The 55,836-nt window shown below is 71.1% G+C and carries 53 protein-coding genes (2 of these 53 only partly in view); 20 read left to right on the top strand and 33 right to left on the bottom strand.

The genetic code is table 11. The annotated features are described in order from the left end of the window. Positions 1 to 627, top strand: partial view of a DUF998 domain-containing protein gene (locus tag ABT053_RS08085; RefSeq protein WP_350968165.1) — the 3' portion only. Its footprint begins 75 nt before the window's first position; the window shows 627 of its 702 coding nt (coding positions 76–702); its start codon lies off the left edge, out of view; it ends in the stop codon at positions 625 to 627. A gap of 181 nt (positions 628 to 808) precedes the next feature. Then, positions 809 to 1,183: a DUF427 domain-containing protein gene (locus ABT053_RS08080; protein ID WP_350968164.1), complete on the top strand. Its 375-nt coding sequence runs from the start codon at positions 809 to 811 to the stop codon at positions 1,181 to 1,183. A gap of 155 nt (positions 1,184 to 1,338) precedes the next feature. On the opposite strand, the gene ABT053_RS08075 is transcribed toward ABT053_RS08080, so the two are convergent. From ABT053_RS08075 to ABT053_RS08055, 5 genes are all read right to left on the bottom strand, one after another. Next, complete coding sequence (locus ABT053_RS08075) at positions 1,339 to 2,022, bottom strand: hypothetical protein (protein WP_350968163.1); 684 nt, start codon at positions 2,020 to 2,022, stop codon at positions 1,339 to 1,341. A 489-nt stretch (positions 2,023 to 2,511) separates the two neighbouring features. After that, the gene (locus ABT053_RS08070) at positions 2,512 to 2,964 is read right to left on the bottom strand and encodes an NUDIX domain-containing protein (protein ID WP_350968162.1); all 453 of its coding nucleotides are present in this window, start codon (positions 2,962 to 2,964) and stop codon (positions 2,512 to 2,514) included. A 78-nt stretch (positions 2,965 to 3,042) separates the two neighbouring features. After that, the gene (locus ABT053_RS08065) at positions 3,043 to 3,720 is read right to left on the bottom strand and encodes a class I SAM-dependent methyltransferase (protein WP_350968161.1); all 678 of its coding nucleotides are present in this window, start codon (positions 3,718 to 3,720) and stop codon (positions 3,043 to 3,045) included. 17 nt (positions 3,721 to 3,737) lie between these two features. Next, positions 3,738 to 3,944, bottom strand: a complete 207-nt coding sequence (locus ABT053_RS08060; RefSeq protein ID WP_350968160.1) for a DUF397 domain-containing protein — start codon at positions 3,942 to 3,944, stop codon at positions 3,738 to 3,740. Then, the gene (locus ABT053_RS08055) at positions 3,935 to 4,762 is read right to left on the bottom strand and encodes a helix-turn-helix domain-containing protein (RefSeq protein ID WP_350968159.1); all 828 of its coding nucleotides are present in this window, start codon (positions 4,760 to 4,762) and stop codon (positions 3,935 to 3,937) included. The genes ABT053_RS08060 and ABT053_RS08055 overlap by 10 nt, the downstream gene beginning before the upstream one ends. A 291-nt stretch (positions 4,763 to 5,053) precedes the next feature. Here ABT053_RS08055 and ABT053_RS08050 point away from each other — a divergent pair, with 291 nt between their 5' ends. Next, entirely contained in the window at positions 5,054 to 5,344 is a 291-nt protein-coding gene (locus ABT053_RS08050) for a hypothetical protein (RefSeq protein WP_350968158.1), read from the top strand. Further along, positions 5,233 to 5,826 carry an ATP-binding protein gene (locus ABT053_RS08045; protein WP_350968157.1) on the top strand — a complete coding sequence of 198 codons (594 nt, stop codon included), beginning with the start codon at positions 5,233 to 5,235 and terminating at the stop codon, positions 5,824 to 5,826. The genes ABT053_RS08050 and ABT053_RS08045 overlap by 112 nt, the downstream gene beginning before the upstream one ends. On the opposite strand, the gene ABT053_RS08040 is transcribed toward ABT053_RS08045, so the two are convergent. The 3 genes from ABT053_RS08040 to ABT053_RS08030 all read right to left on the bottom strand — a co-directional run bounded on the left by ABT053_RS08040 (position 5,827) and on the right by ABT053_RS08030 (position 7,215). After that, positions 5,827 to 6,249 carry a type II toxin-antitoxin system VapC family toxin gene (locus ABT053_RS08040; protein WP_350968156.1) on the bottom strand — a complete coding sequence of 141 codons (423 nt, stop codon included), beginning with the start codon at positions 6,247 to 6,249 and terminating at the stop codon, positions 5,827 to 5,829. Continuing rightward, positions 6,249 to 6,500, bottom strand: coding sequence for a type II toxin-antitoxin system Phd/YefM family antitoxin (locus ABT053_RS08035; protein ID WP_350968155.1), 252 nt, complete (start codon positions 6,498 to 6,500; stop codon positions 6,249 to 6,251). Before ABT053_RS08035 ends, ABT053_RS08040 begins: the two co-directional genes overlap by 1 nt. 136 nt (positions 6,501 to 6,636) lie before the next feature. Beyond that, positions 6,637 to 7,215: a hypothetical protein gene (locus ABT053_RS08030; RefSeq protein WP_350968154.1), complete on the bottom strand. Its 579-nt coding sequence runs from the start codon at positions 7,213 to 7,215 to the stop codon at positions 6,637 to 6,639. Positions 7,216 to 7,379: 164 nt separating this feature from the next. Between ABT053_RS08030 and ABT053_RS08025 the strand changes: the two genes are divergently transcribed. Then, entirely contained in the window at positions 7,380 to 8,666 is a 1,287-nt protein-coding gene (locus ABT053_RS08025; RefSeq protein WP_350968153.1) for a hydroxyacid-oxoacid transhydrogenase, read from the top strand. A gap of 129 nt (positions 8,667 to 8,795) precedes the next feature. Here ABT053_RS08025 and ABT053_RS08020 read toward each other — a convergent pair whose 3' ends face one another. The 3 genes from ABT053_RS08020 to ABT053_RS08010 all read right to left on the bottom strand — a co-directional run bounded on the left by ABT053_RS08020 (position 8,796) and on the right by ABT053_RS08010 (position 11,466). Continuing rightward, a complete protein-coding gene (locus ABT053_RS08020; RefSeq protein ID WP_350968152.1) occupies positions 8,796 to 9,620 on the bottom strand; it encodes an ABC transporter permease in 825 nt (274 codons plus the stop codon). A gap of 9 nt (positions 9,621 to 9,629) precedes the next feature. Further along, a complete protein-coding gene (locus ABT053_RS08015) occupies positions 9,630 to 10,385 on the bottom strand; it encodes an ABC transporter permease (RefSeq protein ID WP_350968405.1) in 756 nt (251 codons plus the stop codon). Positions 10,386 to 10,479: 94 nt separating this feature from the next. After that, a complete protein-coding gene (locus tag ABT053_RS08010; RefSeq protein WP_350968151.1) occupies positions 10,480 to 11,466 on the bottom strand; it encodes an ABC transporter ATP-binding protein in 987 nt (328 codons plus the stop codon). Positions 11,467 to 12,147: 681 nt separating this feature from the next. Here ABT053_RS08010 and ABT053_RS08005 point away from each other — a divergent pair. Then, complete coding sequence (locus ABT053_RS08005; protein WP_350968150.1) at positions 12,148 to 13,581, top strand: condensation domain-containing protein; 1,434 nt, start codon at positions 12,148 to 12,150, stop codon at positions 13,579 to 13,581. Positions 13,582 to 13,675: 94 nt separating this feature from the next. On the opposite strand, the gene ABT053_RS08000 is transcribed toward ABT053_RS08005, so the two are convergent. Both ABT053_RS08000 and ABT053_RS07995 read right to left on the bottom strand, forming a co-directional pair. Next, a complete protein-coding gene (locus ABT053_RS08000; RefSeq protein WP_350968149.1) occupies positions 13,676 to 14,566 on the bottom strand; it encodes an NAD(P)-dependent oxidoreductase in 891 nt (296 codons plus the stop codon). 3 nt (positions 14,567 to 14,569) lie between these two features. Next, positions 14,570 to 15,892, bottom strand: coding sequence for an NAD(P)-dependent oxidoreductase (locus ABT053_RS07995; protein WP_350968148.1), 1,323 nt, complete (start codon positions 15,890 to 15,892; stop codon positions 14,570 to 14,572). Between the two features lie 184 nt (positions 15,893 to 16,076). Between ABT053_RS07995 and ABT053_RS07990 the strand changes: the two genes are divergently transcribed. Next, complete coding sequence (locus ABT053_RS07990; RefSeq protein ID WP_350968147.1) at positions 16,077 to 16,412, top strand: winged helix-turn-helix transcriptional regulator; 336 nt, start codon at positions 16,077 to 16,079, stop codon at positions 16,410 to 16,412. A 199-nt stretch (positions 16,413 to 16,611) separates the two neighbouring features. On the opposite strand, the gene ABT053_RS07985 is transcribed toward ABT053_RS07990, so the two are convergent. The 13 genes from ABT053_RS07985 to ABT053_RS07925 form a co-directional block, all read right to left on the bottom strand. Next, on the bottom strand, positions 16,612 to 18,705 hold the full coding sequence (locus tag ABT053_RS07985) for an anthranilate synthase family protein (RefSeq protein WP_350968146.1): 2,094 nt from the start codon (positions 18,703 to 18,705) through the stop codon (positions 16,612 to 16,614). Then, a complete protein-coding gene (locus ABT053_RS07980; RefSeq protein WP_350968145.1) occupies positions 18,702 to 19,433 on the bottom strand; it encodes an isochorismatase family protein in 732 nt (243 codons plus the stop codon). The genes ABT053_RS07985 and ABT053_RS07980 overlap by 4 nt, the downstream gene beginning before the upstream one ends. 59 nt (positions 19,434 to 19,492) lie before the next feature. Then, the gene (locus ABT053_RS07975; protein ID WP_350968144.1) at positions 19,493 to 20,263 is read right to left on the bottom strand and encodes a 2,3-dihydro-2,3-dihydroxybenzoate dehydrogenase; all 771 of its coding nucleotides are present in this window, start codon (positions 20,261 to 20,263) and stop codon (positions 19,493 to 19,495) included. Positions 20,264 to 20,276: 13 nt separating this feature from the next. Then, positions 20,277 to 21,752 carry an amidohydrolase family protein gene (locus ABT053_RS07970; protein WP_350968143.1) on the bottom strand — a complete coding sequence of 492 codons (1,476 nt, stop codon included), beginning with the start codon at positions 21,750 to 21,752 and terminating at the stop codon, positions 20,277 to 20,279. Further along, positions 21,749 to 22,030 carry a phosphopantetheine-binding protein gene (locus tag ABT053_RS07965; RefSeq protein ID WP_350968142.1) on the bottom strand — a complete coding sequence of 94 codons (282 nt, stop codon included), beginning with the start codon at positions 22,028 to 22,030 and terminating at the stop codon, positions 21,749 to 21,751. The genes ABT053_RS07970 and ABT053_RS07965 overlap by 4 nt, the downstream gene beginning before the upstream one ends. Positions 22,031 to 22,037: 7 nt before the next feature. After that, on the bottom strand, positions 22,038 to 23,915 hold the full coding sequence (locus ABT053_RS07960; RefSeq protein WP_350968141.1) for a (2,3-dihydroxybenzoyl)adenylate synthase: 1,878 nt from the start codon (positions 23,913 to 23,915) through the stop codon (positions 22,038 to 22,040). Between the two features lie 2 nt (positions 23,916 to 23,917). Then, a complete protein-coding gene (locus ABT053_RS07955) occupies positions 23,918 to 25,156 on the bottom strand; it encodes a ketoacyl-ACP synthase III family protein (protein WP_350968140.1) in 1,239 nt (412 codons plus the stop codon). Then, entirely contained in the window at positions 25,153 to 26,499 is a 1,347-nt protein-coding gene (locus ABT053_RS07950) for a salicylate synthase (protein ID WP_350968139.1), read from the bottom strand. Before ABT053_RS07950 ends, ABT053_RS07955 begins: the two co-directional genes overlap by 4 nt. Positions 26,500 to 27,194: 695 nt before the next feature. Continuing rightward, a complete protein-coding gene (locus ABT053_RS07945) occupies positions 27,195 to 27,800 on the bottom strand; it encodes a response regulator transcription factor (protein WP_350968138.1) in 606 nt (201 codons plus the stop codon). Between the two features lie 391 nt (positions 27,801 to 28,191). Beyond that, a complete protein-coding gene (locus tag ABT053_RS07940; RefSeq protein ID WP_350968137.1) occupies positions 28,192 to 30,972 on the bottom strand; it encodes a sensor histidine kinase in 2,781 nt (926 codons plus the stop codon). A 263-nt stretch (positions 30,973 to 31,235) separates the two neighbouring features. Then, positions 31,236 to 32,741 (bottom strand): SagB/ThcOx family dehydrogenase, encoded by a 1,506-nt coding sequence (locus tag ABT053_RS07935; protein ID WP_350968136.1) that lies wholly within the window; start codon positions 32,739 to 32,741, stop codon positions 31,236 to 31,238. A 64-nt stretch (positions 32,742 to 32,805) separates the two neighbouring features. Continuing rightward, positions 32,806 to 35,085, bottom strand: a complete 2,280-nt coding sequence (locus ABT053_RS07930) for a TOMM precursor leader peptide-binding protein (RefSeq protein ID WP_350968135.1) — start codon at positions 35,083 to 35,085, stop codon at positions 32,806 to 32,808. After that, positions 35,082 to 35,342 carry a hypothetical protein gene (locus tag ABT053_RS07925; RefSeq protein ID WP_350968134.1) on the bottom strand — a complete coding sequence of 87 codons (261 nt, stop codon included), beginning with the start codon at positions 35,340 to 35,342 and terminating at the stop codon, positions 35,082 to 35,084. Before ABT053_RS07925 ends, ABT053_RS07930 begins: the two co-directional genes overlap by 4 nt. A 186-nt stretch (positions 35,343 to 35,528) precedes the next feature. Between ABT053_RS07925 and ABT053_RS07920 the strand changes: the two genes are divergently transcribed. Together ABT053_RS07920 and ABT053_RS07915 are read left to right on the top strand one after the other, a co-directional pair. After that, entirely contained in the window at positions 35,529 to 35,660 is a 132-nt protein-coding gene (locus ABT053_RS07920; RefSeq protein WP_350968133.1) for a hypothetical protein, read from the top strand. Positions 35,661 to 35,763: 103 nt separating this feature from the next. Beyond that, positions 35,764 to 36,639 (top strand): LysR substrate-binding domain-containing protein, encoded by an 876-nt coding sequence (locus tag ABT053_RS07915; RefSeq protein ID WP_350968132.1) that lies wholly within the window; start codon positions 35,764 to 35,766, stop codon positions 36,637 to 36,639. 417 nt (positions 36,640 to 37,056) lie between these two features. Here the strand turns inward: ABT053_RS07915 and ABT053_RS07910 are convergent, their stop codons facing one another. From ABT053_RS07910 to ABT053_RS07885, 6 genes are all read right to left on the bottom strand, one after another. After that, the gene (locus ABT053_RS07910; RefSeq protein WP_350968131.1) at positions 37,057 to 38,304 is read right to left on the bottom strand and encodes a sulfate adenylyltransferase subunit 1; all 1,248 of its coding nucleotides are present in this window, start codon (positions 38,302 to 38,304) and stop codon (positions 37,057 to 37,059) included. Next, complete coding sequence (gene cysD / locus ABT053_RS07905) at positions 38,304 to 39,236, bottom strand: sulfate adenylyltransferase subunit CysD (protein ID WP_350968130.1); 933 nt, start codon at positions 39,234 to 39,236, stop codon at positions 38,304 to 38,306. Before cysD ends, ABT053_RS07910 begins: the two co-directional genes overlap by 1 nt. Then, a complete protein-coding gene (locus tag ABT053_RS07900; RefSeq protein WP_350968129.1) occupies positions 39,233 to 41,242 on the bottom strand; it encodes a M20/M25/M40 family metallo-hydrolase in 2,010 nt (669 codons plus the stop codon). Before ABT053_RS07900 ends, cysD begins: the two co-directional genes overlap by 4 nt. A gap of 126 nt (positions 41,243 to 41,368) precedes the next feature. Beyond that, positions 41,369 to 42,139, bottom strand: a complete 771-nt coding sequence (locus ABT053_RS07895; protein WP_350968128.1) for an SDR family NAD(P)-dependent oxidoreductase — start codon at positions 42,137 to 42,139, stop codon at positions 41,369 to 41,371. Positions 42,140 to 42,203: 64 nt separating this feature from the next. After that, the gene (locus tag ABT053_RS07890; RefSeq protein ID WP_350968127.1) at positions 42,204 to 43,124 is read right to left on the bottom strand and encodes a sulfotransferase; all 921 of its coding nucleotides are present in this window, start codon (positions 43,122 to 43,124) and stop codon (positions 42,204 to 42,206) included. Beyond that, a complete protein-coding gene (locus tag ABT053_RS07885; protein WP_350968126.1) occupies positions 43,117 to 44,091 on the bottom strand; it encodes a family 3 encapsulin nanocompartment shell protein in 975 nt (324 codons plus the stop codon). The genes ABT053_RS07890 and ABT053_RS07885 overlap by 8 nt, the downstream gene beginning before the upstream one ends. A gap of 307 nt (positions 44,092 to 44,398) precedes the next feature. Between ABT053_RS07885 and ABT053_RS07880 the strand changes: the two genes are divergently transcribed. The 7 genes from ABT053_RS07880 to ABT053_RS07850 all read left to right on the top strand — a co-directional run bounded on the left by ABT053_RS07880 (position 44,399) and on the right by ABT053_RS07850 (position 51,433). Continuing rightward, the gene (locus tag ABT053_RS07880) at positions 44,399 to 44,581 is read left to right on the top strand and encodes a lysine biosynthesis protein LysW (RefSeq protein ID WP_350968125.1); all 183 of its coding nucleotides are present in this window, start codon (positions 44,399 to 44,401) and stop codon (positions 44,579 to 44,581) included. 16 nt (positions 44,582 to 44,597) lie between these two features. Then, positions 44,598 to 45,461: a RimK family alpha-L-glutamate ligase gene (locus ABT053_RS07875; protein ID WP_350968124.1), complete on the top strand. Its 864-nt coding sequence runs from the start codon at positions 44,598 to 44,600 to the stop codon at positions 45,459 to 45,461. Further along, complete coding sequence (gene argC / locus ABT053_RS07870) at positions 45,458 to 46,483, top strand: N-acetyl-gamma-glutamyl-phosphate reductase (protein ID WP_350968123.1); 1,026 nt, start codon at positions 45,458 to 45,460, stop codon at positions 46,481 to 46,483. Before ABT053_RS07875 ends, argC begins: the two co-directional genes overlap by 4 nt. Before the next feature lie 252 nt (positions 46,484 to 46,735). Continuing rightward, positions 46,736 to 47,686: a transketolase gene (locus tag ABT053_RS07865; protein ID WP_350968122.1), complete on the top strand. Its 951-nt coding sequence runs from the start codon at positions 46,736 to 46,738 to the stop codon at positions 47,684 to 47,686. Further along, positions 47,683 to 48,645, top strand: coding sequence for a transketolase family protein (locus ABT053_RS07860; protein WP_350968121.1), 963 nt, complete (start codon positions 47,683 to 47,685; stop codon positions 48,643 to 48,645). The genes ABT053_RS07865 and ABT053_RS07860 overlap by 4 nt, the downstream gene beginning before the upstream one ends. Next, entirely contained in the window at positions 48,642 to 50,279 is a 1,638-nt protein-coding gene (locus tag ABT053_RS07855; protein ID WP_350968120.1) for an AMP-binding protein, read from the top strand. The genes ABT053_RS07860 and ABT053_RS07855 overlap by 4 nt, the downstream gene beginning before the upstream one ends. Positions 50,280 to 50,287: 8 nt before the next feature. After that, positions 50,288 to 51,433, top strand: coding sequence for an acyl-CoA dehydrogenase family protein (locus ABT053_RS07850; RefSeq protein WP_350968119.1), 1,146 nt, complete (start codon positions 50,288 to 50,290; stop codon positions 51,431 to 51,433). Between the two features lie 352 nt (positions 51,434 to 51,785). Here the strand turns inward: ABT053_RS07850 and ABT053_RS07845 are convergent, their stop codons facing one another. Continuing rightward, positions 51,786 to 52,364: a CGNR zinc finger domain-containing protein gene (locus ABT053_RS07845; protein ID WP_350968118.1), complete on the bottom strand. Its 579-nt coding sequence runs from the start codon at positions 52,362 to 52,364 to the stop codon at positions 51,786 to 51,788. 245 nt (positions 52,365 to 52,609) lie between these two features. Between ABT053_RS07845 and ABT053_RS07840 the strand changes: the two genes are divergently transcribed. From ABT053_RS07840 to ABT053_RS07825, 4 genes are all read left to right on the top strand, one after another. Further along, positions 52,610 to 54,190: an aldehyde dehydrogenase family protein gene (locus ABT053_RS07840; RefSeq protein ID WP_350968117.1), complete on the top strand. Its 1,581-nt coding sequence runs from the start codon at positions 52,610 to 52,612 to the stop codon at positions 54,188 to 54,190. Between the two features lie 5 nt (positions 54,191 to 54,195). After that, entirely contained in the window at positions 54,196 to 54,762 is a 567-nt protein-coding gene (locus ABT053_RS07835; RefSeq protein WP_350968116.1) for a type II toxin-antitoxin system RatA family toxin, read from the top strand. Then, positions 54,749 to 55,771 carry a ketoacyl-ACP synthase III family protein gene (locus tag ABT053_RS07830; protein ID WP_350968115.1) on the top strand — a complete coding sequence of 341 codons (1,023 nt, stop codon included), beginning with the start codon at positions 54,749 to 54,751 and terminating at the stop codon, positions 55,769 to 55,771. Before ABT053_RS07835 ends, ABT053_RS07830 begins: the two co-directional genes overlap by 14 nt. Before the next feature lie 64 nt (positions 55,772 to 55,835). Continuing rightward, position 55,836, top strand: a 1-nt sliver of a protein-coding gene (locus ABT053_RS07825; RefSeq protein ID WP_350968114.1) for a 3-deoxy-7-phosphoheptulonate synthase. Its footprint extends 1,169 nt past the window's final position; just 1 of its 1,170 coding nucleotides falls inside the window; only part of the start codon is in view: it crosses the right edge, with 1 base visible at position 55,836; its stop codon lies beyond the right edge, outside the window.

The following is a 55,836-nucleotide window of genomic DNA, read 5'->3' as shown; positions in this document are numbered from 1 at the left end:
CCGCTGTTCGTCATCGCCTTCCTGATCCAGGGAGCCGTCCGCCCCGGCTACGACCCGATGCGTCATCCGGTCAGCTCGCTGGCCCTCGGCCCGTCCGGGTGGACGCAGGTCGCCAGCTTCGTCGTCACCGGCCTGCTGATGCTCGTCTTCGCCGCCGGCCTGCGCCGGGGTCTGCGCGCCTCGGGACGGCACTCGACGTGGGGGCCGCTGCTGATCGGGTTGTACGCGATCGGGCTGGTCGGCGCCGGTGTCTTCCCGACGGACCCGGTCAGCGGCTACCCGCCCGGCACGCCCGCGCTGGCGCAGCACACCTGGCAGGGCCGTCTCCACGACTTCCCGTTCTCGCTGCTCGTCTTCGCCGCGCTGACCGCCGCGTGCTTCGTGTTCGCCCGGCGCTTCGCCGGCTGGGGCGAGCCCGGCTGGGCGGTCTACTCGGGGATCAGCGGCGTGGTGTTCATCGGCGCGTTCGTCGTGGCCGGTGTGGGATTCGCCCAGACCGAGGGCTTCGTCGAACTCGGCGGCCTGTTCCAGCGGATCTCGATCACGGTCGGCTTCTGCTGGGTCAGCGCCCTCGCCGTCCACCTGATGCGGACCCCCCTGGGCTCCGCACCCGCGCGACCGGCCTGACCACTCTCGTCGCGGCCGGTTACCGCCGGTCGCGCCAGGCGTCAGGCCGGTCCGGTTGCCGCAGGTCGCGCCGAGTGTCAGGCCTGCGGAACGCAGCCCCGCGCCCCCGGCAGGGGAACCGCGCCGGGGCCGAGGGTACGCCGGTCCGGCAGACTGGACATGACAGAAAGGGGGTCCCGCCATGACCGACAAGCCCATCCTGCAGCCCGGACCCAGCCATCCGATCACGATCACGGCGAACCCGGCCCGGGTCGTCGTCTCGGTGGGGGGCAAGGTGGTCGCCGACTCGCAGCGCGCGCTGACGTTGCAGGAGGCGTCGTACCCGCCGGTGCAGTACGTCCCGATCGCCGACGTCGACAGCTCGTTGCTGGAGCGGACCGACACCGCCACCTACTGCCCGTTCAAGGGTGACGCGAGTTACTACACCGTCACGGTGGACGGGAAGCAGGCGGTGGACGCGGTGTGGTTCTACGAGTCGCCGTACCCGGCCGTCGCCGAGATCAAGGACCACGTCGCCTTCTATCCCGACCGGGTCGACTCCATCGTCGTCGAGTAGCCGCCCGGAGCGCTTTCTCGGTGTTTCGGGTGTTTCCCGCGCGAGGACGTTTCCCGTGTGAGGACGTTTCCCGTGTGAGGACGTTTCCCGGGAACACGACCGGCCCGGGCGGTGGCCTGTTCTGGCCGCCGCCCGGGCCGGTGAAGGGTGGTGGGTCAGCTCCACTTGATCGATCGCGCGTCGTCGTTGAAATTGCGGCCACTGAGGACCGGCATGACCGCCCGGTCGTTCAGGTAGCCGGTCGACGGGGAGATGAAACCCGTGTAGGCGAAGTGGTTGGTGTAGCAGTTGGCGTAGTTCTTGAACGAGGAAATACGGTCCCACCAGCTCCGCGGGAGATTGAGCGAGTAGTCGACGTCGTCGGTCGGGCTGGTGCACCTCCGGGGGCCGCGGAAGGTGTACGAGGCGCCGCCGTAATTGATGTGCTGATACTCGATCCCGATCACCAGCAGGGCCCCGGTGGCCGCGGGGGCCGCCGCGGCGCCGGAGGACTTCTCGCTGCTCCCGAGCAGGGCGTCGAGGGCGGGGTCGTCCACGCCTTCGACGGCGGTGGCCGGGGCGTTGGTGATGGCGCCGTCGGTGGCGAACCGGATCGCCTCGGTGAACGTGGAGAAACAGCGCTCCGTGCCCAGCTTGTTCGCCCCTCCCGTCACGTCGACGACACAGTTGTTGACGGGGCCGGGAGCCGGTCCCCGGGATGTCGCGACGGCCCCGACCGGTGCCGGTGCGGAGGCGATCAAAGGCAGGGTCGTGCCGAGCCCCACCGCGAGGAGGCCCAGCCGCCGTACGGTGCCACGTTTGGCTGCCCGACGCGATTCGGTTCCGGTTTCCTGGTGCATTTCCCTCTCCTTGCTGCTCTGTTTCTCGAATTCGTGTCACGCTTTTCGGAATTCTCGGCGGGGTTTCCCGGCGTACGAGAAATCACGCCGCGCGTTCACACTTTCCCCGCCACGCCCGTTTTGCCAGCAAATAAACTCTTTTAACGGTCATTCGCCCCGGCTATTCGATGCGTCGTGTTCGAATGTAAATGGCATGGGGTTGCCCTGAAAGGCGACACGGCAATGTGAACCTGATTATCGAGGCCAGAGTTAGCAATATCCCAACAAGGTGGGCTTGCAGGCATATGTCGATATAAATTGCTGCGACTGTCCGTCAGCCGAAACCGTCACCCGGGAGCGCAGAGCGCTCACACCGGTACGGCCCGACCGGCCGTCAGCTGGACAAGGGCGGAACCGTTCGGGTATTTCCGATCAGCCGTGCGGGAACGGAGTCGTCAGCCCGGATGCCTCGTGTCGCGCCCGGTTCAACGAGCTTTCCGGGGAGGAGGGCTAGACGTACTTACGCTGGATGAGGAGGCGGTGTGACTCCTGGAGCTCTGCTGGCAGGTCGTCCGGGGCGAACCACCTCGCCTCCAGGATCTCGAAATCGTCGAGCTTGAGCGTGCCGCCGAGAAACTCGGCCTCGTAGGCCACCTCCAGGCGCAGCCGGTATCCGCTCCTCAGGCGGACCAGCTCTCCGACGTGGACCTTCAGCCCGGTCTCCTCCCGCACCTCGCGGCAGACGGTGTCCTCGAAGGTCTCCGACCGGTTCGCGTAACCGGTCGGGAGGCCCCACTGCCTGCCCTCCGGCCAGAAGCGGTGCTTCAGCAGGAGGACGTTGCCGTCCCGGTCGCGCACTACGCCGGTCACGCCGACCATGAACGTGGCGTGACGAAGCCAGTTGATACGCCACTGGAGCGAGCCACTGAACAGCCTCCAGAACCGAACGATCAGCTTCTTCACGGTGAGTCCCATCCGCGGGCCGGCGCCCGCATGAAGATCAGACGCTACCCGTCCGGGCCGTTACTCCCGAGCCCGGTTTCACGAACCATGGGCGTAATAGGAGTCAACCGCGGGCTGGCCGGTGTAGTTGGGCCCGGCACGGTCGTCGGAGCCGAGATAGCGGTAGGGCAGCTCGACGACGCGCCTGCCCCGGCAGGTGATCCGGCGACGCCTGGAGTCGTAGTCCAGCCCGGCCTCCCGCAGCGCCGAGGCCAACCGGCGCCCCGCCGGTACGCCGTCGTCCACGAGGACGCTCCGGGTGTCGAAGTTGCCGACGAGCAGGCCGTCCTCGGCCAGCCAACCGGCGGCCCGGGACAGGACACCGAGTTTGTCTCCCACGTAGTGCAGACCGTGCACACAGGTGATCAGGTCGAACGACTCCCCGGGCTCCCAGCCGGTGATCGAGGCGGTGACCAGCCGGAGCTTCGGCGGGCGTGACGGCCCGGCGAAGAAGTCGACCAGGTCGACACCGACGATCTCCGCCTCGTCCCCCAGCTGCCGGGACGCCTCGAAGAGAGCACGGGCCGAACCGCAGCACAGGTCGAGCCAGCGCACCCGCCGCCCGGTCCGCGCCCGCTCACGCAGGACCTCCAACACGTTGATGCCCAGCTCCCGGCCGTACCCGTTGGAACCGGTCAGCCCCCGCTCCCGGTTCATCACCCGGTTCGCCACCACCGACGAGCGCTCCAACGCCTCGTCATCGAGCAGTTTCGCCAAGGGTGCGCACTCTCCCGTCAGGCCAGTCGGTCGAACTCACCGATCTTGACCCCATCGACGAAGGTCCGCCACCCGGCGGGGGTGAAAAGAAGCTTGGGCCCCTCGGGGTCCTTGCTGTCGCGGACCGCCACCACACCCGGCAGGTTCACAGACACCTCAACACACTGGCCGCCATTGCCCGAGGAACGTGATGACTTCCGCCACACTGCGGCACTCAGGTCCATTCCCGTTTCACTTCCTCGATCATTTTGAGGGATACATGCTCAGGATAGGCCCACAGCCGTATTGCTTCATATCGGTTTCTGATGGAAGTCACGAGGTCGCAGTCAGTCGTGACATGTCCCTGGGCCGGAGAATCCGCGTGGATGGTGTCCGGCTGCCCGCCCGGAAGCTCGGCGATCATGAATGCTCCTGCCAAACCCGGAAGACATTCCGGGTCGACGATCTGAATGGAAACGGTGGGCTTCTCGGTGACCTTCAGCAGGTGATCGAGCTGCTCGTGCATCACCTCCGCACCACCTACCCGACGGCGTAGCACGCCCGCGTCGATGAGGACCAGAAGCAGGGGAGGATCGTTTTTGTCGAGGATTCGCTGACGCCGCATGCGCGCCTGGACACGCTCTTCCACCTCCTCAGGGGTCATCCGAGGCTCCTTGGCGAAAAGGTGCCGGGCGTAGGGCTCGGTCTGGAGGAGGCCGGGGACGAGGAGAGGGTCCCAGGAGCGGAGGACGAGGGCGGCTGGTTCTATTTCCTCGGCCCAGCCGATGAACCAGGCCGGGCCGCTGGGGCGGGCGACGATGTGTCGGCGCAGGTCCGTGAAGTGCGTGCTGCCGTTGGAGCCGAAGAGGAGGTCGAGTCGTTCGGCGTCGGATCTCGACGGCGTGCGGGTGGCGGACTCCAGGCGGCTCACCTGCGTCTGCGTGCATCCCAGACGTGAGGCGACGGCGCTCTGGGACAGCTGCGCGGCCTCGCGCAGGCGGCGCATCTCGGACCCGAAACGCGCGTGCGGGGATCCGGGCTCCGGGGAGGGCTCGACGCTCATCGCATTCCTCCTGAAATAGAGAAAAACGGATTTTTTGATGAATAGGCGATGTCAGCTCGCGGTATCGACAGACCGGCCACTGTCATTTTCGGCCATCTCCCGGGTTGCCAATCCGGTTATGTCCTCGCCTCTCATGAGGGCAATCTAATCACACGCCCTATCGGTTCGACAGGACGAAAAAAGAAAGCGAACCCGCACTTTAAACCAGAGACGAGACGAGTGATGAACGATCAGAACGGCGACCTTTCGCGACCTGGCCGGGTTCGCCGGGGGAATTCGGGGGACGGGGCCATGACCGCGAGTGAGGAGCGTGAGCGATTCGCCCTTCTGACGCGGCTGAGCTGGGATCTGCACGGCCTCGGCGTGTGCACCTCGCTGGTCGTCCCGGTGGCGGGGCAGCCGATTCTGGAGATCCGGACGGCGACGGGCGCGGCACTGGTCAGGGTCACGGTCACCCGGCGCTACTGCGGATGGGCATATGTCTGGCGCCCCTGGTGGGTGCGTCTGTGGCGGCGCGGGGAATGGGTGTGGGCGGAGGCGGAGAACGCGGCCGACATGCTCATGTCGGCGGTGACCGCGTGAGGTCGGGGAAAGGGAGGCTGGGAGAAGAAAGCGAGCCTCGCGAGTTCGGTGGAATGGACGGCGCGTGGCGGCAGGTGTTTCCCGGGCGGGTGGAGTCCGTGCCGAAAGCTCGGGCCTGGGCGCGGGATCTGCTCGCCGGGCGAATAGAGGCCCCGGTGCTCGACGACGTGCTGCTCCTGCTGAGTGAGCTGGCCGCCAACGCGGTGGCGCACTCCGACTCCGGGCGTACGGCGGATGGGCGGGTGACCGTCTACGTGGCGCGTAGCGCCGCGATGGTCCACGTGGAGGTCACCGACGACGGGTCCGACGCGAGCGCGCCCGCCGTACGCGTACCGGAGGCCGACGGGGACGGCGGGCGGGGGTTGTGGCTGGTGCACCTGCTCGCCGCCGAGTGGGGCTCCCGCCGCGACGGAACGAGCAGATCGGTCTGGTTCCGGATCGCCGCCGTCGGAGGCCGAGCCGACGAGACGACGTTCGCCTGATCAGGCCGGAACGTCGAACGGGTTGACGACGGACACCCCCGTTCCGGCGAAGTCCTTGGTGTTCCGGCTGACCAGGGTCCAGCCGTTCACCCGGGCCGTCGCGGCGATCAGGCCGTCCGTCGTGGGCAGTGGGCGGATGGCGTTCAGGCGGCCCCACTCCTCGGCGGCCTCCACGGTGACGGGGATGACGCGATCACCGAACTGCCGCTGAAGGTTGTGCAGCCAGCGTTCCAGCACCGTCGCCTGGTCGGGGGCCCGGCGCCTGCGAAGCTCGACTTCGCGGCGAATCTCACCGACCGTCAGGCTGCTGAGGTAGAGGGTGGGCCCGTGCGCCGCGGCGATCCAGTCCTTGACCTGAGTGCTGCCGTTCCGCTTGCGCGTTTCGGAGACCACGTTCGTGTCGAGGAGATAACCGATGCCCATCAGTCGAGATCGACTTCCCGGGAAAGGTCCCGGTTTCGCGGGAACTCCACGTCGTCGTCCCAGTCGGGGTCGGCGAGAAGAAACTGCCTGAAGTCCGGGGCGTCGCCTTTGAGGCGGCGGTATTCGGCGATGTCGATGACGACGGCCACCTCCTCCCCGTGCCGGGTGACCACCTGGGGACCCTCACTCACCGCGCGTCGCACGACCTCGCTGAAACGCTGTTTCGCCTCCTGGACCTGCCATCCGCTCACCGGCGTCTCCTGTCTAGTCTGTCTAGATTCAGAGTAGCCTCGGCATGAGATCATTCGGGTGATCTCCGTGACCTTCTACGCTCGGGCGGACAGCCCCTGGTTCCAAGGGGTCCCAGGGAGCGGTCCGATCAGGTGGTCAGTTAGCCCAGGTCGCGTTCTTCAGGATTCCGGCCAGGCCTGGCGTGGCCCACTGGTCGATGACCAGGACCTTCGTCTTCGGGAGATACCACTCGCGCTGGTTGAACGTCGACTTCTGCCCGCCGTCGCTGTACGACACACACCGGCCCGGCCAGACCCGGTAGTGCGCCCTGTGCGCGACGCCGATGTTCCGGTAGCTCACCACGATCGCCTTGCCGAGGACGTGGCCGTACTTGGGATTGGTCGGGCAGCGCTGCACGTCGGAGGCCGGATAGTACGGGCCCTGGGTGGGGTCGTAGCGCCGGAAGCCCTCTCCCCCGCGCTTGAGCGCCTTCGGTCCCATGATCCAGAAGCTGTCGCACCTGGGCTGGAAGTAGCCCCCGTTGGGGCGGGCGCAGGCTCCGGTCACCACCCGTACCTGGTCGGCGGTCCCGTACACCCGCCACGAGGCCGGGATCTCCAGGGTGAGCCCGCCGCGCAGGCGCAGCAACGTGGCCGAGGTGGCGGACGCGGGGAGCTGGGCCGCCAGCACGAGGGTTCCGGCGACGGCGGCCAGCGTGATCGTTCTCTTCTTCATGGCGGCGATGCTATTGATCCGGACTTGCGGTTGATTTGCAGGTTTCTTGCGTCCGGGAGGACGGTGGGCGGGTGGGCGGCCGCTACATACCGACCGGTATCCTCGCTGACGCAGATGGCCCCCGTCCGATGACACCGGCGAGAGTCGCGAGAGAGGAGCCGGGCGTGTTCACCACCCCGAGCAATCCCGAGTCCGTTTTCACCTACGGTGCCCCCGCCCTGAAGTTCGGGCCGGGCGCCTCGGCCGAGATCGGCTTCGATCTCGGGCAGTACGGCGTGCGCCGCGTCCTCGTCGTCACCGACCCGGGGGTGGCCGCGACCGGCGCGCCGCGGCGGATCGCCGAGCAGCTCGCGGGCTTCGACATGGAGGCGCGCGTGTACGACGGCGTTCGCGTCGAGCCGACGGACGAGAGCCTGCTCGCGGCCGTCGAGCACGCCCGCGCCTCCGGCCCGTGGGACGCCTTCGTCGCCGTCGGGGGCGGGTCGAGCATCGACACCGCGAAGGCGGTCAACCTGCTCACCACCAACCCGGGCGAGCTGATGGATTACGTCAACGCGCCCGTGGGAGGCGGCCTGGCGCCGTCACGACCGCTCAAGCCGCTGGTCGCGGTGCCCACGACCACGGGTACCGGGTCGGAGAGCACCACGATCTGCGTGCTCGACGTGCTGGACCTGAAGGTCAAGACGGGGATCAGCCACTCCCGGCTCCGCCCGGTCCTCGCGGTCGTCGACCCGGACCTGACGGTGTCCCAGCCGCCGGGGGTCACCGCCGCATCCGGGATGGACATCCTCTGCCACGCCCTGGAGAGCTACACCGCCCGGCCGTACACCTCCTACGAGCGCAAGCGTCCCGAGGAGCGCGTCCCGTACTGCGGGTCGAACCCGGTGGCCGACATGTGGTCCGAGCGGGCGCTGCAGCTGCTCGCGCGGTCCTTCCGCGCCGCCGTACGCGACGGGGACGACAACGAGGCGCGGGCGCGGATGGCGCTGGCGGCGACGTTCGCCGGGCTGGGGTTCGGCAACGCGGGCGTGCACATCCCGCACGCCAACGCCTACCCGATCGCCGGTCGCGTGCGGGACTTCCGTCCCGAGGGCTACCCGGGGGACGAGCCGATGGTGCCGCACGGGATGGCCGTCGCGCTGACCGCCCCCGAGGCCTTCAGGTTCACCTTCGAGGCGCGGCCGGAACGGCACGTGCGGGCGGCCGAGCTGCTCGACCCGTCCGCCGACAGGCCCGGCGACCTCGCGGAGTTCCTGCCCGGCGTGCTGGCGAGGCTGATGCGCGACGTCGGGATGCCCAACGGCATCGGCGGCGTGGGGTACACCGAGGCGGACGTTCCCGCGCTCGCGGAGGGGACGATGAGGCAGCAGCGGCTGCTCGCCACCGCCCCGCGCCCGGTCGACGAGGACGACGCGGCCGGGATCCTGAGCCGGTCCGTCACCCTGTGGTGAGCGTGCCGCCGGTGAAGGCACCACTGGTAAAGGCACCGCTGGGCGAAACACTGCTGATGGCGGCACCGCTGGTGGAAGCATTGCCGATGGAAGCAGCGTTGATGGCGGCGGTGCCGGTGGAAGCGCCGTTCAGTGCAGCATCACGCGGGCCCACTGTCGCCGGGCCACGACGAGGCCCAGCGCTCCCATGACCAGGAGATAGAGCACACTCACGACCATGGTGGAGTCGATCTGGCCGAGGGCGCACCCGCGCAGCAGCTGGATGGCGTGATAGAGCGGGAGCAGCTCCACGATGATCTGTATCACCCGGGGGTAGACGGTGACCGGGTAGAACGTCGTCGCGAAGAGGAACATCGGCAGCAGCACCAGCTGCACGTACTGGAAGTCGGTCCACGCCCTGATGCGCGTCGTCACGGCCAGTCCGGCGCCCCCGAAGGCGAAGGCGACGAGCAGTGTCCCGGCCGCCGCGACCAGGGTGTCCGGCCAGGAGACCAGCCCGAAAACCGTGATCACGAGGAGGAACCCGGTCGCGGTGACGAAGCCGCGCAGCACCGCCCACGCCACCTCGCCGACGACGATCCCGGTGAGGGACACGGGGGTGAAGAGGATCGCCCGGTAGTAGCGCTCGTGGGTGAACTTGACGAAGGCGCCCTCCATCGTCTCGTACAGGGCGCTGTTCATCACCGCCGTGGCGAGCAGGCCGGGGGCGACGAACGCGGCGTAGGTGACGTTCACCCCGTCGACGTCCCCGACGAGCTGCCCGATGCCGACGCCGATGGCGAGCAGGTACAGGATGGGCTCGAAGATCGAGTACATCGCCATGGTCCACGGGTTGCCTCCCGTGTGCACCCGGAGGTTGCGGAACACCAGGAAGTGCGCGCCACCCCAGCGGGGGACGGCGGTCGGCGCCCTGTTCTCCAGGTGCGGCCCCCTGGTCTCCAGGTTCTGCGGCATGTCGACCCCTCAGACGTGGATGTGGCGCCGGTACGTGGTCAGGGCGACCGCGACGCCCCCGGCCGTGAGCGCGGCCAGGTAGCCGACGTGGATCGCGGAGGTGAGCGGGGTCGCGGTGCCCAGGCTCAGGGTCCGGCACAGGTCGACGCCGTGCCACAGCGGCGTGACGTACGCGAGCGGGCGCAGCCAGTCCGGGAGCGTCTCGATGGCGAAGAAGGTCCCGGAGAACAGGTACATCGGCATCAGCACGAACCGGAACACCGTGTTGAGGGTGTTGAACGTGGTGACGGTCACCGTCCACGCCGCCAGCGGGGCCGCGAAGGCCATGCCGGTGAGCAGCGCGGCGGGCACGGTGAGCAGGGCCCACGGGGAGCGGGTGGCGCCGAAGGCCGCCATCACCACGGCGAACGCCAGCGCGCTCGTCCCGATCCTGAACGCCATGAACAGCAGGTGCCCGGCCATGATGTCGCGGGGCTCCAGCGGGGTCGCGGCGGCCACCAGGTAGCCCTTGCCCTGCCGCAGGGAGCTGTGGACCACGAACGCGGCCTCGACGTAGGCGTTCTGCATCGCCGCGGCGGCGAGCATGCCGGGGGCGAAGAACTCCAGGTAGGTCAGGCCGCCCAGCGACGCGGGGTCCACCAGCTGTCCGAGCCCGGCGCCGATGGCCACCAGGAAGAGCAGCGGGTTCGCCACGCTGATGACGATGGTGCCCTTCCAGGAGCGGCGGTAGCGGAGCATCCACGAGGAGAACTCGCGAAGGAACATGGGCACGCGTCGTCCGCCTCGGTCCGTCGAAGTCGGGATCGGCGCCGGGGTCGGGGTCGGGGTCGGGGTCGGGAACGTGGACATGTCGTCCGCCTCAGTCCGTCAGGGTCCGGCCGGACAGGCGCAGGAACACGTCCTCCAGCGTCGATCTCCGGACGAGGGCGGTGATCGGGGTCATCCGCGCGGCGGTGACCCCGGCCAGCGTCGCCTCGCCGTCGTGCGTGTAAACCAGCACCCGGTCGGGCAGCACCTCCACCCGCTCCCCGTCTTCTGGGCTGACCAGGTCGTGGAGCTTCTCGGCGGCCTGCTCGTGCTCGTCGATCCGGAACCTCAGCTCCAGGACCTCGCGCGTCGAGTGCCGGCGGATGAGCTCCTGGGGCGATCCCTCGTCCGCGATGAGCCCCTTGTCCATCACCACCAGGCGGTCGCACAGCTGCTCGGCCTCGTCCATGTAGTGGGTGGTGAGCAGCAGCGTCACCCCCTGCTGCTTCAGCCTGAACAGCCGGTCCCACAGCACGTGCCGCGCCTGCGGGTCGAGCCCGGTGGTCGGCTCGTCGAGCAGGAGGATGTCCGGCTCGTTGATCAGGGAGCGGGCGATCGTCAACCTCCGCCGCATGCCGCCGGACAGCGCCCCCAGGGTCTCGCCCGCCTTCTCCTCCAGCTGCGCGAACTCCAGCAGGCGCTCCGCGCGCTCCCTGATCACGCGCCGGGACAGGCCGAAGTAGAGGCCGTACATCGTCAGGTTCTCGCGCACGGTGAGGTCGGGGTCCAGCACGTCGTCCTGCGGGACCACGCCCAGGCGCGCCCGGATCCTCCGGCCGTCGCGCGCGGGGTCCATGCCGAGGATGCGCAGGGTTCCGGCGGTGGCCGGGGAGACGCAGCCGAGCATGCGCATCGTCGAGGACTTCCCCGCCCCGTTGGGGCCGAGGAACCCGAAGGCCTCCCCCCGGTCGACGTGGAAGTCGATCCCGGCCACGGCCTGGAACCCGGCACCCCGCCTGTCTCTGGGCGGGTACGTCTTCTTGAGCCCCTCCGCCTGGATCAACGGTGTCACGCCGTCGTCGCCCTCATCGCCCGCCATGGCCCCCTCGGCTCTCCGGCACGGTCAGTCGCCTTACCCATAGATCACGGGATCTTCACGACACGAGTTTGCAAGAGTTAGAGCAAGCTACGCAATATATTTACCTGAGAGCGATACGCCGCATATGGGACCGGGCGCCCCGAGGCTCGGGGACGGGGACCTCGCGAGCGCCACCCGCGACGCGCTCGGAGCGGTTTCGCGGCCACCCCTCCCCCGGCCGCCCCTCCCCCCGGCCGTCCCTCCCTCGACCGTCCCCTCCCGGGCCCGTGGCCTTCTCACGGCCGGGAATCCACGGGCCTCAGGCCCGGGGACGACACACCCGCCCGGTCCCCGCCGGAGCGCGCGACGTGGCGACGTGGCGTTCCGGATGGAATCGCGGCGCACCTATAGAGCTTGCAGGCTTTTCTCAAGTTGTTTCAGATTAAAGCGCATATTGTGCATCCAGAGCGCGCGTCCTACGATCGCAGCCAGCCCGAAGAATGGAGGCCGAGGACACGCGTGACGCGGGCTTTATGACACGGAAACCTGACCGCATGACCGGCCCCGCCTGTCATGAATGGCCGGAACCCGCCCCGGCCGCATTCCATTCGAGAGTTCTGCTTCGCCTTCGCAGTTAATGACACGTCAATTACGTTTTACGGGCATGAAGGACGGACAATGCGCACGTCTCACCCTGTCAAGGTGTCCCATCCCGTCAGGGCGTTTCAGCGGGTCACGGTGGCCTTCCGCGCGCCGTACGGGGATCGGGGGTCCCTGACGTGGGGGCAGACGGCGATCTGGGAGGTGCTGCGCTGGCTGCCGCCGGGGGACGCCTCGCTGAACCTGCTCGCCGTGTGCGAGGTCGAGCCCGGCCGCGACGTCGGCGACGTGCTCGCCGCCGTCCGCGCGCTCGTCGAACGCCACGACGCCCTGCACACGCTGTTCCCCATGGACGACCAGGATGGGGGGAGACCCGTCCAGGTGGTCCTGCGCTCGGGCGAGCTGGAGGTCGCCGTCCACGAGACGGGGACGAGGAACCCCGGCACCGTGGCCGCGTACGCGGGGGCGAGGCTGCGTGACCTGCCGTTCGACATCGGCGGGGAGCTCCCGCTGCGGGTCGCGGTGGTGACCACGGGAGGCGTCCCGGTCCGGGTGGTCCTGGTCGTGAGCCACATGGCGGTCGACGGCTGGAGCCTGAAGATCGTCCGCGACGACCTGAGGACGCTCCTCTCGGTCCCGGCCGCCCTCGGACCCGTAGCGGAGCAGCCCCTGGGACGCCTCGCCTACGAGCGCTCGGAACGTGCCAGACTCCGGGAGCGGCGGGCCTTCGGCTACTGGGCCGAGGCCGTACGCGAGCTGCCGCGCGTCTGGCTGGAGGACCTCAGGCAGGGCGGCGAGGCGCGGCAGGACTGGTCCGAGATCCGCTCCCGCGCCCTCTCGCGGGCGGTCCGCGAGCTGGCCGCGCGCGCGTCCGTCACCCCCGGCATGGTGCTGCAGGCCACCGTCGCGCTGCTCCTCGGCCTCTACAAGGGCGAGGAGGACGTCGCCCTGCGGCTCATCGTGTCCACCCGTTTCAAGCCGGAGACGCGGCGCTTCGTCGGGGCCTTCAACCAGAACGCGCTGCTGCGGCTCCGTCTCCGTCACGAGTCGTTCTCCGGGTTCCTGTCCCACGCCGGAAGGGCCGCGCTCGCGGCGTACAGCACCTGCGAGTACGACCCCGTCCGGCTTGAGGAACTCGTCGCCCGCGTCACCGGGGAACGCGGCATCGGCACCGACGGCTACTGCTTCTACAACGACATCAGGTTCGACGCCCCGGCCCCGCCCGCCGGGCACCGGCTGTCCCCCGCGGAGTACGACGCCCTGATGGGCGAGACGGAGCTGGTGGAGCCGCCCCACGACACCGACCAGAAGGGCGCGACGTTCTTCCTGTACGTCCACGAGCTGTCCGAGCGCGCGGTGCTCACCCTGTGCGCCGACCGGCGCTTCCTCGCGCCGAGGGGTCCCGCGGACTTCCTCTCGGACCTGGAGTGGCTGGCCGTGGAAGCGCTGCGCACGGACGCCGGGCCGCTCCGGCTCGCCGAGGCGCTGGCGAGACGGCAGCGGGGTGACGGCGCTGAGGTGACGGTCTTGAGGTGACGGCCCTGAGGGGACGGCCCTGAGGGGACGGCCCTGAGGGGACGACGAGCGCGGCGGGGATCCGTACCCGGTGCTCCTCCGCCGGGCCCGAAGGTCACGGCGCCGGTACGGGTTTTCCGAGCACCTCCGCGAGGCGTGAGAAGCTGTCGCCGCCCTGACCGGCGTCGATCGCCCGCCGGGCGACGTCCCGGGCGGCGCTCAGCACGCCGGTGTCGATGCCCCGGGCCTGGGCCGCGTGGATGATGTGCTCCATACCGGCGGCGGCCGACAGGACGTTGGACTGGTCGCCCGGGTGGTCGCCGCTGTCGAGGTGTTCCGCGAACTCGTCGACGATTTCGGGGAGCAGGGCGCCGATCCCCTTGGCGAGCGGGGCGAGGTCCCTGGCCGCGATGCCCTCGGCGGCGGCCAGGGCGAAGGCGTGGACGAGACCGCTCATGGACGTCCAGAAGAGGTCGAGCAGGGCCACGTCGTGCGCCGCCGCCCTTCCGGGGTCCGCGCCCAGGTAGGCGGAGGTGCCGCCCAGGCTCGCCAGCGCCCGCCGATGGGTGTGGTGGACCTCCTCCGGCCCGCTGTACAGGACGACGGCCGCCGGGCCTCCGATGGTCGGCGTCGGGGTCATGATGGCCCCGTCGAGATAGTCGATGCCGCGCTCGGCGGCCCACGCGGCCATCAGGCGGGCGCGTTCCGGCGTGTCGGCGGTGAGGTTGACCAGGGCGCGGCCCTTCAGCGCGTCGGCGGCCGGGTCGACGATCGCCCGCACGGCGTCGTAGTCGATCACGCAGGCGATCGTCAGCGGGCTCGCCGCGACCGCGTCGGCGACCGTGTCCGCGCGGGTCGCTCCCCGGGCGACGAGATCCTCGGCCCTGGCGGGCGTGCGGTTCCACACGGTCGTGGGATGGCCTTGCGCGAGGAACGCTCCGGCCAGCGCCCGGCCCATCGGCCCCAGGCCGAGAACCGTCACGGGGGTGGGGTGGTCGTGGGTCATGTCCTATTCCGATCCGAGGTCGTGCGATCTGGCGTCGTGTGATCTGGCGTCGTGCGATCCGAGGCCGTGTGATTCGGCGCCGTGCGATCCGAGGTCATGCGATCCGGTGTCGTGCGATCCGAGGCCGTGCAATCCGGTGTCGCGCGATCCGGCGCCGTGCGATCCGAGGCCGTGCAATCCGGTGTCGCGCGATTCGGCGCTGTGCGATTCGGCGCCGTGCGACCCGGTGTCGCGCGACCCGGCGTCCGTGGCCCTCGCGGGGTCCGAACCTTCCGCGAAGTCCGCGCCTCTCCCGGGGTCCGTGTCTCTCGCGAGGTCCGTGTCCTGCGCGGGGTCCGTACGGAGCAGGTCGATCAGGGCCGAGAGGTCGGCGTCGCCCCGGTTCGCGGCGACTCCCCGGGCGAGGAGCGCCCCCATGGGCTCCAGCAGTTCGGTGCTGACGCCCTGTTCCCTGCCGGTCTCCAGCAGGTTGACGAAGCCCGTCGCCTGCATCTCCAGGTTCGAGGCGGTGGCGGAGTGGTCGTTCGCGTCGTACGCCTTCGCCATCGCGGGAAGGCTGGTGAGCATGGCGTTGAGCCACGAGACCACCAGCGGCGTGAACTCGGTCGCCGGGATCCTCTCGGAGCCGGTGATGGCGACGGCCTGGAGGAAGCCGCCGAACATCCCGTACATGGCGCTGAGCAGCGCGATGTCGTACAGGGACGCCCGGCCCGCGTCCTCGCCCAGGTAGTCGACGGTGCCCAGCGCCGACAGGGTCCCCTCGTGGGCGGCGAACGCCCCGGGCGATCCGCTGCAGAGGACGAGGGATCCGGGGCTCCCGATCATCGGGGGCACCGCCATGATGCCGCCGTCCAGATAGCCCGCTCCCCGCTCGGACGCCCAGCGGGCCAGCTCGCGCGCCTGGCGGGGGGTGCCGTTGGTGAGGTTCACCAGGGTCCGGCCCGCCAGGAGACCGGCCACGGCGCCGGGCGCGCCGGGGCCGTCAGAGGTAAGGGAGCCGTCGGGAGTTCCAGGAGTGCCGGGGGTACGGGAGCCGTCGAGGACGTCCCCGGGCTCCGCGGGGTTCGTGAGGCCGGAGGCGGCGGGAGCGGGAACGGGAACGGGGGCGCCGAGGACCTCGCGGACCGCGTCGTAGTCCAGCACGCAGACCACGACGACCGGGCTCGCGGCGATCGCCTCCGCGGCGGTGGCCGCCTCGGTCGCGCCCCGCCCGGCGAGTTCCCGGCCCTTCCCCGCGGTACGGTTCCACACGGTCGTGGGATGGCCGTTGTCCAGGAAGGCCCCGGCCAGCGCCTTTCCCATCGCCCCCAGACCGATGACTGTCACCGGCGGACGATCGTCGGCATTCATTTGTCCCCCTGTTTTATACGGTGTCGGCATAGGAAAGTCCCAGTCCCGGATCCCCTCGTGACCCCGGCTGGGACGTTTCGATGCTGTCGCGCCGCTGAAATTTCCTCAAGTACCTACTATTTTGTCAGGTACTAACCTTTTTGTAAGGGTGGAGCGTGGGATGAAGAAGCGGACTTACTCGTGCGGGCTCGACGCCGCCGTCGACGTCGTGGGCGGCAAGTGGAAGGCGCTGATCCTGTGGGCGCTGCACGGCGGGGCCCTCCGGTTCGGGGAGCTGAGCCGGAAGGTGTCGGGCATCAGCGAGAAGATGCTGATCCAGCAGCTGCGGGAGATGGAGTCGTACGGCCTGGTGCACCGCGAGGTCTATCACCAGGTCCCGCCGAAGGTGGAGTACTCGCTGACCGAGCTGGGCCACTCGCTCAACACCGCGCTCATCCCGCTCGGCGACTGGGGCGAGCTTCACATGGAGACCATCGAGGCCCTCCCCCGCCCCTGAGCACCCACCTTCGTGCGCCTATTTCCGTGCGTCCGTTCTCGGCGTCCGTTCTCGCCCCTGAGCGTCCGTCGGACGGTGCCCGGGGAACCCGTCGGCGCCCGGGAGACCGGCAGCGCCCGGGACGCCGACGGGCACCGGCTCGCGACGGGTGCGAACCGGTGCCCGTCTTGTCGTGCCGCCCCTCTCTCGCCGTTCCTTCTCACCGGGAGAGCCCGGCCTCGGAGGGGACGGGGTGCTCGGCCTCGGAGGGGACGGGGTGCTCGGCCTGTAGCAGCAGGTCGCTGAGGACCTCGCCGAGGATCTCCACGCCGTTGCGGGTCAGCACCGACGCGGGATGGAACTGCACCGAGACGAAGCCGGGGCCGCGCAGCGCGTGGACCTCGCCGGTCGACGCCTCCCTGAACACCTCGACCGTGCCCTCGCGCTCCGGGCAGGGGAACCGGTCGGCGGCGCTGCGGGCGGCGAAGGTGTTGTAGAAGCCCACCAGCTCCGTCCGTCCCAGGAAATCGATCTTCCGCTGCACCCCCTGGTTGGGGAACGGGTTGCGGCTGAGCTCCAGCCCCAGCAGCGTGCTGAGCACCTGGTGGCCGAGACAGACCGAGAGGAAGGGTATGCCCAGTTCCAGCAGGCGCCGCGTCGCGTCCCTGAGGTGGGCGATCTTGAAATCGTCGTGGTCCCTCGGGTCCCCCGGCCCCGGGCCGACGATGACCAGGTCGTGCTCCTCCAGCCGGTAGTCCTCGTCGAACCGGCGCACGCCGACCTCGCATCCCAGCGCGGCGAGCTGGTGCCTGGCCATCGCGGTGAAGGTGTCCTCGGCGTCGATCACCAGCACCTTGCGGCCGACCAGCCTGGGCACGAGGTGCCTCCGGTTGTCCGGGCCCTCGAACCAGAACCCGGCGAGCGGCGCGTTCCGCTCGATCAGCGCCCGCCGTATCCGCGGGTCGGTGCCCATGTCCACCAGCTCGGCGGGAGCGTCGGCGCCGCCTCCCGGCGCGTGGCGCAGCGCCTCCAGCAGCCCTGCGGCCTTCGTCCGGGTCTCCTCCGCCTCCGAGGCCGGGTTGGAGTCGCGGACCAGCGTGGCGCCGACGGAGATCCGCATCCGGCCCGTCTCGTCGATGTCGGCGGTACGGATGACGATCGCGGAGTCCAGCGCCCGGCCGCCCGCCTCGTCCCGGCCGATCAGCGCGACCATGCCCGCGTAGTAGTCCCGGCCCTCGGGCTCGTAGCGGCTGATCACCCGGCAGGCGCTCTCCAGCGGGCCGCCGGTGACCGTGGGCGCGAACATGGTCTCCCGCAGGATGTCGCGCACGTCCAGCGAGCTGCGTCCCTCGATCAGGTACTCGGTGTGCGCCAGGCGCGCCATCTGCTTGAGGTACGGGCCCACCGTGCGGCCACCGAGGTCGCACACCCGGCCCATCATCTTCAGTTCCTCGTCGAGCACCATGTAGAGCTCGTTCGCCTCCTTGCTGTCGGACAGGAAGCCGAGCACCCCGCACACCTCGGGCCCGTCCGCCGGGTACCGGTAGGTGCCGCTGATCGGGTTCATCACCACGGTGCCCTCGTCGAGGCTGATGTGCCGCTCGGGCGAGGCGCCGACGAAGGTGCGCCCGCCGGTGTGGATCACGAAGGTCCAGTGGCAGCCGGGGTCCCTGCCGAGCAGCCGCCGGAAGAACGCGAGCGCCGTGTGGGTCGACCAGTTGGTGATCTCGGCGGAGAACGACCGCTTGATGACGAAGTTCGCGCCCGTCCCCCGGCCGATCTCCTCGGAGAGCACCCGGCGTACGGTGGCCGCGTACTCCTCGTCGTCGGAGTCGAAGGCCCCCTCGCCCAGCTCGATCGGCCCGTTGGGGAGCCGGTCGAGGACCTCGCCCATCGGCAGCACGGCCTGGTCGACGACGGTCATCGCGAGCAGCGGGGCCTCGTCGTCGGGGAAGGCGTACCCGCGCTCGCCGATCTGGCGGTACGGCAGCATCGCGAGCACCTCGTGCCGGGCACCGGTACCCCGGGCGGCGTCGTCGTCGGACGGCAGCGGGATGTCCGCGATGCGGCCGACCTCGGTGGTCTCCCCGATGATCAGATCGAGCCGGTCCGGCCCGGTCGAGCCTGGACGGTGCAGCAGGGCGAACGGGGGCGCCTCCGGGCCGAGGATCCGGTCGAGCAGGGTCGCTTCGGTCGTCGGCCCGGTCGCCGGCCCGTCGATCTGGTCCGTGACCTGGTCCGTGACGTGGTCGGTGACATGTTCGGTGACCTGGTCCGTGACCTGGTCGTTTGCCTGGCCGGTCGTCGTCGTCATCGTCTCGCTCCTTCCAGGACCGCCTCGACCGTCGTGTTCAGGGCCGCCGCGTCCACGACCGTCGTGTTCAGGGCCGCCGCGTTCCCGGCCGTCCCGTTCAGCATCGCCAGGGCGGATCGGGTGGACAGCGTCACCGAGCATCTCGACGCCGCGTAGTCCAGCGCCTGCCGGTGGTACTCCCGCGAGAAGTCGGCCACCGCGTCCGCCACCACGAACGTCTGGATGTCCTGGGAGAACCCCTCGTGCGCGGTCATCAGGATCCCGACGTGGGCGTACACCCCGCAGATCACCAGCTGGTCGCGTCCCCTCTCGCGCAGCAGGTCGAGCAGGCCGGTGCGGCAGAACGCGCTGGGCCGCCACTTGGTGAACACGACGTCGGGGCCGAACGGGGTCAGCCGGTCGATGATCATCCGGTGTTCCGGGTCGGCGCTCATCCCCGCGCCCCAGAAGTCCTTGAGCAGGCCGCGCTGCTCGTCGGTCATCCCGCCGGGCTGGGCGGTGTAGACGACCGGCGCGCCGAGCGTGGAGAAGCGGGCCCGCAGGGTCGCGACGTTCTCCACCAGGTCGGTCGTGGGAGCCTCCCCGTGCGGGAACGGGCTCAGGAAGTAGTTCTGCATGTCGTGGACGAGCAGCACCGCGCGATCGGGATCGATGGTCCAGCGCGCGATGTTCTCGGGCAGCTCGTCTTCGGTCGGCATGGGATAGGACTCGATCGCCGGGATCGCCATGGTGTGCCTCCGCTCTTCGTGAAGTGCCGGGCTCTGGGGCCCGGCCGGTCGGGTCGTGCTCAGTTGCCGAGGGCGGCGCCGCCGTCGACCGTGAGGTCCTGCAGGGTGATGTGCGCGGCGCGGTCGGAGAGCAGGAACAGCACCGCCTCGGCGATGTCGGCGGGCCGCGCCAGCCGCCCCGTCGGGATGCCGACCCGGAAGGTCTCCGGGTCGCCCTCGATGGAGACCCGCAGCGCGTCGCCCCCGGCCCACAGCGAGGTCAGCATCGGCGTGTCGGTGGAGCCGGGAGCCACCACGTTGCACCGGATCCCGTGCTGGGCGAGCTCCAGCCCCAGGCACTTGGTGAAGCTGCTCGCCGCGGCCTTGGACGCCGCGTAGGCCGCCATGTTCCAGCGCGGGGTCCTGGCCGCGTTGGAGGCCAGCGTGACGATCGCCCCGGATCGGCGGGGGATCATCCGGTTGGCCACCGCCCTGCTGACGTGGAACACGCCGGTCGCGTTGACCGCGAACGTGGTGTCCCAGTCGGCGTCGGTGAGCGAGGCCCCCGTGCCGACGCGCAGCACCCCGGCGGCGTTGACCAGGTAGCCGATCGGCCCCAGCTCGCGTTCCGCCCGCTCCACCGCGACGTCCACCTCGGCGCTGGAGGTCACGTCCACGACGAGGCCCCGGACGCGGTGCCCGGCCTCGGAGAGCTCCTTGACGAGCGGGTTCAGTGCCTCCGCGTTCGCGTCCACCGCCGCGACGGCGACGCCCTCGGCGGCCAGTGCCCGCACCACCGCCTCGCCGATACCTCCTGCCGCCCCGGTGACCAGGGCCGTCCTGTCACGCATCGGTGATACCTCCTCATCGGCGTGCCGCACGGGTCAGCGTGGCGACCAGCTCGGGATCGACACCGAGGCAGCGCACCGAGAAGGTGCCGAGTGCCTCGATGTAGTCGGATTCGAGTTCGTCCTCGTCGAAGTTGGTGGCCCGGCCGCCCTCCACCAGCGTCCGGCCCGCGACGATCACGGTGTCCACGTCCGTCGAGCCGCCGAGCGCGAGGAAGCTCTCCAGCGGGCGCGGGTTGAGCAGGTAGCGCCAGTCGTCGGCGGGGACGAGCAGCAGGTCCGCCTGCTTGCCCGCCTCGATGCTGCCGATCTCCCCGGCCCAGTCCAGCCCCCGGGCCGGGAGCCGGGTGGCCATCGCCAGCGCGTCGGTCGGCAGCACCTCGGTCGGGTCGGCGTACATCTCGTTGTAGATCTGCCAGGTGACCCGCATGGCCTCGGCCATGCCGCCGAGCGGCAGCGCGGCGCCGTCGGTGGACAGCGAGACGTCCAGCCCGGCGCGCCGGAACTCCGGCATCGCCCGGGTCTCGGTCAGCGAGGACTCCCCGGCCGGGCCGTACTTCGCCGGAGAGTGGCTGATGTGCGCGTTCGCCGCGACGAGCATCCCGCGCTCCTCCTCGTCGGCGAACGCGCAGTGCACCGCCATGAACCGGTCGGAGAGCAGGCCGAGCTCGGCGAACCTCCGCACCGGGGTGGTGCCGTAGTAGCTCCGCGTCACCTCGGCCTCGTTGCGCAGCGCGCCGACGTGTGTGGCGAACGGCACGTCGTACCTGGTGACGAGTTCCGCGAAACCGGCGCCGAGCTCGTCGGTCATGTTGACCCCGTAGACCGAGGTCGGCCGCGCCCGTACCAGTCCGCTCGTGTCCTTCGCGCAGTCGCGCAGCAGGTCCTCGATCCGCCGCAGCACCACGTCGGCGTCGCGGGTCCTGCGGAACCGCGACTCGCCGGGGGCGCACACCGCGTCGCTCGCCCAGGTGCTGACCACGCAGCGCATGCCGAGGTGGCGGGCGGCCGAGGCGAGCGCCTCCGGCCGGTTGAACGAGCCCACGTCCCCGAGGGTGGTCGCGCCGGAGCGCAGCTGGGTCCACATCGAGTAGCGGGCGATGGCCTCGGCCTCGTCCGGGGTGAGCCGGTCGATCTGGTCGTGGAAGGAGTCGAAGACCACCGAGATCTGCTGGAGGTCGCCGCCCAGCGCCATGAACGCGGGCTTGTCGTCGCGGTCGGTGGCGGGGCGCAGGGCCCCTTTGAAGGGGAACCGCATGGCGAACAGGTCGTGCCAGTGCGCGTTGACGAAACCGGGGAGGATCATCTTGCCCCGGGCGTCGATCGTGCGCATGTTCTCGCGCTGCCGGGGCTCCAGGACGGCCTCGATCTCCTCGGTGGTCCCGGCGGCGACGATCCGCTCGCCCTCGACGAGCACGGATCCGTCGGGGACGACGCGCGCCCCGGCGTCGGCCGGGTAGAGGCAGCCGCCCCGGATCAGCAGCGCGCTCATCCGACGGCCTCCCCCGATTTCACCTGGCGGGCCTCCCAGGCCGCGCGCAGGTGGCGCTGCCACGCCTCGACGGTCGGCTCGGCGGCGAGCTCGCCGAACTCCACGGCGATGCCCTGCCTGCGCCATCGGGTGACGAGCCGCATCATCTCCAGGGATCCGAGCCCGAGGAAGACGAGGTTGGCGTCGCCGGTGATCTCACCGGGCTCGGTGCCGATGATCGTCGCGACGGCCTGTCGCAGGTCGTCGGCCGTGGGCGGTGCTGTGATGTCGCTTCGCATGTCCGGTTCACCTTTCCTGGCGTTCGGGGGTGGGTTCCGCGGGCGTCCGCTGAGGGGGCAGGGCCGGGTCCCGGCGTTCGGGGGTGGGTCCGGCGGGTGTCCGCTGTCGGGACAGGGCCGGGTCCTGGCCTTCGGGAGCAGGTTCCGCGGGCGTCCACCGGCGGGACAGGGCCGGGTCCTTCGCCGCGGCGGCGAGGACCTTCTTGTCGATCTTGCCGAGCGGGGTCAGCGGGAAGTCGTCGACGAACTCCACGCGGTCCGGCAGCTTGAACTCGGCCAGCCCGCGCTCGTGCAGCGCCCGCTTCAGCTCGGCCAGCGCGGGCCTCTCGCCCCGCTCGCCCTGCCCGCCCTGCCCGCCCTGCTTGTTCTCCTGGACGATGAACGCGTAGATCCGCTCGCCGAGGAACTCGTCGGGGACCGGTACGACCGCGGCCCTGGCGACCGAAGGGTGGGTGAGCAGGTGGCCCTCCACCTCTCCGGCCGCGATCTTGTCTCCGCCGCGGATCACCACGTCCTTCAGCCGTCCCTCGATGACCAGGTTCCCCTCGGGGGTCAGCCGGGCCAGGTCGCCGGTGCGGTAGAAGCCGTCCTCGGTGAAGGCCCGCCGGTTGTGCTCCTCGGCGCGGTAGTAGCCGCGCAGGGTGTACGGGCCACGGGTGAGCAGCTCGCCGGTGACGCCCGCGGGCACCTCGGCGTCCCGCTCGTCGACGATCCGCACCTCGTCGGCCGGTGAGATCGGCCGCCCCTGGGTGTCCACGACGGACTCGGGATCGTCGCCCTTCCTCGACATGGAGAGCATTCCCTCGGCCATGCCGAACACCTGCTGCAGGCGGCAGCCCAGCTCGGGCTCGATCCGCGCGGCCAGCTCCGGCTGGAGCCTGGCCCCGCCGATCTGCAGCACGCGCAGGCTGGACAGGTCCGTCTCGGCCCACGCCGCCTCCTCCAGCCAGAGCTGCGCCACGGTGGGGACGACCGAGGTGACGGTGACCCGCTCCCGCTCGATCGCCTGGAAGCAGTCCTCCGCGACCGGGCTCTCGGCGAGCACGACCGTGCCGCCGGAGCCGAGCGTGCCGACGACCCCCGGGCAGCCCCAGGTGAAGTTGAACTCCACCGGCAGCGCCGCCAGGTAGACGTCGTCCGCGCCGAGCTCGCAGAGCTCGGCCACCGCCCTGGTCTGGTACGCGTAGTCGTCGTGCGTGCGCGGGATCAGCTTGGGCAGCGCGGTCGTCCCGCCGGAGAGCAGGAAGAACGCCACGTCCGACGGGTCGCCCACGGGGAGCGGGACCGGGTCGGCGTCCACCTGCGAGAGCGGGATCACCATTCCCCCGCCGCTCTTCTCGCCGGTCTCCTCACCCGGCTTCCCGCCGGTCTCCTCGCCGTTCTCCTCGCCGGTCTCCTCGCCGGTCTCCCCGTCCAGGACGAAGATCCGGCGCAGGCTCGGCACCTCCTCGGCCATCCGCAGGGCGAGTGCGGTGTGGTCGAACCCGCGATGGACGCCGGGGACGACGTATCCGGACGCGCCAGACAGCTCGCACAGGTGCCTGATCTCGTTGGCCCGATGCGACGCCAGGGAGAACACCGGCTTGGCACCCACCCTGAACAGCGCGAAGGCCACGATGACGAACTCGGGGACGTTGGGCAGCTGCAGGACGATCCGGTCACCGGGCTCGACCCCGAGCCGGTGGAAACCCGCCGCCGTCCGGGCGACCCGGTCCTCCAGGTCGCGGTAGGACAGCCGCTGCTCCCCGCCGACGAGTGCCGTACCGTCTCCGAACGCGCGGGCCCAGGCGCGCGGGAGGTCGCCGAGGCGCTCCCCGCGCCAGAGTCCCTCGCGCCGGTACCGGGCGGCGAACTCCTCCGGCCATGGCGTGCATCCGTCAAGCATCTCTACCGGCCTCCGTTCTCCGGCTCGTGGTTCCCGGGCTCGTGGTGCTCGTTCTGGGGCTCGTGGTGCTCGTTCTGGAGTTCGTGGCTCTGGAGTTCGTGGCTCCTGAGCTCGTGGCTCTGGAGTTCGTGGCTCCTGAGCTCGTGGCTCTGGGGCTCGTGGCTCCTGAGCTCGTGGCTCTCGGGCTCGTGGTTCCTGGGCTCGTGGTTCCTGGGCTCGTACGGGGCGACGATCTCCACGACCGCGCAGCCGGCCTCCATGCCGGGGGCGCTGCCGATGAGCAGCACGTGGTCGCCGGGGGCGACCTGCCCGCTCGTCCACAGGTGTTCCAGGCCGATGAACGGGTCGGCGGCGCCGGCGTGCCCGGCCCCCCGGGTGAAGTCCCACAGGCCCCGGTCCACGTCGATCTCCAGGGGGTCGAGGAACATCGCCTCCAGGGAGCCCCGGGAGAAACCGGTGTGGCAGACGCGGGTGACCTTCTCCATGGAGATCCCGGCCTCCTCCAGCGTCCGGTCGGCCGCCTCGGCGACGCACTCGCCGAAGTGCCCCATCGGGGGCGCGTTGCCCTCCGCCCACTGCCGTCGCCAGTAGTCGCTGCGCTCCTCGAAGTTCAGCGAGCGGCCGACGGTGATGCCGGGCGGGAAGAGCACCTCCCCGCCACGGTGCAGCTCCTCCATCCCCGGGTTGGACACCGTCCCGAAGGCCAGCACCCGGGCGAAGCCGCCGCGCCGCGACACCACGGCGGCGGCGCCGCCGTCCGCGAGCAGGAACATCCTGGAGGCCCGCCACCGGTCCACCAGCGGGGTGGAGAAGTTGTCCCCGGCGGTCAGCAGCACCGCGTCCTTCTCGCGGTTCGCGATCAGCCGGTGCGCGGCCATCTCCAGGCTCGCGATCATGCCGAGGCAGCCCTGCCGTACCTCCAGGGCGGTGATGGGCCGGGCCAGCGTCCTGCGCAGCACGTAGTGCGGCGCCGACCAGCCGTCCGGTCCCTGGTGGTAGCTGTCGCTGTGCAGCAGCGCGCCGAAGTCGTCCGGCTCGTGCTCCGACCGGTGCAGCGCGACCAGGGCCGCGCGGGCCGCCATCTCCGGTGCCGGCGTGTCGCCGGCGACCATCACGGCCTCCATCCCGGAGGCCTCGCGGTCGGCCCGGTCGTACCAGGATCGCTGGACCGCGTGCTCGGTGGTCACCACGGGGGGCAGGTAGGTGCCCACCCCGGCGAGGTAGACGTCGTCGACTCTCATCGCGCGCTCCCCTCGCTCGCGGGGACCAGGTAGCGCGCCACGCTGTCGAGCTTCTCGCAGGTCTCCTCGAACTCCCGCTCGGGAGTGGACTGCCCGACGATGCCGGCCCCGGCGCGCAGCCAGGTGCGGCCGTCCTGGCGGTAGGCGCTGCGCAGTACGAGCGCCGCGTCCATCTCGCCGGTGTGGTCGACGGTGAGCACGGCCCCGCTGTACAGGCCGCGCGACTCGGGCTCGTGCCTGCGGATCGTGGTGTACGCGGCCTCCTTCGGCACGCCGGACGCGGTCACCGCGGGGAAGACCGCGCCGAAGGCGTCCCACGCCCTGAAGCCGGGGGCGAGCCTGCCGGACACCTGGGAGGCGAGGTGCTGCACGCTGCCGCGCTCGCGGATCGCCATGAACTCCGGCACCTCGACCGAGCCCGGCACGCAGACGTCCACGAGCTCGTCGGTGCCGACCTTCACCGAGATCGCGTGCTCGTAGACCTCCTTGGCGGAGCCCAGGAGGTCGGCGCGCAGGCTCTCGTTCTCCAGCAGGTCCGAGGTGAGCGCCCGGGTCCCGGCCAGCGGCTGGCTGACCACGTGGCCGTCGGCGGACACCTTGACCACGATCTCCGGGCTGAACCCGGCCGTCTCCACGCCACCGAGGTTGAGCAGGAACGACCGCGCGGGGTTGTTGCCCCGGCGCCCGGCCAGGTAGGTGGCGATCAGGTCGATGTCCTCGTCGACGTCGACGACCCGCGACAGGATGACCTTGTTCAGGTCGCCCTGGTTGATCTCCTCGACCGCGAGCTTCACCGCGAGCCGGTAGTCGTCCTCGCCGAGCTCGCGCACGTCCAGCGGCTTCGGCGCGCCCTCGGGGGTCTCCTCGGGGCTGGAGATCGTCTCCAGCAGCGCGGTCAGCGTCTCCTGGTCGGCGGCGCGGAGGTGGGCGTGGCCGTCCTCGATGCGGACCTCGGCCTTCGGCACCACGAGGTGCAGCAGCCGTCCGTCGCCGACGTGGTCCAGCTTCCCCTCTTTCGCGTACGAGAGCTCGAAGGCCGCCCAGCCGTAGGCGCGCCAGGCGGGGACCTTCACGGTGTCGAGCAGCCGGGCCACCTGGTGCAGGGGCCGGTCGCTCCAGGGCAGGACGACGTCGGGCTCGCCCTCCTGGGCCAGCCGGGCGCCGGTGCGGTCCAGCGTGACCTCGGCCCGCGCGCCGCCCGCGTAGGACCACTTCCCCCCGCTCTCGTACACGACGTACGCCGCGTGCAGGCCGGAGCCGGCGAGCCTGGCCGCGACCTGCGGCGGCTCCTCGGAGAGGGGGACCTGCGTTTCGAAGTAGTGCAGCCACCTGTTGGAACTCATCTGCGGGCATCCTTTCCTGGCAGTGGGAGACGCGTGACGGCGAACGGCTCGTGCAGGGCCCGGCTACGGGCCCTGCCGAGGCGGCGGGGGGCGTGACCGGCCGGTGGCCGGGCCGGGAATCGCCGGCACTTTCTCCCCGCCGCCCGCGTACGCGGGACAGACCGTGGTCGTCACGTCGCCTCCTCTCGCGGTCCCGTTTCACGAGCAACGTTTTGGTTACCAGCAATTACGCTATGCCGGTAACAAAACCGCGACAACGGGCCCGCGATAAGACCTTCTTCTCAGGATGCGAAGGCGGAACGGGGAAGCAGGGGCGGGAAAGGGCACCGGACCCGGGCGGCATTCGACCACCGTCCAGCCGATATTCGGCCGGCGCGCGGCTTACGTTCGACCACCGTCCAGCTGGTGTTCAGTCGGCGCGCGGCCGACGTACGACCACCGCCCGGCCGGTACTCGGCCGCACCCGGCCGACAGGCGTCCGGCGCTCCGCCGACGTTCCGGCGTTGCCCGGCCGGTACTCGACCGGCACGCGGTCGATCCGCGGTCGGTCCGCAGTCGGTCCGCAGTCGGTCCGCAGTCGGTCCGCGGTCGGTCCGCGGTCGGTCCGCGGTCGGTTCGCGGCCGGTTCGCGACGGTCGGGAGGAGGCTTCCGGGCCCGCGCGCCATCGACGCCGGGACCGCGAGTGCCCGTCCGGTCAGATCCAGCCCGCCTCGGTGGCGATGCGGATGGCGTCGACCCGGTTCCTGGCGTTGAGCTTGGTGACTATCTTCGTGAGGTAGTTGCGCACGGTCCCGACGGAGACGTGCATGACGGCCGCGATCTCCGGCGGCTCGGCGCCGCCCGCGGCCAGCCTCAGGACCTGGACCTCACGCCCGGACAGCGGGTTCTCCCCGACGTCCCACGCGGTCAGCGCGAGCTGCGGGTCGATGATGCGACGTCCCGCGGCCACCTCGCGGACGGCCTGGGCGAGGCGTTCCGAGGGTGTGTCCTTGAGGAGGAAACCGGACACCGAGACCGAGAGGGCGCGGCGAAGCGTACCGGGCCGTCCCAGGCCGGTCAGGATGAGCGTCCGGCACGTGGGCAGCTTCGCGTGCAGCTCCTCCGCCGCGGAGAGACCGTCGAGCACGGGCAGGTCGACGTCGATAATCGCGACATCGGGGCGCGTCTCGAGCGCGGCGGGCACGATCCTGTCCCCGCTGCCGACCTGGGCCACCACCGTCAGGTCGGGCTCGATGTCGAGCAGGGCGGCCAGCGCCCCGCGCACCATGGGCACATCCTCGGCGAGGAGGATCTTCAGCACAGCGGCGCTCCCGTCCGGGCGTCGGCACCAGGGCGGGAAACGACGACCGGGGGCGGCGGGGTCTCCCGGTCCCGCGGCCGTTCCCGCGACCGATCCCGCAGGCATTCCCGCGACCGATCCCGGGGACCTCCGTGCGACCGGCCTCGCGGAAGGCCACCCGGCCGATCCCGCGATCGATCCCGCGAGCGACCCGGTAAGCGGTCCGGTAAGCGGCCCCGTAAGCGGCTCTGCGAGGCGATTCCCATCCACATACGCCTCGCCACCGTTCGATCAAGCCGACTGGACCAACGATCTTGATCCGAATAGTACCGAGTCAATTGAATTTGGCAATGCCGTGGAATTCTGACATTCGCTTACTCGTCTTTGTCAGCCGGAAAACGATCCGGCCGAATCACCCGCCACGGACGTCCGTTCTCTGGGCGCCCCCCGATATATCTCCAGACATATCTTCCAGTACAACCTCCGGCATGTCCCCCAGCACCTGCGTACGGGGAACGAGAGCGGTGTCGGGCGCGGTGACGACCAACCGGAACTCCCCTCCGACGACCTCCGCCGCCAGCCCCCCTCCGACGAGGCGCAGCCGTGCCGCCAGATCTCCCAGCCCGGAATCGTCACGGACGTCAGGAAGCCCGTACGGCGGCACCCCGTCGTTGGTCACGCGCAGCCGCAGCCCTCCCGCGTCCAGGACCGCCTCGATCAGGCACCACCGCGCGTCGCTGTGCCGCAGCACGTTCGTGGCCGCCTCCCGCAGCACCACGGCGAGCAGCGCGTCCAGTTCCCCGAGGGCCAGGTTCGCGGGAACGGCCACCCCGACGTCGATTCCCGCGACGGCGAGCGTGGAGACCGACGAGTCCACCTCCGCGCCGAACGACATGTGCCGGTATCCGCTGGCCACCGCCCGGACATCCGCGACCGCCCGCCGCGCGATCTCCAGCACCTCCGCCACCTCGATCTTCGCCCGGTCCGCGGACCTCGGCAGCAGCCGGTACGCCAGCTCGCTCTTGACGATCATCACCGACAGCTCGTGCCCCAGCAGCGCGTGCAGCTCCCGCGCCACCCGCAGCCGCTCCTGGGTCACCGCCATCCGCGCCAGGTCACCTCGCGTCCGGTCCACCTGCGCCACCAGGTCCGACAGCGAGCTGATGCCGAAGACCACCAGCCCGGTCAGGAGCGTGGAGATCACCAGGTACGCGGTCCACTCCGCCACGGCCCCCTGGAGCACGGACAGCAGCAGCACCCCCGCGCCGACGGCCGCGTACAGCACCCACCGCCAGCGGCCCCCCACCAGCAGGACCGCCCCCGCGAGGAAACCGCCCATCGACCCCCACGGCGCACCGATCCACAGCAGCGGCAGGACCGTGGCGACCGTCTGCACCGCCAGGGTCACCCTCCTGAGCCACCCCGGCCACGACCGGGGCTCCCCCAGGGAGTGGACGATCTGCACGCCGACCAGCACGGCGACACACGCGGCGAATCCGGCCAGCCCGACCGGGTGCGGCTGCTCCGCCAGCACGTTGACCACGATGAGGACGCCGTACCCCGACAGCACCACCACGGCGATGAAGCGCGCCACCCGCAGGTGCCAGGTCCGCGTCACGACCTCGTCCAGCACACGGTCGTTCGACGCGTCCGGCCGCGCGTGCTCCTCCTCCGGCACCCCGGACGGCACCCCGGACGACGTCCCGGACACCTCGGACCCTCCGGATACCTCGGACACTCCAGACGACGTCTTGAATATCTCGGACACTCCGGACAACGCCCTGGACACCTCGAACACCTCGGGCGCCCTGGACATCTCGGCCGTTCCGGAGGTCCCGGGCGCGCCCGCCATCCCGGATCCCCCGGGCGTCTCCAGAACGCCGGTCGCCCCGGTCGCCCCGGTCGACCCGGTCGACCCGGTCGACCCGGCTGCCTCGGACGCCTCGCCGGACGCCCCGGGCAGGCCCCGGACCTCGGTCTCCTCCGCGACCGGCGCCACCTGGGCCCCCAGCGGGGCCTCCGCCGTCAGCTGGAACCACTCACCGTCGACCGCGATCGTCAGCCGTCCCCCCGCGGCCTCCAGCCGTCCCGTGAGGTTGCCCAGTCCCGTACCGGCGAACGAGCGCGTCCCCAGCTCCGGCTCGACCCCGTCGTTGCCGACCCGCAGCCGCGCCCGGCCCTCCTCCACACCCGCCTCGATCTCGCAGCGCTGCGCCTTGCTGTGCCGCAGCACGTTGGTGACCGCCTCCCGCAGCACGATCGCCAGCACCGTGTCCAGCGCCTCGGGCAGGCCCTCCCCCGAGACGTTCACGTTCACCCGTATCTCGGCGACCGACAGCATCGACTCCGCCGACTCGGCCTCCGCGGTCAGCGACATGGGGAGATACCCGCCCGCCACCACCCGGACCTCCGCCAGCGCGCGGCGGGCGACCACCAGGACGTCCCGGAGCTCCTGTCGCGCCCGGTCGGCCGCCCCCGGCAGCAGTCGGTACGCCAGCTCGCTCTTCAGGGTCATCGCCGACACGTTGTAGCCCAGCAGGTCGTGCAGGTCCCGCGCCACCCGCAGCCGCTCCCGCGCCACCGCCATCCGCGCGAACTCGCCCCGCGCCGCGTAGAGCACCTTCACCAGGGACGCCAGCGAGCTGACCCCGTACACCATCAACCCGGTCAGCAGGGTGAAGTAGACGCTGTAGACGGCGTCCAGCGCCACCAGGTTCTCCTCCCTGAACGTGAGGAGCGCGCCGACGACGGCGGCGACGGCGAAGAAGAGGGCCCAGCGGCCCGGTCCCGTCACCACCAGCAGCATGGACCCGGCGAGGAAGCCCGCGATGGACCCCGCCTGCGGGCCGATCCAGAGGAAGGGCAGGAAGGTGACGACGGCCTGCAGCGACAGGGTGACGACCCTGAGCGGCGCGATCCAGCTCAGCGCGTCCTGTGTCGAGTGCGCGAGTTGCAGGACCAGCGCGACGAACAGGCAGCCGGCGAAACCCAGGAGCGCGGGGCCCGGCAGGCCCGTTCCCCATACGAACATCAGCGCGTTGAACACGTAGCCGTACAGAACGGCGACGATGATCGCGCGGGCCATTCTGGGGGCCGCCAGCCCGCCCACTTCGTGCCGGGTTCCACGGTGCGCCCCGTGCAGCGACCTGGCGAATCCCCGCCAGCGCTGCGGAGGGCCGGCGTTCACCGTCATCGACCGTCTCCTTCAAAGCCCGACCGGTAGTCCTTCCCCGTCAGCCCGACGCCCCAAAACAATCTATAACAGGTTAATAACCTTAGATAGGCCTGTTTACGTGGCTCTGGGGGAATCAACGGGTGCACGCAGCGGAAAAACCGCGTGTCATAGTCCCGGGGCACGATTCACGCGCGTCCGGCGGGGAGGACGCGGCGTGTTCGCGCGACTCCGGCCGCGCATCCCCGCCCATCCGGGAAACGCCGAAAAAGCGGAAATCCACCTTACGAGATTGCCGCCCTCGCCCGGAGAGCCCACTCGGCGTCATTCACCGCGTACCGCCCGGAAAAGCGGCTCGGCTCGGGGCCCGGACGGTGGCCGACGACGAATCCGCCGACGCTCGACTCGACCCGCCAGTCGAGGCCGAAGACACGTCCCGTCACCTCGATGTCGCCGCTGTCCAGCCTGCACGCCGCCAGCCCCATCGCCGTGCAGACCAGGGAGAGCGTCTGCGTCAGCGCTCCGACGTTCTTGAGCACCAGCGAGTAGCTCAGGCCGTTGTACTTGCGCGACAGCCTGCGGAACCGCGCGGTGATGGTGAGCAGGACGGGCGGCGTCACGTCCAGGTTCGCCGCGACCTTGCCCGTCTCCAGCAGCTCGTCCACGTCCGCCGGGGCGGACTCGATCGGCTCCAGCCGGTGCCCGAGGGGGTCGTAGTGGTAGACGCCCCGGGGGACGTCGGCGCACCTGTCCACCGTGGCGTAGAGCTCCAGCTCATAGGAGCTGCCGCTGCTCGGGTAGGGGCGATCGCTCGTCGAGGTCGTGGAGTTCTCGTCCGGGGAGCCGACCAGGGACCTGACCCTGGCCGTCCGGTACAGGAGCTCCCCGAGCTCGTCGGCCGTCAGCTGTCTCTCCCCGTAGTGCCGGGTGTGCCGGCTCGCCTCGACGACCGTGGTCAGCGGCGGGTCCACCGCGAGCAGCTCGCCCCACTTCGGCCGGGGCAGCGCGACGGGAGCCCGCTCCGTCCCCGGATCGGCGACCTCCCGCGCGGGCCCGGGCTTCACGACGGGCTCGACGCTCCACTTGTCCCCCATCGGGTACGTCGCCCCGAAGTCGTGGTCGTGCCTGCCCAGGGTGGAGCGGGTGTGGAACATGAGATCGAGGGGGGTCCAGGCGACGAGGGCGGGGTCGACGTCCTCCTCGAACACCGTCGGCTGGAAGGGGTCCTCCTCCACGGCCTGCACCACCATCCCCGCCGCCATCAGGTAGGCGATCACGGGCCGGGCGCCCGGCTCGATCGCCGACGGGGGGACCGGGCGGATCAGCGGCCCGATGTCGGCCATGGCCTCGGGCCGGTGCAGGATGACCCGGTGCAGCGACAGCGGCGACTCGACGTGGTAGTTGTTGCCGTCGGTTCTGATCAGCGCGAACCTGGACAGGCGGACCGGGTGGACCAGGGGGGCCGCCGGCAGCCGGAACCGGGCCCGCTGCGCGAGCGGGACCACCGACATCAGCGGCCGCTCGGGGTCGAAGCCGAAGGAGCGCACCACGAGGTGCTGGAGGCCGTCGAGGATCGCGCCGAGCTCCCGGCGTTCGGCCTCCTCGTGGATGACGTTGTCGAGCGAGATGGGCCCCAGGCTCATCCGGCGCATCGCCTCCAGCACGGCGGGTCCGGGGAACGGCAGGACCACGTCCTCCCAGCGGCTGTGGAGCACCACGGTCCCGCGGTGCGGATCTGGTTCGATGTACACGTCCTCCCGGAACGACCACTGGGGGAATATGGGGAGCAAATCGGTATCGTTGCCTTGGCCACCGACCATTCTGTGACTCCTCACCCTTGTCGAGGCGGAATGGCTACATGAACAGGGGAATCGGATTGAGGTCCTCGTAGGCCGTCTCCCTGTCGAGACGCCCGAGGAGGACGGGAACGTCGTACAGCCGGCCGGGCCCGAACCTCGCCCAGAAGTGCCGCAGGCCCGGAACGACGACCTTGACGACCGGCATGCCGATGTCGGGACGCGTCTGATCGAGGACGAGGACGTCCAGGCCCGTCCGCCCGGCCAGCGTGACGATGTGCTCGACGTCCTCCCGCAGATCACCGCGCGGGGTGTAGGCGTACTCGCCCAGGGCCCGCGGGCCCCGGTTCTCGTGGGGGCGGAGATAGGGCTGGTTCCCGGTGGTCGCGGTGAGCCACCAGTCCCGGATGTGGCGATCGGTCGGGCCGTACCCGGTCCCGTCGGCGCGTGCCCCGGCGACGGCCGGGAGCAGCTGCCCGAGTTCGGTCAGCGCGCGCCGCGCGGCGATCCGGGGGTCGAAGTGGGCCCCGAACCCGAGCATGATGTCCTCGGCCGGCTTGTCGACGCGCCGCGAGATCGCCACCATGACGGGGATGCCCAGGTCGGAGGTGACGTCGAGGACCCAGAACTCCCGGCCGATGTCCTCGTAGCGCGACCGGAGGTCGGTGATCCACGGGTCGCCGAACGAGCCGAGGTCCACGGCGGGCTGGCGCGTGCGGTTGTACCACCAGATGGCCACCGCGTCGCGTTCCACCAGCTCCAGGAAGCCCTGGACGATCGCGTCCTCGACGCTGGAGCCCGCTGCGTTCCCGTTCGAGGTCGCGCGCACCGACGGATGGCCGCCCCTGCTGAAGTAGAGCAGGTCGGTGGGGAGCAGGCGGTGCCGCTGCGCGGTGAGCGACCACACCGGGGTCCAGTCGACGACCTCCTCGTCGTCGAACGGCTCGGGAACGTGCTGGAAGGCCATGCTCTCGGCGTTCCAGCGGGTCCGGTCCTCGAACTGGCGCCGGTGGAAGTGCTGGCACTCGTCGGGGCGCACGGCCCGCTCGCCCAGGCCGCGGAGACTGTCCCGAACCGTCGGCTCGTCACCGTGCCGCGAGCCGCAGTGTCTCTCCACCGCCTCGCAGAGCGCGCCCACCCGCGCCTCGATGTCGGTGCTCCCCTTGCCGCCGCTCTGCTGGCGCAGCCCGGCCCTCATCGCGGAGAGGCTGTCGTCGGTGAGCGCGAGGTTCGGCCCGGAGAGGTAGCAGTGCAGGAAGGAGGGGCTCCGCGGGTCGCGCCGGATCTCGTCCGTGATCCCGGTGAGGGGGTCGGCCAGGTGCCGGTAGCGTTCCCACACCAGCTCGGCGGCGAGCGCGCGATGCCCGTTGCCGCCCACGGCCGCCTTCCTTCTGGACGCGATGACGACGGGCCTGACGACGCTCGCCGCCACCAGCCCGGAGTCCCCGCAGGAGGGGCACTGCGGGCGCTTCTCCACGCGGTGCCGCAGGCCCTCCAGGGAGAAGGTGTCCAGTGTCCACAGGGTGTCCTGCCGCTCGTCGCGCGCCCCGGCCAGCCACTTGGCCGCCTCCAGGGCCGCGAACTGCGCCCCGAGGGCGCGGGTGAGGGGCAGCGACGCGTCGGGCGGGCTCACGGCGCCCGTCCCCGGCACGCTCCGCAGCCGTGCCTCCCCGCGCCGGTGCCCGCGCAGCCGCGCGGTCAGGCACGACCAGCAGGGCCCCTCCCCCGGCCGGAAGAAGGGGCCGATCCACAGGTCGGCGCCGGTCGGCTTGGCCAGCAGCCAGGGCCGCCCGTCCGCCAGCCGCCGCTCGTTTATCCGTTCGAGCTCCGGGTCGAGGTAGTCGTCGCAGAGGACGAGGGACAGGGCCGCGGGCCGGTCGCCGTCCTCCTCGACGGTGACGCCCATCGACCGCAGCGCCTCGGTCACCGGCCCGGTGTCGGCGCCCCCGAGGGCGACGAGCCCGACGGACGTCTCCGCCAGGGCCGACACGGCCCGGTCGGCGTCCACCCGCCCGAGGTCCCAGTAGGCCTCGGACGCGACGTCGGCGCCGTCCCGCGAGGGGCCGCGGGATCCGACGAGGTTCGCCTCCGCCAGCCTGCCGAGGATCCGCCCGAGCTGCCCGGCCGAGATCTCGGGCGCCACCCGTCTTCGCACCTCGGCCAGGCTGTGGCCGCCGTCCAGCAGCGGCGCGAGCGTCTGGATCCGCCCGCCGGACAGGGCGACCGTTCCCCGGGCCGAGGTGAGGTAGACCGCCTCACCCGGAACCGTCACCGCCCGCAGGTGGCGCTTGAATCCGATCAGTGGAGAGGCCGCCCTGTTCTCGATGAAATCCTTCATCCGCAGTAGGTCCAGGCGGCCACGACGGGAGCGGGATGGTCGAGGTCCTCGATGACGAGGTCGTCGAGGACCTCGCACCTCACGGGTACGGCACCCCCTCCGGGCGCCTCCTCCCAGCGGTGCAGGTGGACACCGGACTCCGCGAGCACGGCGACCGGGTCACCGGCGGGCTCGGTCCGGGAGCTCTCCAGGAACTCGGCGAAGAGCCGGTCGTGCTCCATCAGCTGCTCGGTCCGTGAAGCGTTCAAGGTCACCATGACCGTCTCCTCGATCTGGACGAGTTCGAATAAGTAAATTGTCCGTCCGATCCGGCGGTGGGAATAGTTTTCGCGTCATCAGGCGAACGTGAGAGTTTCACACCGCACTCGTGGCCCTGTGTATAGGAGCTCCCGGTCCTCCGGAGCTACGCTGACCGCATCCGGACAAGAAGACTGGAGGAGATCATGGAGCAGAAGCACATCCGCCGACCGCAGAAACGACTCATCCGAGTCCCCCGGCAGAAGAGGAAGCGCTCGACCGAGACCCGGTACGCCCTCGACACCCGCACTCCCAAGGGGATCCACCTGCCCTACTAGAGCACGGCGTGAACACCCGGAAAAAGCCCGCGACCTATTCATTCGGAAGCCGTCTGGAACAGACGGCTCGATACTTTCCTACTAGGTCAGCTTAAGAGGAAGAATGTACCACGACCTGCAAATAAATCGGCTGAGAGCATTGGTCACCGTAGTCGATGTCGGCGGTTTCCGGAGGGCCGCGGAGGCCCTGCACATAACCCAGCCCGCCATCAGTCAGCAAATTCGCCAGCTGAGCGGTCTCGTCAAGGGCCCCATATTCACCTCGACCGGCCGCAAGCTGCAGCTCAGCCCGCAGGGCGAGGAACTCCTCGGGTACGCCCGCCGTCTCGTGGCGCTCAACGACGAGGCGGTGGGCCGTTTCGTACCCCCTCCGGGGAACGTGCGGCTCTCGATCGGGATCGTCAACCAGCTCGCGGAGGCGCTCCCCGAGATCCTGCGGCTGCTCACCAAGGGCATGCCGCACGCGCAGGTCAGCGTCCAGACGGGATTGAGCGAATCCCTGGAGGGCCGGGTGAACACCGGCCAGCTGGACCTGGCGCTGCTCCTCCAGACGAAGCCCCACCGGGCCGGCGCCACGAGCCAGGAGCTCGGCCACATGCGCATGGACTGGTTCGGGCGTCCCGCCCACGGGGAGGGCGCCGCCCTCCCGCTCACGCTCTTCACCGAGCCGTGCACGCTGCGCGGACGCATCGTGGACACGCTCGACGAGTCGGACGTCCCGTGGCGTGTCGGCTACGAGGGCGCCGAGCTCGTCGGGCTGCGGGCGGCCGCCAAGGCCGGCCTCGGCGTGGCCTGCCTCGTCGCCAACGGCGACGAGCTCTGGGGCCTGCCCAAGGCGGCCAGCCTCACCCTTCCCTCCCCGCCAGGCCCGCTGCCGGTGACCATGGCCCTCTCCACCGGCGCCGCGACCTCGGGGTACGTCCCGATCGCGCGCAAGGCCTTCCAGCAGTCGCTGCGCGGCTACCCCTTCGCCGGCTGAGCCGGTCCCTCTTGAGGTCCTGAGAGTCCTGCAGGTCCTGAAGGCTCCAAGGCCCCGAAAAGGCCCCGAAGGTTCCCACCGGGTGACTCACCCTGAAGACGCCGGGTGAATCACCCCGACGGCCCCGGACACCCCCGGCACACCGCCGGACGGGCGGGCGGAGCCCGTCCCGGGAACCGCGGACGCCCGGCGGCCCTCGGCGCGCCCACCTCCCGGACGCACCCGGACGCACGGGACCCCGCCCCGGAACCTCCGGACGAGACCGGACGACACCGGGCCCCGCCCCGGAAACCTCCCGGAGAGCGCCGGGTGACCCACCCCGGGAACGGAGAGCGCCGGGTGACCCACCCTGAGGATGCCGGGTGGACCACCCCGATGGCGCCGGTGCCCTCGTCCCGCTCGTCCCGCTCATCCCGCTCATCCCGCGAGCGTCTCCTCGACGATCCCCGCCGCGCGGGTGGTCCCGTCCGCCGGGTCGATCAGCAGGCAGGAACCGGTCATGCGGGACCGCGCGTACGGGTCGGCCGCGAGAGGGTCGGTGGTACGCAGCACGACACTCGCGATCTCGTTGACGGCGAGACCGTCCGCGTCCGGGGCGCAGGTCAGCTCCCCCAGGGCGGCGGAGGGCACGATGTCCTCGACGACCGCCTGGACCGTCCTGGTGGCGTGCTTGACCAGGACCCGTTCCCCGACCCGCAGTTCACGCTCGTGGAGGTGGCACGTGGTCGTGCGCAGCTCGCTGGTGAGGGCGGGCGCCTCGTTCTCCGGCACGATGAGGGAGCCCCTGGAGACGTCGACGTCGTCGGAGAGGCGTACCGCGACCGACTGCGGCGCCCACGCCGTGTCGGCGGGCTCGCCGAGCACGTCGATCGCCTCCACCGTGGAGGTCCGCCCGCCGGGGAGTACCGTGACGCGCTCGCCGACACGCAGGATGCCGCTGGAGATCTGCCCGGCGTAGGAACGGTGGCCGTCCGCCCGGATGACGTACTGGACGGGGAGCCGCGCGGGCCCCTCGGAGGGGTCGACGCCCACCGGCACCGTCTCCAGGAGCTCCAGGATCGTGGGGCCGGTGTGCCAGTCCATGTTCGGCGAGGGGGTGACGATGTTGTCGCCGGTGAGGGCGGAGATCGGGATCGCGGTCACCTCGCCGATCCCGAGGCCGGACGCGTGCTCGGTGAACTCCTCGGCGATCGCCGCGAACACGCCCTCGTCCCAGCCGACGAGGTCCATCTTGTTCACGGCCAGCACGACGTGTGGGACGCGGAGGAGCCCGGCGACGGCGGCGTGCCGCCTGGTCTGCGAGACGACGCCGTTGCGGGCGTCGACGACGAGGAGCACGAGCTCGGCGGTCGAGGCGCCGGTGACCATGTTGCGGGTGTACTGCACGTGGCCGGGCGTGTCGGCGAGGATGAAGCGCCTGCGCGCGGTGGCGAAGTAGCGGTACGCGACGTCGATCGTGATGCCCTGCTCACGCTCGGCGCGCAGGCCGTCGGTGAGCAGCGCGAGGTCGGCGGTCTCCCGGCCCTGTTTCCGCGAGGCCGTCTCCACCGCCTCCAGCTGGTCGGCGAGGATCGATTTCGAGTCGTAGAGCAGCCGGCCGACGAGCGTGGACTTGCCGTCGTCCACGGATCCGGCGGTGGCGAAGCGCAGCAGTGTGGTGGTCATCAGAAGTATCCCTCCCGTTTGCGGTCCTCCATGGCGGCCTCGCTCAGCTTGTCGTCGGCGCGGGTGGCCCCGCGCTCGGTCAGCCGGGAGGAGCAGATCTCCTCGATGACCGCCTCCAGGGTCGCGGCGGCGGAGTCGACGGCACCGGTGCACGACATGTCGCCGACCGTGCGGTACCGGACGAGGCGCCGCTCCACGGGCTCGTCGTCCCTCGGCCCGCCCCAGTCACCGGGCGCGAGCCACATGCCCCGGCGCGAGAAGACCTCGCGCTCGTGCGCGAAGTAGATCGGCGGGAGCTCGATGCCCTCCCTGAGGATGTACTGCCAGACGTCCAGCTCGGTCCAGTTCGACAGCGGGAAGACGCGGACGTGCTCGCCGGGCGAGTGGCGGCCGTTGTAGAGGTTCCACAGCTCCGGCCGCTGCCGTCGCGGGTCCCAGCCGCCGAAGTCGTCGCGCAGGGAGAACACCCGTTCCTTGGCGCGGGCCTTCTCCTCGTCCCGCCGCCCGCCGCCGAAGACGGCGTCGAAGCCGTTCGTCTCGATGGCGCCGAGCAGCGGCACCGTCTGCAGCGGGTTGCGCGAGCCGTCGGGCCGTTCGGCCAGCTCGCCCCGGTCGATGAGCTCCTGGACCGAGGCGACCTCCAGCCGCAGGCCGTGCTCGGCGACGACGCGGTCCCGGTAGGCGATGACCTCGGGGAAGTTGTGGCCGGTGTCGACGTGCAGCAGGGGGAACGGGACCGGCGCGGGGGCGAACGCCTTGCGCGCCAGGTGGAGCATGACGATGGAGTCCTTGCCCCCGGAGAAGAGGATCACCGGCCGGTCGAACTCCCCGGCCGTCTCCCGGAAGATGTGGGCGGCCTCCGCCTCCAGCGCGTCCAGGTGGGACAGCTGGTAGGCGTGGCCGGCGGTCTCGTCGACGGCGATCGTTGTCATCGTGGTGTCCTCTCTCCCGCGACAGCCTCGGCGGTCTCGGCGGATCTGGCGGCTCCGGCGGTCTCGGCGGCTCCGGCGGTCTCGGCGACCCCGGCGGGCCCGGCGCCTTCGGCGCGCTCACCGGCCTCGCCCTCCGGCGCGGGTCGCGGGCGGCCCGCGGCCACCCAGTTCGCGACCGCCCTGGACAGCACGGTCCTGGCCCGCCTGAACTCCTCGGCGTCGAGGTGCTCGTCCGGCGTGTGGTCGAGCGCGGAGTCACCCGCGCCGTAGGCGACCATGGGCACCCCGCGCCAGGTGGTGGCGAGGGTGTTCATGTCGCTGCTCCCCTTCTTCGCGAGGAACCTCGGGGCCACGCCCTCCTCCCTGAAGGCCCGTGAGAACGCCTTCACGAGCGGGCTGGTGCGCGAGGTGATCACTCCGGGCGTGGCGCGGAGCACCTCCACGACGACCGGTCCCGCGACCCGGCGGACGAGCTCGACGAGGTGTTCGAGGTCGAGCGTGGGGGGGACCCGCACGTCGATGACGGTCTCGCCCAGCTGGACGTCCCCGCCGTTCACCGCGTGGATGCCGAGCACGGCCACCAGCGCCTGGGAGTCGGCCCCGCCGATCTCGTCGCGCAGCCTGCTCAGCACGTCCACCAGCTGGTCGGCGGCGGTGGTGACCCCCTGCCCGGCCGTGTGGCCGACGCTGTGGCTGACGCGCAGCCGCACCTTGAGCAGGCCGTAGTAGCCGATGGTCAGGGCCTTCTCGCCGCTGGGCTCACCCACGATCACCGCGTCGGCCGGGTAGTGGTCCCTGGCGTGGAAGGCCCCCGCCGAGGTGACCTCCTCCTCGACCGCGCCGATGACGCGTACCTGCGCCCAGCTCGGCACGTCCATGTCCGCGAGGGCCTCCAGGTAGGCGACGAGGCTCGCCTTGGCGTCGACGCAGCCCCTGCCGGTGATCGTCAGCCCGTCCCAGCGCACCGGCCACCGGTGCGGCACGGTGTCGAGGTGCCCGAGCATGAGCAGCCGCCGGTCGCCGGAGCCGCGGGTGGCCACGAGGTTCCCGGCCTCGTCGATCTCCGCGTGGACGCCGCGCTCCGTACACCAGTCCACCAGGTACTCGGCGAGCTCCCGCTCGTCGGCCGACACCGAGGAGATCTCCACGGCGCGGGCGAGGAGCGACAGGTCCGGCGCGGGCGCGGGGGCGCGCCAGAAGCGCGTTCCCGATCCGGGCGACAGGACGTGCGGCCCGGTGATCGCGACGTCGGCGCTCCCGTCGAGGGCGATCTCCGCCGCGCGTACCTTCTGCCGCATCCGGCCCCGCGCGAACCCTTCGCCCTCGCCGCGTACGACGTCGGCCAGGCGGCTCCCGGGGTCGTCCGGGTCGGTGAGCAGGCCCGGGGTGCCGGTGACGAGGCGCAGGTGGTCGGCGGCGAGGGCGTTGGACAGCTCGGCGGCGAGGACGTCGGCGTCGACGTTGAGCGCGGAACCCCCGGCGCCGTCGGCGACGGGCGGCGAGAGGCACACCACGTCGAACGCGTCGAGCAGCACCTTCAGGCGGTCCGCGGCCACTCCGGTCACGGTGCCCGCCCGGTGGTCGCGGACCACCGTCGTCCTGCCGTCCTGCACGGCCCGCAGCGGCCGGTTGGCCTGGGCGCTCACCAGCGCCCCGTCCCGCGCGACCGAGGCGAAGACGGTGAGCCCGCGCGAGGTGAGCGCCTCGCGCACGCGCGGCAGCGTCACCCGCTCGTACGCGTCCACGATGTGCGGCATCTCCTCCGGAGGGCAGTAGCGCACCTCGCTGTCGCCCCGTAGGCTCAGCGTCCGGACCGGGCGGCCGATGTCGGCGTAGTGCCGGGTGATGCCGGCCGCGCCGCCCGCGACGAGGAGCACGCGGGCGCCTCGCCGGCGCAGCAGCGCCACCTCGTCGAAGAGCGCGTCGTGGTCGAGACTCGCGCTCCCTATCTTGACTACGTAGAGTGCCGCCTTTCGCGTGCTGGCGACGTGTCCGAGTACGGACATCTTTCGCTCCTTCTCAGCGTTTCCTCGGCGTTCCGGTGTTCCGGTGTTCCGGCCGATGTCGTGGGCCGATGTCGTGGGCCGATGTCGTGGGCCGATGTCCTGGGCCGATGTCCTGGGCCGATGTCTTCAGCCGATGCCGCGGGTGTTGCCTCCGTCCGCCACGAAGACCGTGCCCGTGACGTACGAGGCCTGGTCGCTGGCGAGCATGGCGGCCAGCGCGCCGAAGTCCTCCACGTCCCCGATCCTGCCGAGGGGGATCCGCTCGGCGACGCGGGCGATCTCCACCTCCACGTCCGCGCCGAACTGCTCGTCGAGGATGGGGGTGCGGTGGAAGCCCGGGGCGAGGATGTTGATCGTGACGCCGTTCGCGCCGAGCGCGTGCACCAGCCCCTTCATGTAGCCGAGCAGGCCCAGCCGGGCCACCGACGACAGGCCGCTCTCCGGGTGCGGCTGGCGCACCGACTCCGAGGCGATCATCAGCATGCGGCCCCAGCCGCCCTCCTTGAGGAAGGGCAGCGCCGCGAGGGTGACGCTCACGTGCGGCAGGAGGTTCCCGTCGATGGCCGCCCGGTAGTCGGCGACCTGGAAGCTGTCGACGGGGCCGAAGGGGACCCCGCCGGAGTTGGTCACCACGATGTCCAGCCCGCCGAACGTGTCCGCGGTCCGCCGTACCCATTCGGCGGCGGCCCGCTCGTCGCGCAGGTCCACGGGGGTGCTGAGCACCTCGCCCGTCCCCATCGTGTTGACCTCGACGTGTGCCGTGGCCAGCTTGGCGGGGTCACGGCCGCAGATCGAGACGTGCGCCCCCTCCGCCGCGAGGGTCTTGGCCACGGCCAGCCCGAGCCCGCTGCTCGAAGCGGCCACCAGGGCCACGCGCCCTTTAAGCCGAAGGTCCATGAGATATGGCTCCCTAACTCTCGTGTCCGCCTGGTCGGCGGGAAGGGGTACCCCTCGCGGTCGCCTACCTGGTCGGCAGGAGGGGGTACCCGTAGCGGGTGAGCACCGGCAGGGCCGCCGCGGTCGCGGCGGCGATCTCCCGCGCGGACAGCGCGGTGCGCCAGCGCTCGTCGGAACGGATCCGGGTGTCGCCCTTGGACAGCCGGTCGGGGTTGCCGGTCACCGTGTGGTTCTCCCGGAGCGAGACCACGCCGGTCTCGTCGACCGGCGGCTCTCCCGCCAGCCCGGCGAACCGCATGACCCGCTCGACGACCTCCCGCGGCCGGTCGCAGAGGTCCTCGTGCCTGACCCGCAGGTACCGGTCGGGGGCGGCCGATCCGACGAGCTCCGAGGCGACGTTGAACGCGCTCCAGTAGCCGCTGCTGCGGGCGGGGCTCATCGGGTCGATGTACTCCTTGGCGTTCTTGTAGGAGAACGCCGTCGCGCGGGGGTCGCGCACCATGTGCAGGACGCGGACGTCCAGGTCCGTACGCCCCAGCAGCGCGGCGGCCTCGGCGGGGTACTTCGAGCCGTCCACGATCAGGCGCTCGCCGCCGTTCGCGGCCAGCGTCCGGTAGATGCCGGCGGTGCGTCCGAGCGCCTCCACGACGCCGGGCGCCGTCGGCGTCCTGCCCTGGGCCTCCGCGAGGCGGGTCCTGGTGTGGCGGGTCCGCAGCAGGAAGCGCTGCAGGATCGCCATCCGGCGCGCGGCGCCGGCCTGTGCCGTGCCGCCCGCCCCGAGAACCGAGGACCAGACGTCGCACGCGGTCAGGTCCCTGCCGCAGCCGCAGCTGGAGTTGGTGCCGGCGTTCAGCACGCCGTTGCGCCACAGGTAGTGCAGCTCGCCCACGTGCAGGACGCCGGGGAGCTCGCCGAGGACGTTCCCCAGCAGGGTGCTGCCGCTCCGCATCCACCCGGTGATGTACAGGATCCGCGGGTCACCCATGGCGACCACCCCACGACAGCGTCATCAGGTGCTGGGGCAGGTGCACGGCGAGGCCGACGCGGCTGCTCGCCTCGACGAGGTCGGCGCCGTCGGGCCCGGCGCCCCGGCGCAGCGTGATGGAGGAGGTGCCGGGCAGCAGCAGGGTGAACGCGGCGCGGAAGTCCCCCATGAGCAGGGTGTCCTTCGGGATCATGCGTGTCCTCGACACCGTGATCCCGGCCACGGCCAGCCGGCCGAGCATGCCCGTCCTGACCATCTCCCAGTAGACGGCGGGGTGGGCGACGATGCCGTCGCACGAGCCGCCGGTCTCCTCCACCTCGGCGGCGGCCTCGGTGGCCGCCTCCTCGAGGCCGAGGCCGGTCTTCCGGTCACGGGTGCCGGGCAGCCGGAGCAACCCGGTGATCGCCCCGTCCCCGGTGCCGTGCAGCAGCGCCTCGTTCTCCGCCACCGACAGCCGGACGAGCACGCGGTAGTCGACGTACGGGGCCAGCAGCGCGGGCTCCCCGAGGATCCCCTCGGGCAGCGGCACGGAGACGGTGAGGTCGGTGAGCCGCGCCCGCTCGATCCTCGGCGCGAAGGCGGCCTCGGGGGTGGCGGCGTAGGAGGTGCCCGACTCGCTCAGCTCTCCCCGGGGAGGCTCGTGGACGTAGGGCGCCGGGCCGCCGGCCACCGGCGCGGTCTTCAGCAGGTGGCGCACCGGATAGCGGGGGCGGGACGCGAAGAGCGGGAACGCGGCGGGCAGGTGCACGCCGTAGGGCACCACCAGGTCCCCCCGCTCGCCGGTACGCTCACCGGTCGGCTGACCGGCTCGCCCTCCGGCCGCGCTCACGGCCGCCGCGAACTCCTCGCCCGGTGTGCGCTCGGCGGCCGGCGTGTGCTCTGCGGTCGCGAAATCGAAATCAAGGTCAGACGGAGCCGGGTGCGCGCCGTCGCCGTCGACGGCCGGACTCTCTGCGATCCCTCGCATTACCCCTCCTTCTGGAGACTTCTGGAGATCCTCTGAAGATCTCCGGGGGCTTCTGGTGACTTCCGGTGACTTCCAGCGATGACGACAAGCAGGCTAATAATCACCACTGAAGAGCCTAGTCATCCGGCACTCCATATTTCGGCCCCTACCCAAGAAGCGATGCTTATGAGCTAATAGCCCTACATTATGAGAACACCTCATAAGCAGCGTCGTTCATTTCGAGTAAAAGCACTTATTAGCAATTCCACGGGAAATGGGGTTACGGTTTATAAGACAATCTCGGACAACTACGAACAGGGATGAGCTCATGCAGAAGGTTGTGAACGGCCCCGAATGCCCTGAGTGCGCGGCCGAGGTGACGATCGACGGAGACGCCAGGGTGAGCGAGATCGTGGAGTGCGTGGACTGCCGGAGCGAGTTGGAGATCGCCTCCGTCCAGCCCCCGACGCTCACGCTGGCACCGGACGTCGAAGAAGACTGGGGCGAGTAGCGGAGGGAGCCGTGCCATGAATTCCGTAGCACCTCACCTCGCCGTCCTCGCCTCACGGGTGCGGTTCGAGGAGAAGAGCATCATGGGCGCCCTCGAACGACGCGGCGCCCGATTCGAGCACCTGGACCCCAGGTCGCTGTTCGTCGCGGACGGCTCGGCCTGGACCGGCCCCACCCTCGTCCTCAACCGCGAGGTCGGGCACTTCCGCGCCCTCTACGCGGCGAGCGCCCTGGAGTCGGCGGGGGTGACGGTGCTGAACAGCGCCGCCGCCACACATCTCAGCGGCGACAAGTGGCACACGTCGGCGGCCCTGCTGAACCGCGGGCTGCCGACGCCCAGGACCGCGCTGGCGATGACGACCGAGGCGGCGCTGGAGGCCCTGGACGACATCGGCTACCCGGCCGTGATCAAACCGCTGGTCGGCTCGTGGGGCCGGCTGGTGACCAGGGTCACGGACCGCGCGGTGGCGACGGCCGTACTCGAACACGTCGCCGCCCTCCCCTCCCCGCAGTCGCACGTGATCTACCTGCAGGAGCAGGTGCCCAAGGCCGACCGGGACCTCCGCGTGCTCGTCGTGGGCGGCGAGGCGCTCGGCGCGACCTACCGCAAGGGTGAGGAGTGGCGCACCAACGTGGCGCGGGGCGCCGTGAGCGAGTACTGCCCGCTCGGCCCCGTCCACGCCAAGCTCGCCGTCGCCGCCGCCGAGGCGGTCGGCACCGACATCGCGGGCGTCGACCTCATCGAGGACATGGACGGGCACCTGACCGTGCTCGAGGTCAACGACCGGGTGGAGTTCAGGGGCTTCCAGGAGGCCCACGGTTCCAGGGTCGACGTGGCGGACGCCATCGCGGCCCACCTCATCGCGAGAGGAGAGACATGACACGCGTCGCGGTCGTCGGAGCCGCCGGCTACATCGGCGGCGAGCTCCTGCGCATCCTGACCACCCATCCGGAGGTCGAGCTGGCCGCCGCCACCTCGCGGCGCCTGCAGGGCCGCCAGATCGACGGGGCTCACCCCAACCTGAGGGGGAGGACCCGGCTGGCCTTCTGCGCGGAGGACCAGCTCGACCACTACGACGTGCTGTTCCTGGCGACACCGCACCGGGAGACGATGCGCCGGATGCCGGAGTTCCTCGACAGGGCCGACACCGTCATCGACCTGTCCGGCGACTTCCGGCTGCGGTCCGCCGACACCTACGAGGACTACTACGGGGTCCCGCACGAGGCCACCGAGCTTCTCGACAGCTTCGTGCCCGGCGTGCCGGAGTTCCACCGGGAGCGCCTGCGCACGGCCGACCGGGTCAGCGTGCCCGGCTGCATGGCGAACGCCGGGATCCTGGGTCTCACCCCGCTGGCCGAGGCCGGGCTGATCAGGGACGAGATAACGGTCGACGCCAGGACCGGTTCCAGCGGAGCCGGGGCGACCGCGGGCTCGGAGAACCTGCACGCCGAACGCAGTGGCGCGCTCAGGGTCTTCGCCCCGACGCGGCACCGGCACGAGGCGGAGATCTCCCAGGCGACCGGGCTCCCCGTCAGCATGACGGCGACGGGGGTGGAGGCCGTACGAGGGGTGCAGCTGCTGTGCAGGGCACGCCTCGCCGACGGCGCCGGCGAGCGGGACATTCGCTCCGCCTACCGGGAGCGGTACGCCGACGAGCCGTTCGTCCGCGTGGTCGCCCAGCGGCGCGGCCTGCACCGGTTCCCGGACGCGAAGATCCTGTCCGGTTCCAACTTCTGCGACGTCGGCTTCGCCCTGGACCCCGAGTCGGACGGCGTGACGGTGATCGCGGCCCTGGACAACCTGGTCAAGGGCGGTTCCGGGAACGCGGTGCAGTGCATGAACATCCGGCTCGGCCTGCCCGAGTCCCTCGGGCTCGACTTCACCGGCCTGCACCCGAACTGACCGAGGCCCCGGCCTCACCGGCCCGAACCCCGAACCCCGAACCGACCGAGGCCTCGACCTCACCGACCCACACCCCGAACCGACCGAGGTCCCGACCTCACCGACCCGCACCCCGAATCCCGAACCGACCGAAGCCTCGACCTCACCGACCCGCACCCCGAACCGACCGAGGTCCCGACCTCACCGACCCGCACCCCGAACCGAGCGAAGCGAAGCCCGCACCCCGAACTGAGCGAGGCGAAAGGAGCAGACATGAGCAGCACCTCCACCCTGCCGGGTGCGACCCCGGCGGGTGAGATGGCCGACCCGGCCGCGGTGACCGGCCGGATCAGGGAACACATCGTGAACATGTGCGCGAGTCCCGAGGGCGGGCACCTGGGGGGCTCCATGTCCCTTGTCGAGGTCCTCGCCACCCTGTACTTCCAGATCATGCGCGTCGACCCTCGGGACCCGGGCGCGCCCGACCGCGACATGCTGCTGCTGAGCAAGGGACACGCGGGCATCGCCCTCTACGCGACCCTCTGCGAGGCCGGTTTCTTCCCCGAGGAGCGGCTCGCCGACTACGCGCTGCCGGGAAGCTCCTTCATGGCCCACCCGCACGCCGAGATCCCGGGCGTGGAGATGCCGTCCGGCTCCCTCGGCCACGGCCTGGCGCTGGGCGTCGGAGTGGCGCTCGCGGCCAGGCTCGGCCGCTCCGAGCGCCGGTGCTTCGTGGTCATGGGCGACGGCGAGCTCCAGGAGGGCTCGGTCTGGGAGGCCGCGAGCGTCGCCGCGAACCACGGGCTGGACAACCTGACCGCCGTCATCGACCGCAACCGCCTCCAGATCACCGGCGAGACGGAGTCCGTCGGCGACCTGGAGCCGCTGGCCGACCGCTGGCGGGCCTTCGGCTGGCGGGTCCACGAGGTGGACGGCCACGACGTCGCCGAGCTGACCGCGGCGTTCACCGCGCCGCCGGACCCGGGACGGCCCACCCTGATCATCGCCCACACCGTCAAGGGCAAGGGCATCCCCTTCATCGAGGGGCAGGCACGCAGCCACTACGCCAAGCTGGGCGACCGGCAGCACCGCCGCGCGCTCTCCGCCCTGCGCGCCGGCTCGGAAGGCCCGCGCGCCACCTCGGAAGGCCCGCGCCCTGGCTCGGAGGGCCCGCGTGCCCCCTCGGAAGGCTCGCGCGCCACCTCGGAAGGAGAACGGCGATGACCGCCACCACAGTGAAGACGCGCTCGTCCCGTGAGGTCTACCGGGACGTGCTCGTGGAACTCATGCCCGACGACGAGCGGCTGGTCTGCCTCGACAGCGACACCGGCCTGTTCAGCGGGGTCGACTTCGGCGAGGCGGGCGACAGGTACCTCAACCTGGGCATCGCCGAGCACACCCTCATGGGTGCCGCCGCCGGGCTCGCCAAGCAGGGGCGCGTACCCGTCGTGAACACGATGGCCGCGTTCGCCTCGACCCGGGCCCTGGAGGCCGTCAAGGTCGACATCGCGCTCAACAACCTGCCCGTCCGCATCGCCGCGACCCACTCCGGGGTGTCGGGCGGCCATCTCGGCCCGACCCACCACTCGCTGGAGGACCTGGCCGTGATGCGGAACCTGCCGAACATGACCGTCGTGGTCCCGGCCGACGCCGCCACCACCGACGAGCTGTTCCGCCAGGCCCTCACCCTGCCGGGCCCGGTCTACTTCCGGCTCGGCCGCAACGCCACCCCCGACCTCCCCGAAGGCCCGCCCGTACGGCTCGGGCAGGCGCGCACCCTGCGGGAGGGCGGCGACGTCACGCTCGCCGCCTGCGGCCCGTACCCGGTGCTCGCCGCCCTCGACGCCGCGGACCTGCTGGAGCGCGACGGCATCGCGGCGTCCGTGATCCACGTGCACACGGTCAAGCCGCTGGACACGGACACGCTCGCCGCCGCGGCGGGCACGACCGGCGTCGTGGTCACGGTGGAGGAGCACTGGCGCGCCGGGGGCTTCGGAGCCGCCGTCGCCGAGAGCCTCTCCGAGATCCTGCCGGTCAGGGTGCACCGGGTGGCGATGCCCGACGCGTTCGTACCGGTCTCCGGCGGCCAGAGATACCTCCTGGAGCGGGGCGGCATCACCCCCCAGGCCGTCGCCGCGCGGGCCAGGACGGCCCTCGGCAGGCCGAGGAGGGACCTCCGATGAAGGACCTGACGCAGGACGACTTCCGGTCCGCCGGATGGTGGCGTGACGAGACCGTCCTCGACGACCTCCGGCGTTCCGCCGCCAGCCACCCGGACAAGCCGGCGCTCGTCTGCTACCGCGACGGCGTCCCCGAGACGGTGACCTACGCCGAGCTCGCCCACCGCGTCGACCGCCTCGCGGCGAGCCTGGTACGGCTGGGCGTGGGCCGCGGCGACGTGGTGACCCTGCAGCTGCCCAACTCCTGGCAGCTCGTCGCGTCGATCCTCGCGTGCGCGCGGATCGGCGCCGTGGCGGGCCCGGTCGTGCCGATCATGCGCAGGCGCGAGGTCGAGTTCATGACCCGGCTCACCGCCAGCCCCGTCTACATCGCGGCGGCCGGGTTCCGCGGCTTCTCGTACGCGGACATGAGCGCCGAGGTCGCCCGCGCCGTCCCCGGCCTGCGCCACCGGGTGCTCCTCGGCGACGACGGTAGTGGGGGGATGGAAGGCGCGCTCGACTTCGACCGCGACCTGCTCGGCCCCGAACCCTCCACCCAAGAGATCGAGGCCCTCGACGCCCTGGAGGCCGGGCCCGACGACCCCGCCCAGATCGTGTTCACCTCCGGCACGACCGGTGAGCCGAAGGGCGTCGTGCACAGCCACAACACCCTGTACGCGATGAACAGGGCGCAGGCCGACGTGCTTCACCTGACCATCAGGGAAGTGACGGCGATGGGCTCCCCCACGACCCACCAGGCCGGATACACCTGGAACTTCATCATGCCGCTCATCCTGGGCGCGACGGCCGTGCAGGTGGACGCGTGGGACCCGGCCGTGATGCTGCGGATCCTGGAGGAGCGGGAGGTCACGTTCTTCATGGGCGCGCCCACGTTCCTCTCCGACCTCATCGAGGCGCAGCGCGCCTCGCCGAGGGACCTGTCCTCGCTGGTGACGTTCGCCACCGGCAGCGCGCCGATCGCGCCGCTCCTCGTGGAGGACGCGCGGGAGGTCCTCGGCTGCCGGTTGTACGCCCTGTGGGGCATGAGCGAGAACGGCTGCGTGACGATCACCCGTCCCGAGGACCCGGCGATGCGCGCGGCCGAGAGCGACGGCACCCCCGTACCGGGGATGGAGGTCAGGATCGTCGGCCGCGAGGGCGAGCCGGTGGCCGCCGGGCAGCCCGGCCTGCTCCAGGTCCGCGGCGCGGCCCAGTGCCTCGGCTACTTCCGCCGCCCCGAGGTGTACGCGGAGTCGATGACCGAGGACGGCTGGTTCGACACCGGGGACCTGGCCCGCGAGGACGGCTTCGGCGGCATCCGGATCACCGGCCGGGTCAAGGACGTCATCATGCGGGGCGCCGAGAACATCCCCGTCGTGGAGGTGGAGGCGGCCCTGCTGCGGCACCGCTCCATCAAGGACGTCGCGGTCGTCGGCTACCCGGACCCGCGGCTGGGCGAGCGCGCCTGCGCGATCCTCGTCGCGGCGGACTCCGCGGCGGACCCGCCGCTCACCCTCGACGACATGCGCGGCCACCTCGCCGGTCTCGGCATGGCCAAGCAGTACTGGCCGGAACGGCTGGAGGTCGTGCCGTCGCTGCCGAGAACCCCCTCCGGAAAGATCCAGAAATTCGCCTTGCGCGACCGGCTCCGGGCTTAGGACAGGTCATGGACTTCGAATTCACCAGTGAACAGCAGGCGCTCGCCAAGAGGGTGCGGGAGTTCGCGGCCGACAGGGTGGCCCCGTACCGCCACGAGAGCGACGTGCGGCGCGGTTACCGCGCCGGGCTCCTCGCCGAGATGGGCGAGGAGGGATTGTTCTCGCTGCGCGTCCCCGAGGAGTACGGGGGACGCGGGCTCGACGCGGTGAGCGCGGGCATCGCCCTGGAGGAGCTGGCGGCGGCCGACCTGTCGGTCTGCTACCCCGTGCTCAACGCCGCCCTCATCGGCGGCGTCCTGGCCGCGAACGGCACGCCGGGACAGCTGGCGGGCTGGCTGCCGCCGATCGCCACCGGCGAGTCGATCGTCGCGCTCTGCCTCACCGAGCCCGGCCACGGCACCGACGCCGCGAGCATCGAGATGCGCGCCGAGCCCGACGGCGACGGATGGGTGCTGAACGGCGAGAAGACCTCCATCATGATCGCCGCCTACGCCACGCACGGCCTCGTCTTCGCGCGTACGGGAGAGGCGGGGGCGCACGGCATCACCGCCTTCTACGTCCGGCTCGACGAGGAGAGGGTGACCCGTGAGGTCCTCTCCGACCTCGGCTGCCGGTCCGGCGGGCGCGGCAGGCTCGTCTTCGACGACGTCCGCGTCGGCCCCCGGGACGTGGTCGGGGAGCCGGGACTCGGCTTCGCCGCGGTCATGCGCGGGTTCGGCGTCTCTCGGGCGCTCATCTCGCTGATGGCACTCGGGGTCGGCAGGGCCGCCCTCGACGAGGCCGTCGCCCACGCGGGCGCCAGGGAGGCGTTCGGCGGGCCCATCGGCAGGTTCCAGGGCGTCGCCTTCCCCCTGGTCGAGCACGCGACCATGCTCCACGCGGCCCGGCTGGTGTCGTACGAGGCACTGTGGCTCGCCGACAACGGCATGGACCCGAGGGTCCCCTCCAACATGGCCAAGTGGTGGGCGCCGAAGGCGGCGATGGAGGCCGTCCACCAGTCACTGCTCACCATGGGCCACCTCGGCTGGTCGGAGGACGGGCCGATCGCGCAGCGGCTCAGGGACGTCATCGGGCTCCAGCTCGCGGACGGCACCGCGGCGGCCACCAAGCTCGTCGTCGCGAGGAAACTCCTCGGCCGTGAGAACGCGCCGTGAGAACGCGCCGTGAGAGCGCGCCGTGAGAGCGCGCCGTGAGAGCGCGCTGTGAAAACGTGCCGTGAGAACGCGCCGTGAGAGCGCGCTGTGAAAATGTGCCGTGAGAACGTGCCGTGATCGCCGGTGACGCGCTCCGCGTTCCTCGACGGTCCGCGTTCCTCGGTGCTCGGTGATTCTCTGTGAGGGGTCCTCGTTGACGTGACGGCATGACCGGTGACGCGAGCCGGGGAGACGGTTGACCGTCTCCCCGGCTCGTCGTGTCCTCCTGGACTCACCCGATCGGCCCGGTTCATCCGCTCTTCCCGGCTCAGCCGACCGTGTCGTACGCCCGGATCGCCCGGTCGTGCTGGGCTCACCCGGCCGCGCTGTGTTCCCGTTTCGCCTCGCGGTAGGTGCGCATCTTGGCCCGTGTCCCGCACACCGACATCGAACACCACCTGCTGCCCCGGTTTCGCGACCGGTCGTAGAAGATCCACTCGCATCGGTGCTCGCCGCACGCCTTGAGGCGCTGCCAGGAATCGTCGGCGACGGCGCCGGCGACGACCGCCAGCACCCTGGCCAGGGCCCCGCGCACGTCGGTCAGCGCGGGCCGGAGGCCGAGACTCCCGGCCTCCCCGCCGAACCCCACGACGAGCGGGCAGGCGCGCGCGACGTGCTCGATCGTACGGCGGGCCTGGAGGTCGGCGGGACCGCCGTTGTTCTCCCGCAGGAGCGCGCGGAGCGCCTCCCGCAGGATCACGGCGTCGCGGCGATCCAGCTCGTCCGGCTCCACCCGCGGGCCGTCGAGGCCGTTGCGTTCCAGCCAGGTGGCGAGACCCCGCGTGGTGGCGAAGTAGTCAGGGCCGAACTCCACATTGACGCTGTTGACGAATGCCTGCACCAGCGCGAGCGGACCCGGCGCCACGGCTCTGTCTCCCGGTTGTCGCTTCACCCTAACAATGTTACTACCGAAATGACTTCGCCGGTAGTGCGGCGCGGATGATCCAACGACGCCCCCGGAAGACCTCCACCACACCCGCCCCTTGCTTCGTATGGCATGGTTCGCGTTCGCATCCCGAGAAGAAGCTCTTATCGCACCCCCGTTGCCCCGCCCCTGTTACCGGCTTAGCGTAATTGCTGGTAACAGAAAAAACCGGCAGAGAAATCCGGAGCACGAGGAGCACGAAGGGAAGCGACGTGACCACCAGGGTCTATCCCGCCTATATCGGCGGCAAGGACATCACCGGCGACAGCGGGAAGTACGTCCACACGGTCACCACGCGTGCCGTCCTGGAGGACACCTTCCCCAGCCTGAGGCTCAAGCGCGACCTCGACCTGGGCCTCGTCGACATCGAGTCGGCCGGGGACGCCGTCGCGGGAGCGTGCGCCGTCGCCGACGAGGAGATGGTCGAGCTGGCCCTGGAGTCGGCGGCCCGGGCCGCCCCCGAATGGGCCCGCTTCCCGCTCGCCACCCGGATGGAGATCGGCTACCGCATCGCGGAACGCCTCGCCGAGCACCGCGACGAGCTGGTCGAGATCCTCGTCGCCGAAGGACAGCCCCGCTCCCTCGCCGAGGGCATGGTCGACGGGATCCCCCTCACCGGCTGGAGCCGGGAGACGCTCGGGTGGTGCGCCGCGCAGATGCGCTTCGACCGGCACGACGGCGAGCGCGAGATGATCCTGCGGCGCGTCCCCGACGGGGTCGTCTGCGTCAACCCGCCGCAGAACGCCGCGGTCGCCAACGCCCTGTTCGGCATCACCGCCCTCCTCGCCGGCAACGCCGTGGTGGTGCGGGCGCCGCGCGGGATCCCGCTCGCGGTCATGTACACGATGCGGGAGATCGTGGCGCCGGTGCTGGAGGAGGCGGGCGCGCCCCCCGGCACGCTCAACGCGCTCTGCGGGCCCCCCATGCTCGACGCCTGGCTGGCCAGCGAGCACGTCGACGACATCGTCTACATCGGCGGCAGCAAGAAGGGGCTCGCCCTGGAGCGCGACTGCGTCGCGGCCGGCAAGAAGCCCATCCTGGAGCTGGCGGGCAACGACTGCTTCGTGGTCTGGCGCGACGCGGACCTGGACGTCGCGGTGGAGAGCCTCACGCAGTTCTTCACGCAGTCGGGCCAGATCTGCAACGTGCCCAACCAGGTGATCGCCCACCCCGCGATCGCCGACGAGCTCGTCGAGCGGCTGGCCGTGGCCGTGCAGAAGATCCAGCCCGGCTACCCCGAGGAGCGCGGCGTCGTGCTCACCCCGGTCCTGATGGTCGACGCGTTCCACGCCTGCGTCGCCCAGGCCCTCGGGCAGGGCGCCACGCTCGTCCACGGCGGCCGCCGCCTGGAGGTGGACGGCTCCCCGTCGGAGACCGGGTTCTTCCTGGAGCCGACGATCCTGCGGGTCGACGGGCTCCGCGACTCCAGGTCCCTGTGGGTGGTACGCGACGAGACGTTCTTCCCCCTCCTGCCGGTCATCGTCCCCGAGCCCGGCGGTACGGACGACGAGCTGCTGGAGCGGCTCATCACGTTCGTGAACGGCAACGCGTACGGCCTGCGCAACTCCTTCTGGGCCACCGACCCCTCGGTGATCGACCGGTTCGCGGAGGGGGCCACCGGCGGCGGCCAGCTCAAGATCAACGACTCGCACGCCGGCTTCCTGCCGTTCCTCCCCACCCACGGCGGGACCGGCCTGACCGGCGGCGCCTTCGGGGAGGCGAACTACCTCATGCTGCGTGCCTCACACCTGCAGGGCGTCAGCATCGTCCGCCCGGCGACCGATACGGAGTGAACGACATGACATCTCGTACTTTCAAGGCGACCGTGTGGTGCTCGGCCGAGGACCTGATCGAGCAGCTCGGCGACGACCGGGCGTTCCCGGCGTGCGCCCCGGACATCCTCTCCGTCGAGGACATCGGCGGCGGGCTCCGCCAGTGGGTCCTCGCCTTCCGCGGCGGCACGGCCGAGTGGGTCCAGCACAGCCGCGACCTGGTCGGCGCGCAGCCGTACCGGATCGAGTTCGAGCAGGTCACCGGCGACTTCCACGACTTCAGGGGCTCCTGGACGACCGAGGATCTCGCCGAGGGCTGCGAGGTCACCTACCAGGTGGACTACTCCACGAGCGTCCCGCACCTGGCGGGCGCGATCGACACGGCCATCGGACGGGTGCTGCTCCGCAGCGTCCGGCGGATCCTCGACGGGATCTGCGGGCCGATCCACGTCACCGCGGGCGGCGAGTACCTGTGGGACGTCCCCGACGCCTCCGGCGTCTCCGGAACCTACGGCCCCTCCGGGTCCTCCGGCACTTCCGGCACTTCCGGCACTTCCGGCACGGAAAGGACACTCAGCGATGCGATTCGATGACATCTGGATCTCCGGCACGGGCGGCACGCTCGGCGACCTGGTGCCGATAGGCCGGGCCGTCGAGGACGGCTCGTACTCGGCCGAGGTCGCCGAGAGCACCGGGATGGTCTCCGTCTCCCAGTCCACGGAGGCTCCCCCCGAGATGGCCGTGACCGCGGGACGGCAGGCGCTCAAGGAGGCCGCCGCCCTCGGGGCGGAGACCGGCCCCGGCACGCTCTACCTGCACAGCCACAGCCACTTCCAGGGCATCGACATGTGGCCCGCGGCCTGCTGGATCGGCGGGGAACTGCTGGGCACCCACATGACCGGGATGCCGATGACCGTCTCGGCGGCGTCGAACGGCTCCCTGGCCTGCCTGGAGATCGCGGCGGGCATGCTGTCGGGACGCCCCGAGCTCCCCTCCGCCCTCATCACGGTCGCGGACCGGTTCGCCCCGCCCACCGACCGCTGGTACCTCTCCCCCGGCATGGTCTTCGGTGACGGTGCCGCGTCGGCGGTGGTCACCCGCGGCGGCGGCCGGTTGCGGCTGCTGTCCTGCGTCTCGGAGACCGACACGGCCCTCGAAGGCCTCTCGCGCGGCGACGAGCCGTTCCGTACGGCCCCCGAGCCGCAGCCCGACATGAGGCGCAGGACCCGGGAGTTCCTGACCCGCGGCGAGCTGTCGCTGCGCGACGTCCGCGCCAGGTCGGCGGCCGGGACCGCGAACGTCGTCTCCCGCGCGCTGTCCGACGCCGGCCTGTCCATGGACGAGGTCGACTGGCTCGTCACGCCGTTCGTCGGGCGGGCCCTGTTCAAGGAGAGCTTCGTACGCCCGCTGGACGCCATCCCCGGCAACACCCTGGCCGAGCTCGGCCTGACGATCGGCCACCTCGGCCCCGCCGACCAGCTCTACGGCCTGGACCACCTGCTGAAGGAGGACCTCCTGGAGCCCGGAGCCCGGGTGCTCCTCATCGGCACCGGCATGGGATTCACGTTCTCCGCGGCCGTTCTCGAGGCGCGCGACGCCTGACCACTCCACAGGACCTCGCAGTACTTCGCAGGACTCCACAGGACTCCACAGGAAGGAACCCGTCA

Source organism: Streptosporangium sp. NPDC002524, from assembly GCF_040295985.1.
In the GTDB taxonomy this organism is placed as follows: domain Bacteria; phylum Actinomycetota; class Actinomycetes; order Streptosporangiales; family Streptosporangiaceae; genus Streptosporangium.
Note: the sequence above shows the minus strand (reverse complement) of the source record. Positions and strands in the feature narration are given on the sequence as shown.

Bases quoted from the DNA above. Each gene is read 5' to 3' on its own strand.
- ABT053_RS08080 (WP_350968164.1), top strand. From the start codon at position 809: ATGACCGACAAGCCCATCCTGCAGCCCGGACCCAGCCATCCGATCACG.
- ABT053_RS08075 (WP_350968163.1), bottom strand. From the start codon at position 2,022: ATGCACCAGGAAACCGGAACCGAATCGCGTCGGGCAGCCAAACGTGGC.
- ABT053_RS08060 (WP_350968160.1), bottom strand. From the start codon at position 3,944: ATGGACCTGAGTGCCGCAGTGTGGCGGAAGTCATCACGTTCCTCGGGC.
- ABT053_RS08055 (WP_350968159.1), bottom strand. From the start codon at position 4,762: ATGAGCGTCGAGCCCTCCCCGGAGCCCGGATCCCCGCACGCGCGTTTC.
- ABT053_RS08050 (WP_350968158.1), top strand. From the start codon at position 5,054: ATGACCGCGAGTGAGGAGCGTGAGCGATTCGCCCTTCTGACGCGGCTG.
- ABT053_RS08045 (WP_350968157.1), top strand. From the start codon at position 5,233: ATGGGCATATGTCTGGCGCCCCTGGTGGGTGCGTCTGTGGCGGCGCGG.
- ABT053_RS08040 (WP_350968156.1), bottom strand. From the start codon at position 6,249: ATGGGCATCGGTTATCTCCTCGACACGAACGTGGTCTCCGAAACGCGC.
- ABT053_RS08030 (WP_350968154.1), bottom strand. From the start codon at position 7,215: ATGAAGAAGAGAACGATCACGCTGGCCGCCGTCGCCGGAACCCTCGTG.
- ABT053_RS08020 (WP_350968152.1), bottom strand. From the start codon at position 9,620: ATGCCGCAGAACCTGGAGACCAGGGGGCCGCACCTGGAGAACAGGGCG.
- ABT053_RS08015 (WP_350968405.1), bottom strand. From the start codon at position 10,385: ATGTTCCTTCGCGAGTTCTCCTCGTGGATGCTCCGCTACCGCCGCTCC.
- ABT053_RS08010 (WP_350968151.1), bottom strand. From the start codon at position 11,466: ATGGCGGGCGATGAGGGCGACGACGGCGTGACACCGTTGATCCAGGCG.
- ABT053_RS08000 (WP_350968149.1), bottom strand. From the start codon at position 14,566: ATGACCCACGACCACCCCACCCCCGTGACGGTTCTCGGCCTGGGGCCG.
- ABT053_RS07990 (WP_350968147.1), top strand. From the start codon at position 16,077: ATGAAGAAGCGGACTTACTCGTGCGGGCTCGACGCCGCCGTCGACGTC.
- ABT053_RS07985 (WP_350968146.1), bottom strand. From the start codon at position 18,705: ATGACGACGACGACCGGCCAGGCAAACGACCAGGTCACGGACCAGGTC.
- ABT053_RS07980 (WP_350968145.1), bottom strand. From the start codon at position 19,433: ATGGCGATCCCGGCGATCGAGTCCTATCCCATGCCGACCGAAGACGAG.
- ABT053_RS07975 (WP_350968144.1), bottom strand. From the start codon at position 20,263: ATGCGTGACAGGACGGCCCTGGTCACCGGGGCGGCAGGAGGTATCGGC.
- ABT053_RS07970 (WP_350968143.1), bottom strand. From the start codon at position 21,752: ATGAGCGCGCTGCTGATCCGGGGCGGCTGCCTCTACCCGGCCGACGCC.
- ABT053_RS07965 (WP_350968142.1), bottom strand. From the start codon at position 22,030: ATGCGAAGCGACATCACAGCACCGCCCACGGCCGACGACCTGCGACAG.
- ABT053_RS07960 (WP_350968141.1), bottom strand. From the start codon at position 23,915: ATGCTTGACGGATGCACGCCATGGCCGGAGGAGTTCGCCGCCCGGTAC.
- ABT053_RS07955 (WP_350968140.1), bottom strand. From the start codon at position 25,156: ATGAGAGTCGACGACGTCTACCTCGCCGGGGTGGGCACCTACCTGCCC.
- ABT053_RS07950 (WP_350968139.1), bottom strand. From the start codon at position 26,499: ATGAGTTCCAACAGGTGGCTGCACTACTTCGAAACGCAGGTCCCCCTC.
- ABT053_RS07940 (WP_350968137.1), bottom strand. From the start codon at position 30,972: ATGACGGTGAACGCCGGCCCTCCGCAGCGCTGGCGGGGATTCGCCAGG.
- ABT053_RS07930 (WP_350968135.1), bottom strand. From the start codon at position 35,085: ATGAAGGATTTCATCGAGAACAGGGCGGCCTCTCCACTGATCGGATTC.
- ABT053_RS07925 (WP_350968134.1), bottom strand. From the start codon at position 35,342: ATGGTGACCTTGAACGCTTCACGGACCGAGCAGCTGATGGAGCACGAC.
- ABT053_RS07920 (WP_350968133.1), top strand. From the start codon at position 35,529: ATGGAGCAGAAGCACATCCGCCGACCGCAGAAACGACTCATCCGAGTC.
- ABT053_RS07915 (WP_350968132.1), top strand. From the start codon at position 35,764: ATGTACCACGACCTGCAAATAAATCGGCTGAGAGCATTGGTCACCGTA.
- ABT053_RS07910 (WP_350968131.1), bottom strand. From the start codon at position 38,304: ATGACCACCACACTGCTGCGCTTCGCCACCGCCGGATCCGTGGACGAC.
- cysD (WP_350968130.1), bottom strand. From the start codon at position 39,236: ATGACAACGATCGCCGTCGACGAGACCGCCGGCCACGCCTACCAGCTG.
- ABT053_RS07900 (WP_350968129.1), bottom strand. From the start codon at position 41,242: ATGTCCGTACTCGGACACGTCGCCAGCACGCGAAAGGCGGCACTCTAC.
- ABT053_RS07895 (WP_350968128.1), bottom strand. From the start codon at position 42,139: ATGGACCTTCGGCTTAAAGGGCGCGTGGCCCTGGTGGCCGCTTCGAGC.
- ABT053_RS07890 (WP_350968127.1), bottom strand. From the start codon at position 43,124: ATGGGTGACCCGCGGATCCTGTACATCACCGGGTGGATGCGGAGCGGC.
- ABT053_RS07885 (WP_350968126.1), bottom strand. From the start codon at position 44,091: ATGCGAGGGATCGCAGAGAGTCCGGCCGTCGACGGCGACGGCGCGCAC.
- ABT053_RS07880 (WP_350968125.1), top strand. From the start codon at position 44,399: ATGCAGAAGGTTGTGAACGGCCCCGAATGCCCTGAGTGCGCGGCCGAG.
- ABT053_RS07875 (WP_350968124.1), top strand. From the start codon at position 44,598: ATGAATTCCGTAGCACCTCACCTCGCCGTCCTCGCCTCACGGGTGCGG.
- argC (WP_350968123.1), top strand. From the start codon at position 45,458: ATGACACGCGTCGCGGTCGTCGGAGCCGCCGGCTACATCGGCGGCGAG.
- ABT053_RS07865 (WP_350968122.1), top strand. From the start codon at position 46,736: ATGAGCAGCACCTCCACCCTGCCGGGTGCGACCCCGGCGGGTGAGATG.
- ABT053_RS07860 (WP_350968121.1), top strand. From the start codon at position 47,683: ATGACCGCCACCACAGTGAAGACGCGCTCGTCCCGTGAGGTCTACCGG.
- ABT053_RS07855 (WP_350968120.1), top strand. From the start codon at position 48,642: ATGAAGGACCTGACGCAGGACGACTTCCGGTCCGCCGGATGGTGGCGT.
- ABT053_RS07850 (WP_350968119.1), top strand. From the start codon at position 50,288: ATGGACTTCGAATTCACCAGTGAACAGCAGGCGCTCGCCAAGAGGGTG.
- ABT053_RS07835 (WP_350968116.1), top strand. From the start codon at position 54,196: ATGACATCTCGTACTTTCAAGGCGACCGTGTGGTGCTCGGCCGAGGAC.
- ABT053_RS07830 (WP_350968115.1), top strand. From the start codon at position 54,749: ATGCGATTCGATGACATCTGGATCTCCGGCACGGGCGGCACGCTCGGC.